Here is a 54,688-nt window from a genome sequence, read left to right on the forward strand (position 1 = left end):
CCTATGTCACGCCGGCGATGGAGAATGTCGTGCTGTGGCATGAGCGCGACATCTCGCACTCCTCGGCCGAGCGCATGATAGCGCCCGACGCCACGGTGACGCTGGATTTTGCGCTTAACCGCCTCGCCGGCCTGATCGACAAGCTCCTGATCTACCCTGCGAACATGATGAAGAACCTCGACCGGCTCGGCGGGCTCATTCATTCGCAACGGGTTCTGATCGCGCTGACTCAGAAGGGCGCCAGCCGCGAGGACGCCTACAAGCTCGTGCAGCGCAACGCGATGCCGGTATGGCGCGGCGAAGGCGACTTCCAGTCACTCCTGAAAAAGGACGCCGACGTGAGGAAGTATCTCACCGACGCCGAGATATCCGAGCAATTCGACCTCGGCTATCACTTCAAGCACGTCGATACGATCTTCCGGCGCGTGTTCGGGCAAGCGTAGAGCGAAACGGTCAGCGCGCCGGGAGCTTTGGCAGTTTTTCCAATTTGACCTCGGCCGTGCCGTGGTTATTCCGGTAGAACCAATCGTAGATCCACGGCAGGCTGATGACGGCATCGTTGACATAGAGGAATACCTCGCCGCTGCTTCGAGGTTTGAAGGTCGTGGTCCATGCCCCTTCTTTCTCCTCAAACTGCAGCAGATGCTCTTCCAGCCCCGGGCCGCCGACGCGAAGAATGGTGGCAAGCCAGTTCGACCATATCAACCGCCGGTAAGGCACGCCCGGCAACTGCAGCCAGGCGGCCTGGCGGTGATCGAAGCCGTTGGGGCTGGTCGCGATGTCAGCATCCATCCAGGGCTCTCCGATCACCAGCCTGATGCGATAGGTCTCGCCCTGCGTCACCTTCAGGCCGGTCGCGTTGCAGGCCATCGCGGTATTCATGACCGAAGCGGCGGCGGCCGAATTTTCCACTTCGACGCCGTCGGTCGCCTTGCAGATCAGGCCGAGTGTGTTGGCCGCTCCGAACGCGAGCCACCAGAACAGCCACCACATGATGACCGTGGGAAGGATCCAGTGTGTCAGGACATAAAACGTCGCCGGATAGACGCCAAACCTGCGCAGCCGATACACCGCGGCCCGCCACCCCGCCAGCTTGATGTGACTGCCCGGCGCGTGCCAGGCGACGCGCGCGACGTCGCGAACGGTCTGTTGAAGATTCTTGCCAACCAGCAGCAACACGCCGATTGCGACCACGCCGATCAGCACAAAGCCCGGTGCGTTGCGAAACGCGACAAACCAGGGCTCCAGCGCTCCGGGAAGGAATGATGCGGCCGCGTTGACGATCGGATTGACGAATCCACCGACGCTGCCAAGACCAAAGCCGAGAGCGTAGATCACAAAGAACGGAATCGAGACGACGAACAGCGTGAAGAACACGGTGAGGAAATAGACGATGCGGCGCAGCCAGATCCAGTTCCAGACATCGTCCTGGACACTGGACCGCCCCGGCGGATCCACGCGGTGCGGCCCGTCAAACAGCGTTCCGGCGCTGTCGGTGAACCTGTAACGGTCGGGGGCGGGAATTACGACGGGCGCATAGCGGTCGCACCCCTGCTCAATACGTTTGAAGACGGCATCGTGAATGGTGGGCTTCGGCACCGGCAACACGCTCTGCGGCATGCTGGGATGCAGATCCTGAAGGATTTGCGCCTGCGGGTCGGGCTGCCTCCACAGCAAGCGCCGGATCGTGCGGGCGTCGGCGCGGATCGAAAGCTTGTACGGCGGCTCCTTGTAAATATCCGCAAGGTTGCGCGGCTTGTAACGATAATAGCTCGCCAGTCCCTTGCGGGAATCATTGAGCTTGTCGTTGGGGTCGGTCTGGGGACTGAGCAGCAAATCCCGCTGCTCGTCGAGATAATGCAGGCCGTAGACCTTTGCCCGATCCATCATCCAGTCCAGCGTCACGAAGGAGAGCCCGTTCCGTGGATAGCCGCCGCCGATATCCGAATGCACGCCGGTGAACCACACCTGGCTGATGCGCTCGCGATCAATCGGCAGCACGTCCCTGCGGGCGTGCGGCGCGGGGTCCGTGGCCTTCGCGGCATCGCTGCGCGGATCGTAGTCGATGCCGAACAGCCATTGCGTCTTTTCCTGACCGTCCACCCGGGCCGTGCCGCGGACGTAACGTTCGTCCCAGATCACCGGGGTGAAGGCGTCGCGCTCGTCCTCCAGCGCCAGCGCGTGGCAGGCGCGGTGCACCTTCGCGTTCATAAAATGATCCGGCATCGACAGCGGCCAGATCCAGTAATCGATCGCGCGGGTCATCTCCTGGATCGGTCCGCCATACGCGTCGACGGTGTCCCATATCCCGACGAAATGAATGCTCTCGATCTGCGTTATCGCCGGCGCGCTCACCTTCTGGCCGCGAACCCGCAGCCACCACGAAATCACCTGGTCGCGCATGCCGCGCAAGTCGATATGGGCATAGCCGAGATATTTGAGGATGCCGCCGTTGAACCGGCGCCGGTAAAGACGATAGGCATCGGCGGCGAAACGCGCGAGATCGGCTTCATTGTTGTCGTAGTCGACAAGACCCTGCGACGCGATCATCCCGGTCACGATACGGATGGTGAAGGCGCCGCGGCTAAAGCCGAAACAATAGATGCGGTCGCCGGGCCGGTAATTGCGGCAACAAAAACTGTAGATGTCGATCACATTGCGCTTCAGGCCGAAGCCGAAGACGCCGCCGAGAATGGCAAACAGCTTGAACGACGAGGTGCCGACGCCGTCATCGTAATAGGCGACCTGGCTGGCGGGATCGGCGAGGTCGAGCGTCTGAAACAGACGCCAGACGTTGGTCTTGAACAATTTTGCCGAGCTATTGCCGGTACCGTCCGACAGCAGGACAATATTTTTTGGCGCAGCCTTCGGTTTGGTATTTTCCGGCATGGATCCCCCCACCCCAAAAAAAGCGCCTGTCGGGCAAGTTTGCCCGTAATTGTGGATGATGCAAGGCACAAGCAAAGGGCGAACGGACATATTCCCGCCTGCTCCGCGCCGCACACAGCCGAGCAAAAGCTACGGAACGGTAACCCCGGATCGGCTAGGATTGCCTTCGTGTCAGTACCCCCGACGATTCTTGTTTTCGATTCCGGCCTCGGCGGCCTCACGGTCTTGCGCGAGATCGTCAGGGCGCGGCCCGACGCGCATTATGTTTACGTCGCCGATGACGCGTTCTTTCCCTATGGCCACCACGGCGAGGACCAGATCATCGCCCGCGTGGTGCCGCTGATCGGCGAATTGATCGCAGCGCATCGCCCCGATCTGGTCGTGATCGCCTGCAACACCGCTTCCACGCTGGTGATGTCGCATCTTCGCGAGCGCTACGAGGTGCCGTTCGTCGGCACCGTGCCCGCGATCAAGCCGGCCTGCGCGGGTTCAACAACAAGGCGCGTGTCGGTGCTCGGCACCAGGGGCACCGTCAAGCGCGAATACACCAGGGCGCTGATCCGCGATTTCGCGCAAGGCTGCGAAGTCACGCTGGTCGGCTCAGCTGATCTGGCCGCGCTAGCGGAAGCGGCGCTGAGCGGCGAAGACGTCAGCGACGACCTGATCGCGGCGGAACTGGCGCCATGTTTTGTCGGCGCCGGCGCAAGCACCGCCATGCGCACCGACACGATCGTGCTGGCCTGCACCCATTATCCGTTGCTGATGGACCGGCTGGTGAAGCTTGCGCCGTGGCCAGTCGCCTGGATCGACCCGGCGCCCGCGATCGCCAGGCGGGTTGCGGATTTGCTCAAAGGTCCCGGCCGCAGAGCCGATCATGCCGGGGCCGAAATAGTTTTCACTTCCCGAAAGCCCCATACCCTCAGCGAGGCCTTGATGCCGTTTTTCGGCGGCCGCATTCCGGCCTGAAGCTACTGGAATCACTTGCGATTTATCTGACCGCCGTTCCCTTTCTACAACCGCTAGGTAGAACCATCTGGAGTCACACCCGCCGGTCCGTGCTAGATCAGGGCGGCGGCTGGGTGAAACCACCCGCGGATGGCAGTAGCGGGAACTTGAGCGGAACGATGCGCGGAACAGTTCGAAAAATCTCACTGCCGCGCCGTTTCATCGCCGACCTCATGCATGCGTCGATGCGCGTGCCGTTCGTGTCGCTCTCGCGAACGCTCGACATTCACCAATTGGTCGAGGCCCGCGCGCAGGCTACCCAACGGCCCGGCTGGGCGGCGATCTTCGTCAAGGCTTTCGCGCTGGTGGCCAGGGACGAACCTGTCCTGCGCACGCTCTACGTCAAATTGCCGTGGCCGCATTTCTTTGAACTGCCGCACAGCGTCGCCATGGTTGCGATCGCGCGGGTCGAGGAAGGCCGGGATTGCATCCTGCCCGAAAAGATCCCTGCACCGGATCAGCGGTCGCTGACCGATATCGACGCCCAGATCAGGCGCGCCAAGAATGCGCCGCTGATGGAAATCCCGTCTTTTCGGAAAATCCTGATGGCGACCAGGCTGCCGCTGCCGCTGCGCCGCCTGAGCTGGTTCATCGGCCTCAACGTCGGACGGATGTCCGCCAACAATTTTGGCAGCTTCGGGGTGACGTCGGTCGCCGCTTACGGTCCAGGCGAGCTTCACGCGCTAAGTCCCGGCCCCTTCATCGTAACCTACGGCGTGGTGAGGCCCGACCAAGGCATCGACGTCGTCATCCGCTGGGACCACCGGGTTACCGACGCCGCCTTGATCGCCCGGGTTCTGACCCGGCTGGAACAGGTGCTGAACGCCGGAATATCGGCCGAATTGCGCGGAAATCCGCAGCCGGCTGAGGTGAAGGCAGCCCGGGCAGCCGTGACCTGACGACCAGTAGGCCATCATTCCGGGGCGTCGCGGCAGCGACAAATCCGGAATCTCGAGATTCCGGGCCCAATGCTGCGCATCGCCCCGGAATGACGGTGTAACGCGGCGTTCTAATTGACAGGACAGCGGTTTCTGCCTAGAAACCGCTTGCTCGCGGGCCGTTTTCGGCCCGCGAAGCGTTTCGCGACCCGTGGTCCGTCCCTTACCTCAAGCTTTAGGGCTGGACCTGTCGGCACCGGGAAATTCCCGGTGCACAGGAGGGCGCGTTTCCTCAACACTCAAACTTACGAAGAGGACGCGATGACAAAGCGCAGTGAGGCGAAATACAAGATCGATCGCCGTATGGGCCAGAACATCTGGGGCCGCCCGAAGAGCCCGGTGAACCGCAGGGAATACGGCCCCGGCCAGCACGGCCAGCGCCGCAAGGGCAAGCTCTCCGACTTCGGCGTGCAGTTGCGCGCCAAGCAGAAGCTCAAGGGCTATTACGCCAACATTAGCGAACGCCAGTTCCACGGCATCTATGTCGAGGCCGGCCGGATGAAGGGCGATACCGGTGAAAACCTGATCGGCCTGCTGGAGCGCCGTCTCGACACCGTGGTCTACCGCTCCAAGTTCGTCGCCACCATGTTCGCCGCGCGCCAGTTCATCAATCACGGCCACGTCAAGGTCAACGGCCGCCGCGTCAACATCTCAAGCTACAAGCTGAAGGTCGGCGATCTGGTCGAGGTCAAGGAATCCTCAAAGCAGCTCACCGTCGTCCTCGAGGCGAGCCAGCTCGGCGAGCGCGACGTGCCGGACTTCCTTGAAGTCGATCACTCCAAGATGACGGCGAAGTTCGCCCGTATCCCCGCGCTGTCCGACGTGCCGTTCGCCGTGCAGATGGAGCCGCATCTGATCGTCGAATTCTATTCGCGCTGATTGATATCGGTCGCATTTGCGAAAGATCGAAGGCCCCGGTTTTGCCGGGGCCTTTTGTTTGGGTAAGATCAGTCGCCTAATGCACCGTCATTCCGGGATGGTCCGAAGGACCAGACCCGGAATGACGTGATCGAGACCAATCCAGCCAAGGCTTTGAGAACCCGCCATGACCTACACCCCTGCCCGTCCCGATCCCAGGGCGCCAGCCGTCCGCATCAACCTGTTGTCGGACACCCAGACCCGTCCGACGCCCGCGATGCGCGAGGCGATGGCGCGCGCCGAAGTGGGCGACGAGCAGGTCGGCGACGATCCGTCAGTAAATGTGCTGTGCGACCGGGTGGCCGATCTGCTCGGCAAGCAAGCCGCCGTGTTCCTGCCGTCAGGCACGATGTGCAACGTCGCGGCGACGCTGGTCCATTGCCGGCCCGGCGATGAAATCCTCGCGCATGCCTCGGCGCATATCATCGCCCGCGAAGGTGGCGCCCACGCTGCCCTCGGCGGATTCCAGATCACGGCGCTGCCCGGCGCCGACGGCCAGTTCACGCCTGATGCCTTTCGCACCGCACTTCATCCGCGCACCCGCTACCAGCCGCCGCAGACCCTGGTCAGCGCCGAACAGACCGCCAATATCGGCGGCGGCACCATCTGGAAGAGAGCCGATCTCGACGAGGTCGTGAAGATCGCGAAGGGCCACGGACTTGCCACCCACATGGACGGTGCGCGGCTGATGAACGCCTGCGTCGCCACCGGCTCCCCCGCGCGCGACATGGCGGAAGGATGGGATTCCGCCTGGATCGATTTCTCGAAGGGACTGGGTGCACCGATCGGCGCCGTGATCGCCGGCACGCGCGACTTCATCGATGAGGTCTGGCGCTGGAAGCAGCGGCTGGGCGGCTCGATGCGCCAGGCCGGTATTTGCGCCGCGGCCTGCACTTACACGCTCGATCACCATGTCGAGCGGCTAGCGGAGGACCACGCCAACGCCCGCGCGCTGGCACGCGGCTTGGCGCAGATTGCCGGCATTGAGGTGCAGCAGCCCGAGACCAATCTGGTTTTCTTCAGGCCTGACGGCGCCGGTGTCAGCGGCGATGCCATGGTCGGCGCGCTGCGCCAGCGCGGCGTGCTGCTCGCCATGATGGACGGCCGGATCCGCGCCTGCACCCATCTCGATGTCACGGCCGGGATGGTCGAAGAAACGGTCGGACTGGTGCGGGAGATCGTGCGGGGGGCCTGAGACAGGCTGTCCTCAGCGATCGGCGGCGTCGGTCGCAAGCCGCAGCGCCGCAAGCACCGATGTGAACACCATCGTGAACAGCAGGATCACGACGGTGGTTTCGCGCAGATCGGCGACGCGCCAGACATGGTTGGCGGCGTCGACGACTTCGCCGCTTTGGCCGATGAGAAACGGCGTCACATGGGTGAGGCCGGAGCAAAGATACAGCAAGATCGCCACCAGCCTGAGCGCGCGCGCCTGTTCGGCTGACTGCGCTAACACATAGCGCCGGCGGCTCAGATAAAGGGCGAACGCCTGATAGAACAGCCACGAAGTCAGCAGCCAGCCGAGATAGTTCGAAAGCGGAACACCGAAATGCGCCCCGCCGTCATGCCATATCCAGGCTTTTGAAATGGTCGCCTCGGGTGGGTCGATCACCACGTCCCATTGCGTCATCACGAATGCGGCGACCACGGGCAAAGCGATCAATTCGAGTGTCCGATGCGGCCGCGCCTGTGCCCCAAGCAAAGTCCCGGCCACGACCCACGAGAAATATCCCATGCCGAACCAGAGCGACCGACGATCACCGGAATGGCCCCGACATGCGGCAGGTTCGTTCCGACTTCGAAATGATAATGGCCGAAAGGAAATCCCGTAGCCGCGCCGAGGTTCTCTATCGCGAAGGTGATGACGAGGCAGATCGCGAACAGGGCGAGCGCATCCTTCCAACCATAGGATAAAGCCGCGTGGGCGCAGGCCGCCACGATTCCGACGGTCGCCAGACCTTGCGCGAACGGCGTCGGATTCCAGGAAAAACCAACGACCAGGGCCAGATAGACGGCGAGGACAATCCAGAAAGCTGTCTCAAGTGGCGGAGAGAAGCGGCCGCCGATGGCCTTTACGGTGTCTTGCACGGACATGGCTTGCTCCGGATGGCGGCGATGCCGATCACTTCTTCAGCGCCTGATAGATCAGCGCCTTGAGCTCGTTCAGAATGCGTTCGCGCTGCGACGGCGACTGCATCATGAGAATAGCGAACATATCGTCCTTTGGATCGATGAAAAAGAAGGTGCCGCCGACGCCGCCCCAGCGGTATTCGCCCAACGGCCACGACGTATTCGGAGGCACCGCGGTGCGCACGGCAAAGCCGAGACCGAAGCCGCTGGTTTCGCCCGGAAAGTAGTCATGATCGCGGGCGATTTTCGTCTCCGGCCCGATATGATCCGACGCCATCAGCGCGACGGTCTCGGGCTTGAGGTAGCGCCTGCCATCCAGCGTGCCGCCATTGAGCAGCATTTGCGCAAAGCGCCCGTAGTCCCCTGTTGTCCCGACCATGCCCGCCCCGCCGGACTCCCAGCGCCGCGGCACGATCGGATCCTTGATGCCGGCGATCGGACCGGTGAAGCGATCGGCGGGCAGCGGCTCGGCGACCCGCGGCCGCTTGGCGTCATCGGCGACGTAGAATGCGGTCTCGGTCATGCCGAGCGGATCGAGCAGCCGCTGTTTCTCGAATTGAAAGAGCGACTGTCCCGATACGATCTCGATGACGCGGCCGAGAACATCGGTGGAGTGACCGTAATCCCACAGCGTTCCCGGCTGTTCGGCGAGCGGAAGCTTTGCGATGCGCCCGGCGAACTGGGCGTTGTCGAAATCGCCGTCGAACAAATCCGAGTTCGCATAGAGTTTTCGCACCGGGCTGTCGCCGTAGAATCCGTAAGTCAGACCCGAGGTGTGGCGCAGCAGGTCCTCGATCCGGATTGGGCGATCGACCGGCTCGCTCACGAGCGGAGGCTTGCCATTTTCGTCGCGCTTCTCGACGGCGACCTTCACGTCGGCAAAGGCCGGAATATATTTCGAGACGGGATCGTCGAGCCGCAGCTCGCCGTCATCGACCAGCATCATGGCGGCGACGGATGTGATCGCCTTTGACATCGAATAGAGCCGAAAGATCGTGTCGGCGGTCATCGGACGCTTGCTGTCGACGTCGCGCAGGCCAAAACTTTCGAACAGGACGGGTTGACCGTGCTGCTGGATCAATAGAACCGCGCCGGGAATCTTGCCGCTCGTGATCTCGTTGCGGACGTAGTCTTCGACGCGCGCCAGCCCTTCCCGCGTAAAACCGGGGGAAACGGCGGGCGGCGATTCCGCGCGGCCGGTCTCGATCGCGATCGCGGCGAGGAGAAGCGCAAGGGCCGCTGCGACGTTGCGTCGCGTCGGACCGTCGGTCCTCGATCGCCTTGTCATCTGCATCACCGCCCGCTGGATCGGTCGAGTTTAGCGGCCGGCTCGGTCCGCACAAGGGTCGCCAAAGGCGGCCATCGCCTGCGCATGCAACCGGGCGCTCTCGTCCGAAAAGCAGCAGAAGATCACCCGGCGGATCGCGGGCACCGATTGCAGCGCGTCCACCGTGGCCGTTACCGCGATCCGCGCCGCGCGCTCGGCGGGAAAGCGGTAGATGCCGGTGGAGATGGCGGGAAAGGCAACCGAAGCAAGGCCGTGGCTCTGGCACAGCTCGATCGCGCGGGCGTAGCACGAGGCCAGCGCCTCGTCTTCGCCGCGGCGCCCCTGGTTCCAGACCGGACCGACGGCATGAATCACATGCCGGGCGGGCAGCCGATAGCCGGAGGTGATTTTGGCGCCGCCGGTCTCGCAGCCACGGAGCGTGCGGCATTCGTCGAGCAGCCCGGGCCCTGCGGCACGATGGATCGCACCATCGACACCGCCCCCGCCGAGCAGCGACGAATTGGCCGCGTTGACGATGGCATCAACGCGCAACGTCGTGATGTCGGCGACGATGACTTCCAGCCGCGCCGGACCCAGCTGGCGCGAAGCCAGGCTCAGAGGAAAAGCTCAGGCAGAGGCAGGCGCGCTGACCGTCACGCCCTTGTCGGCAAACAGCTGCTGCAGTTCGCCGGCCTGGAACATCTCGCGGATGATGTCGCAGCCGCCGACGAATTCGCCCTTGACGTAGAGCTGCGGAATGGTCGGCCAATTGGAGTAGGTCTTGATGCCGTTCCGCAAGTCGGCGGACTCAAGGACATTGAGCCCCTTGTAGCCGACGCCGACGTGGTCGAGAATTTGCACCACCTGTCCGGAGAAGCCGCACTGCGGAAACTGCGGCGTTCCCTTCATGAACAGCACGACGTCGTTCGACTTCACTTCGTTGTCAATGAATTGCTCGATGCTCATATTCAATTCCTCTTGGGGCGCGCGCGCGTCCGCATGGCGCCCTTGCGGCTAGACCTTCGGGCCATCGGACCCGCGACTACCATATATGTACCCCAAACGATTGTGCATCCAAAGCAAAATGCCGGGGAGCTGGCATGCACGTCCCTGCGCGGCACCACACCCCCGGGGCAAATCGCCCCGGCAGGTAACAAGGTCCTGACCCTGAGCGTACCCCCGAACATACCCTTGGGGAGGCTTTTTTCCCGGGCGGGAACCCCTATCTAGGACAGGCTGTTCTCGGGGAACCCCTCCGCCAGACCAACGTTCTCTTCCGAACCGGAGACGACAGTGACGAAACCAGCATCCGCCGCGCTCGCCGCCCCTTGCCCGTCACTATTCTCCGATTCCGGAAGCCCCGCCCACAACCTGGCGGAAGCGTTCCTTGCAGTGCGAAACGAAACCGAGCGCCGCGCCGGCCCTCTGACCCCGGAGGATCAGCTGATTCAGTCGATGCCGGACGCAAGCCCGGCGAAATGGCACCGTGCCCATACCACCTGGTTTTTCGAACAATTCCTGCTCGGCGAGCACTGCCGGGGATACCAGCGCTTTCATCCCGATTATGCGTTCCTGTTCAATTCCTACTATGTCAGCGCTGGCCCCCGGCATGCCCGTCACCAGCGCGGCCACCTGACCCGGCCCGGCGCCGATGACATCACGGCCTACCGGGCGCATGTCGACGCGGCGACCGTGAAGTTCTTTCATGAGGCCTCGGAGGACACGCTGGCTGCGATCGCGCCGCTGGTGGAAGTCGGCCTCCACCACGAGCAGCAGCATCAGGAATTGATGCTGACCGACATACTGCACGCCTTCGCGCAGAACCCGATTCCGCCGGCCTATGATCCGTCATGGCGCTTCCCCGCTTCAACGCGGAGCGGCGACGCGTCGCGCGCCGGCGGCGAATGGGTTGACCTCAACGAGGGCATCCACAGCATCGGGCATGCCGGCGAAACCTTCCATTTCGACAATGAGAAGCCGGTCCACCGCGCGCTGGTGGGGCCGGTCAGGCTGGCGCGCAACCTCGTCACCAACGCCGAATGGCTCGCCTTCATGGCAGATGGCGGCTATTCGACGCCGACGCTCTGGCTGATGGACGGTTTTGCCACCGTCGGCAACGAAGGATGGCAGGCGCCCGGTCACTGGCGCCAGATCGATGGCGAGTGGCAGGTCATGACGCTGGCGGGCGTAAGGCCGATCGATCCTTTGGCCCCGGTCTGCCACCTCAGCTATTACGAGGCCGACGCGTTCGCGCGCTGGAGCGGCAAGCATTTGCCCACCGAAATGGAATGGGAGGTCGCAGCGCGCGCCGGCCATCTCAACGATGCCTTTGGCATCGTGTGGCAGTGGACCCGCAGCGCCTATGCTCCCTATCCCGGCTACCGGGCGATCGAGGGCGCGCTCGGCGAATACAACGGCAAGTTCATGGTCAACCAACTGGTGCTGCGCGGTTCATCGCTTGCGACTCCCATCGGACATAGCCGTATCAGCTATCGCAATTTCTTCTATCCCCATCACCGCTGGCAATTCACGGGGTTGCGGCTCGCCGATTACGCCGGCTGAATTTTTCGAATTCAAACCGCGCCGGAAGGCGCGCTTTCGGAGACTGTCATGAATTTGCACGCCCCCGCTTTGACCAAAGCGCAGCATTTCGACGAGCATGCTTCGGTATTTGCCCGCGACGTGATCGACGATCTGTCGCAGCAGCCGAAACGGCTGTCGCCGAAATATTTCTACGACGCCGCGGGCTCGGAGCTGTTCGAGCAGATTACGCTGTTGCCGGAATATTATCCGACCCGCACCGAACTGACGATCCTGCGGGACCGCGGCCGGGCGATATCGGCGATCGTGCCCGACGGCGCGGCGCTGGTGGAATTCGGCGCGGGCGCCACCACCAAAGTGCGGCTGCTGCTGAATGAATGCTCATTCAGCGCCTACGTTCCCGTCGACATTTCCGGCGACTTCCTGACAGCCCAGGCCAACGCCTTGCGCGCGGATTTCCCCGGGCTCGATGTTCATCCGGTCACGGCGGATTTCACCACGCCGTTCGTATTGCCCGAGGCCGTCAGCAAGATGCCGAAGGTCGGATTTTTCCCGGGGTCCACGCTTGGCAATTTCGAGCCGCATGAAGCTAGCGCCTTCCTGCGCAGCGCCCGCGGCATTCTGGGGAACGGCGCGCGGATGGTCATCGGCGTCGATCTCGAGAAGGACGAGCGCGTACTGTACAAGGCCTATAACGATGCCGCGGGCGTCACCGCGCGCTTCAACCTGAATGTGCTCCATCGCATCAACCGCGAATTGGGCGGTAATTTCGACATCAGCGCGTTCATGCATCGTGCCATCTATAACCGCGATCGCCATCGCATCGAAATGCATCTGATCAGCAAGAAAGCGTTGACCGCGCGGGTACTGGGGCGGAATTTTTCATTTCGCCCCGGCGAAAGCATCCACACCGAGAGCAGCTACAAATACAGCCTCGAGCGTTTCACCGCGCTTGCCAGAGGTTCGGGCTGGACGCCGCTGGAATCATGGACGGACCCGGCCGGCATGTTTTCGGTTCACGCGCTGGTGGCCTCGGAGTGAGGTTTTTCAGCGCCTGATTCTGCCGATCGGGATTCGGCGGCGGTGGACCGCAGCGAGATCGATTCCCAGGCGGCGACGATGATCATCAGCGCCGACGTCACGATCGACAGCATCAGCGGCGACAGATCGCCGGCAAACCAGCCCAGCGCGCATAGCGCGATGATGCCGGCGCCGTGGGAGAGCTGCAGCCAGCCGCGAATGGTGTGCTTGAAGAGGATGGTTCCGATCAGAAACAGCAGCGGGCCGCCGACCGCGCTCAGCACGGTTCGGAGGTCGGCGTGGCCTTCGGGATGCTGCAGCACGAGTTCATCGGCCACCGCGGAGAGAATGATGCCGGCGACAATGGGCATATGCAGATAGGTGTAGGCCAGCCGCGCCAGCCGTCCCGGCTCGCTCGAATTTGAAATCAGTTCCGACCCCGCTTCGGCGCCCTTGTGGAAATAGATCCACCACATCGCGAGACTGCCTGCAAAGGCCGAGACGAACGCCACGACCGTCTCGGTGGTCCAGGTCAGTTCGGCGAACGTCGCACCGGTCACGACAATGGATTCCCCGAGTGCGATGATGATGAACCCGGCGCAGCGCTCGGCCATATGGCCGCCCTCGACCGCCCAGTCCTCGATCGAGGACGCACCATATTTCGGGATCCAGAACCGCGCCGCCGGCGAGAGGTATTCGATCGCCAGCGCCACGGCCCAAAGCGCCAGCCGCGTCTCTCCCTCACGCAGGCCGCCGATGATCCAGAACACCGCCGACGCGGTCAGCCAAACCAAGATGCGGATCGCATTCATCCGGATCGACGGTCGCCTGCGCGGGACCGACGCCAGCAGGAAGAGGGTGCGGCCAACCTGCATCGCGGCATAAGCGAGCGCGAACCACAATCCCCTGTTCTCAAAGGCTGTTGGAATGGAAGTGGAGAGCACGAGCCCGCCGAGCATCAGCAGGAACAGCAGCATCCGAACCGGGGTGAGTTCAGGATTGAGCCAGTTGGTGATCCAGGAGGTGTAGACCCACACCCACCAGACGGCCAGGAAAAGCAGCGTCGTCTGCAACGCCCCGAGCGGGGTGAAGCGGCCCAGCAACGTGTGCGATATCTGCGTCACCGCGAAAACGAACACCAGATCGAACAGCAGTTCGGCATAGGTCACGCGGCTATGCTGTTTCGGCAGGATGGGACGAAACAACGCGCCGCGTTCAGTGTCCGACGCCATGGCGCCCCCCGCCCCGGTTGTCAGGTCTCGGGCACCCCGGTCCGTCAGGTGCCCCCGGGACCGTCAGGTACCCCCGTCTGCAGCGCCAGCGCGTGAAGCACGCCGCCCATCTGTCCTTGCAGCGATTGATAGACGATCTGATGCTGCTGGACACGGGATTTGCCACGGAATGACGCCGAGATCACGGTCGCCGCATAGTGGTCACCATCGCCCGCCAGATCGCGGATCGTCACCTCGGCGTCGGGTATAGCTGCCTTGATCATCGATTCGATGTCGTGGGCGTCCATCGGCATCCCAAATCTCTCCAATCCGGCGTTTCGAGTCGCCCCCGGCTTCGTTGCCGCGGCACCTCAACTTAGCGTCCAGACCCTTCTAGGTCACGCGTTGTCGCACTATATTCCCCATCTGATGATTGCAAAGCCGAAAGGATCGTACCGTACGATCACAACGGGCTGACCAAGAGGCTGACAACCATGAAGCTCCCCGGTCCCGACCACCCCATCACCATTACCACAAACCCGAAGCGCGTCCGCGTCTCCGCCGGCGGCGTCGTGATCGCCGATACCACCGCTGCCCTGACGCTGAAGGAAGCGAGCTACCCGGCGGTGAATTATGTGCCGCGCAAGGATGCCAACATGGCGCTATTGGCGCGCACCGAGCGGGTGACGCACTGCCCCTACAAGGGGGATGCGAGCTATTTCAGCATCGTCGCCGACGGCAAGACCATCGAGAATGCGATCTGGATCTACGAGACGCCATTCCCGGCGATGGCGGAAATCTCCGGCCATCTGGCGTTCTATCCCGACAGGGTCACCATCGAGGAAGTGGTCTGAGGGGACCATATTGTAGCCCGGATGAGCGAAGCGACATCCGGGGCGGCGTCACATTCGTTCCCGGATGTCGCTTCGCTCATCCGGGCTACACTCGTTTCAGGCCGCGCTACCGTTCATGTAAGCCGGCAACCAGCTCTCGAAGCCGGCTTTCAGGGACGCTACCGAAACCGGCTGCTCGCCGGCAACCGCGACCGCATCGCCGCCGGTGGTGCCGATCCGCGTGCACGGCACGCCGGCGCCCTTCATCTTCGCCAGCACCAGGCCGGCCTGCTCGGCGGACACCGTGACGACGTAGCGCGCCTGATCTTCGCCGAACCAGTACGCATGCGGCACGATCGATCCTGGTGCAGCCAATAGCTGTGCGCCGATCCCACTTGCGATCGCCATCTCGGCCAACGCAATCAGGAGCCCGCCGTCGGAAACGTCATGCGCCGCGGTCGCGGTGCCGGCATGGATCATGCCGCGCACCACATCGCCGTTGCGTTTTTCAGCCGCAAGATCGACCGGCGGCGGCGCGCCCTCTTCGCGGCCGCAGATGTCGCGCAGATAGACGGACTGGCCGAGCCAGCCGTGAGTCTCGCCGATCAAAAGGATCGCCTCGCCTTCGGCCTTGAACGACAGCGTCGCGGATTTGGTGAAATCATCGAGCAATCCGACGCCGCCGATCGAGGGCGTCGGCAGGATGCCGCGACCGTTGGTCTCGTTGTAGAGCGAGACATTGCCGGAGACGACGGGAAAGTCGAGCGCGCGGCAGGCTTCCGAAATGCCCTTCAGGCAGCCGACGAACTGGCCCATGATTTCGGGGCGCTCCGGATTGCCGAAATTGAGATTGTCGGTAATCGCCAGCGGCCGGCCGCCGACGGCGGTGATGTTGCGCCAGGCTTCCGCCACCGCCTGCTTGCCGCCTTCGACCGGGTCAGCTTCGCAATAACGCGGCGTGACGTCGACGGTGAGCGCGAGCCCCTTCGGGCCATCCTGCACCCGCACCACCGCGGCATCGCCGCCGGGCCGTTGCACGGTATTGCCCAGAATGACGTGATCGTATTGCTCCCACACCCAGCGCTTCGAGCACAGCTCGGGCTTGGCGATCAATTTTTCCAGCGCCGGCATGATGCCGACCGGCGGCTTCACGTCGCGCGCGTGGATCACCGGCAACGGCGGCGGAGCCAGGTGCGGCCGGTCGTACAGCGGCGCCTCGTCGCCGAGTTCCTTGATCGGCAGGTCGGCCATCACATCGCCGCCGTGCTTCACCACAAACCGCTTGCTCGGCGTGGTATAGCCGATGACGGCAAAATCCAGTCCCCATTTCCGGAAGATCGCCTCGGCCTGTTTTTCCTTCTCGGGCTTGAGCACCATGAGCATGCGCTCCTGGCTCTCCGAGAGCATCATCTCGTAGGCGCTCATGCCGGTTTCGCGCGTCGGCACCGCGTCGAGATTGAGATCGACGCCGAGATCGCCCTTGGCCCCCATCTCGACCGCCGAGCAGGTCAGGCCCGCCGCACCCATGTCCTGGATCGCGATCACGCAATCGGCCGCCATGATTTCAAGACATGCTTCCAGCAGAAGCTTCTCGGCAAAGGGATCGCCGACCTGCACGGTCGGGCGCTTCTCGGCCGAATCGTCGTCGAATTCGGCCGATGCCATCGAGGCGCCGTGGATGCCGTCGCGGCCGGTCTTGGAGCCGAGATAGACGATCGGCATGTTCACGCCGGAGGCCGCCGCATAGAAGATCTTGTCGGTGTCGGCGAGGCCCACCGCCATCGCATTGACGAGGATGTTGCCGTCATAGCGGGTGTGGAAACGGACCTGGCCGCCGACGGTCGGCACGCCGAACGAGTTGCCGTAGCCGCCGACGCCGGCGACGACGCCCGAGACGAGATGGCGGGTCTTGGGATGTTCCGGCGCGCCGAAGGAGAGCGCATTGAGGCAGGCGATCGGCCGCGCCCCCATCGTGAACACATCGCGCAGGATGCCGCCGACGCCGGTGGTCGCGCCCTGATAGGGCTCGATATAGCTCGGGTGGTTGTGGCTCTCCATCTTGAACACCACCGCCTGGCCATCGCCGATGTCGATGACGCCCGCGTTCTCGCCCGGCCCCTGGATCACCCAGGGCGCCTTGGTCGGTAGGCCGCGCAGATGGATGCGCGAGGACTTGTAGGAGCAGTGCTCGTTCCACATCGCCGAGAAAATCCCGAGCTCTGTGAAACTCGGCACCCGGCCGATCAGTTTCAGGATGCGCTCATACTCGTCCGGCTTCAGCCCGTGGCTGGCGACAATTTCGGGGGTGATTTGCGGCTGGTTAGATTGCATATGCTGAAGCTCTCGCCCGGATCGCGTCTCCGTTCCCTCCCCCCTTGCGGGGGAGGGCTAGGGAGGGGGGTGAGCCCCAAGCGCCGGCATTCGTGGTACCCCCCTCTCCAACTCTCCCCCGCAAGGGGGGAGAGAGCACAGGGTACTGCGCGGATAGATTGTTGCCGAATATCAGGAAACTCACTTCAGCAGCGCTCACGCCGCGTGCTCCAGATGCGCGACCAGGCCTGCGAACAGACCGCGGCCGTCTGTGCAGCCCATGATGTCTTCGACGTGGTTTTCCGGATGCGGCATCATGCCGAGTACGTTGCCACGCTCGTTGACGATGCCGGCGATCGAATGCGCCGCGCCGTTGATATTGGCGGGCTCGTCGACCACGCCTTGGGGCGAGCAATAACGGTAGAGCACCCGCCCCTCACCCTCCAGCCGCTTCAGCGTCTCTTCATCCGCCTCGTAATTGCCCTCGCCATGGGCGACCGGCACACGAATGATCTGCCCGGCATTGTAGCCGCGCGTGAAAGCCGTGTCGGATCGCTCCACCCGCATATGCACGTCACGGCAGATGAATTTCAGCCGCGCATTGCGCATCAGGACGCCGGGCAAGAGGCCTGCCTCACAGAGAATCTGAAAGCCGTTGCAGACGCCGAGCACGAGACCGCCATCGGCCGCAAAGGCCCGCACCGCGTCCATCACCGGCGCCCGCGCGGCGATGGCGCCACAGCGCAAATAATCGCCGTAGGAAAATCCGCCGGGCACCACCACGAGATCGGTCCCCTTCGGCAGCGACGTCTCGGCATGCCAGACCATCGCGGCTTGGTGGCCGGATGCGAGCTTGAGCGCGCGCGCCATGTCGCGCTCGCGATTGATTCCGGGAAAGACGAGGACGGCGGATTTCATCGGCGGCTAGCTCAACACCTCGACCCGGTAATTCTCGATCACCGTGTTGGCCAACAGCTTATCGGCGGCGTCCTTCAACGCCGCCTCGGCCTTGGCCTTGTCGGAGCCCGACAGCTCGATGTCGAACACCTTGCCCTGGCGCACGCTGGCAACGCCATCGACACCGAGCGATTTCAGCGCGCCTTCGATGGCCTTGCCCTGCGGGTCAAGGATGCCTGATTTCAGGGTGACGGTGACACGTGCTTTCACGAGAACAACCTTTAGCTCTTCACCAGCACCGGACCGGAGCCCGCGGGCCGTTCGTTTTCGATCAGAATTCCCAATCGCTTGGCAACCTCGGTGTAGGCCTCCAGAAGGCCGCCGAGATCGCGGCGAAAGCGATCCTTGTCGAGCTTCTCGTTCGACTTGATATCCCATAGCCGGCACGAATCGGGCGAGATCTCGTCGGCGACGATGATCCGCATCATCTCGTTCTCGAACAGCCGGCCGCATTCCATCTTGAAATCGACCAGGCGGATGCCGATGCCGAGAAACAGCCCGGTGAGGAAGTCGTTGACGCGGATCGCCAACGCCATGATGTCGTCGATCTCCTGCGGCGTGGCCCAGCCGAACGCCGTGATATGCTCCTCGGAGACCATGGGGTCGTTGAGCTGGTCGTTCTTGTAGTAGAACTCGATAATCGAGCGCGGCAGCTGGGTACCTTCCTCGATTCCGAGGCGCTGCGACAGCGATCCCGCCGCCACATTGCGCACCACCACCTCGAGCGGCACGATCTCGACCTCGCGAATCAGCTGCTCGCGCATGTTGAGGCGGCGGATGAAATGGGTCGGCACCCCGATGTCGTTGAGGTGCTGAAACAGGTATTCTGAAATCCGGTTGTTGAGGACGCCCTTGCCCTCGATCACCTGGTGTTTTTGCTTGTTGAACGCGGTCGCATCGTCCTTGAAGTGCTGGATCAGGGTTCCCGGCTCCGGCCCTTCGTAAAGCACCTTGGCCTTGCCTTCATAAATGCGGCGTCGACGGCTCATTGGGATGTACCGTGTGTTGTTGAAATCCATGAATTTGGTGTGCTCCGGATGACAAGAATTGAGACCCACGACGGAGCTGCCGCGAAGGCCAGGGACCAAGAAACAGAACGAGAACCGAGCCTGGAATCCAACCTATCTGATTGGCCTATCCAGCACAATCGATCCGGTCTCCCCCGGACAGGGTTTTACCCCTTTAGCTGCGGCTTTAAGGCTCGTTGCCTTAACCATTCGCTCTACTATCTAGGCATACAGACGCCCTGCCGCAATGAGGCCGCCAGCGGCCCAAATCAGCGCCAGAAGGAACTTTGATCATGACCACGTTCGACAAGCGCGAGGAAGGTTTTGAGAAGAAGTTCGCGCTCGACGAGGAGCAGAAGTTCAAGGCAGCCGCCCGTCGCAACAAGCTGCTCGGATTGTGGGCGGCCGATAAACTCGGCCTGTCGCCCGATGCCGCCAACACCTATGCCAGGGAAGTGGTCGCGGCCGAATTCGAAGGCACCGGCGACGCCGGCGTGGTCGGCAAGGTGACGGGCGATCTCGCCGCCAGAAACGTCGCGATCACGGAAGCGCAGGTCCGGGTGAAAATGGACGAGCTGATGGCGCAGGCCATCCTCGAGGTGAAGGCGGGGACGTGAGGCACAGCCGCTCTCTCCACCGTCATTGCGAGGAGCGCGAGCGACGAAGCAATCCACCTTTCGTGTCGCTATGGATTGCTTCGCGGAGCCTGTCATCGGGCGCGCATTCGCGCGACCCGTTGGCTCGCAATGACGAGAAATTCCCGCGTAGTCGCGCTGCTCACCCCTCCTTGAAGCCATATTCCGGCACATTGCCGCTGGCGCCGTAATATTTGTACGGCAGGAATTTGCCCGACATCGTGATCTTGACCCGATCGCCCTTCGGATTGGGCAGCCGCTCCATCACCATGTCGAAATCGATCGCCGACATGATGCCGTCGCCATATTCCTCCTCGATCAGCGCCTTCCAGGCCGGGCCGTTGACCATCACCAGTTCATAGAACCGGTAGATCAAGGGATCGGACGGCGGCATCGGAATGCCGCGCATCGGCGTTTCGTTGAGCATCGCGGTTTCGGATTTGGAGAGCCCGAACAGCTCGGCGGCGTTCGCGGCCTGCGGCTTGGTCAGCTTCATCTGGCCGAGGCAGGCGCCGACGATCAGGACTTCGGAATAGCCGCCGATCTTTTCGCAGATGTATTTCCAGCTCCAGCCCTTCTCGCGCTTGATATCGAGCAGCTTTTCGGTGAGGTCGGATCGCTTCATGTCTCTCTCCCTTGTTTAGGTCTCGTCATGCCTGGGTTTGATTTGTGCAATCTGTCCCGGCCATCCACGTTTGGCTCTCTCAGTTTAGGAAGACGTGGACGGCCGGGACAAGCCCGGCCATGACGCCTGCTTTGTTTCCTGCAGCGGCCCATCCGCCACCGATGCGATGACCAGTTCGGGCTTTCCGATCCGCACCACCGGCACGTTGCGCGGATCGTGGCCGGGCGTATCGGTCGCAAAGCTCTTGCTGCGGCTGACCAGGAAATCAACGATGTGATTTCGTACCGCGTAGTAATAGGGATGGCGGTGCAGATCGGTGCGGCCGCGGTCCTTCGGCAGCGGGTTCTCGACGATCTCGGCCAGCACGGCGGCGGGCCCGTTGGTCATCAGGAAAATCCTGTCGGCGAGATAGATCGCCTCGTCGACATCATGGGTGATCATGAATGCGGTCTGCCCGGTCTCCAGGCAGATGCGGCGGACCTCGTCCTGCAGCGTGCCGCGCGTCAGCGCATCCAGCGCCGAGAACGGCTCGTCCATCAGCATGATCTTCGGCGTGATCGACAGCGCGCGCGCAATGCCGACGCGCTGCTTCATGCCGCCGGAGAGTTCCGACGGACGCTTATGCTCGGCGCCGGTGAGGCCTACGAGATCGATAAACGTCTGCGCGTGCGCCCTGACCCTGGCGCGATCCCAGTCGCGCCATTTCGACGTCACGGCATAGGCAACGTTGCCGAGCACGGTGCGCCACGGCAGCAGCGCGTGGCTCTGGAAAATCACCGCGCGGTCGAGGCTGGTGCCCTCGATCGCCTGCCCGTCCACGATCACGGCGCCTGCGCTTGGCGCATCCAACCCCGCAAGGATGTTGAGCACCGTGGTCTTGCCGCAGCCGGAGTGACCGATCACGCAGCCGAATTCGCCGCGCTGCATCGATAGCCAGAGATTCTCGAATACCGCGATTTCGCCGCCGCCGGCGCCCGGGTAGCGCTTTGCGATGGCTTCGATGGAGATGAATTTTTCGGTCATGGGTTAGTCTCGTGTCCCGCGGGCGGTGCGACACGCAGTGATGCACCGCAGACGCGGGACCCACGTTGCTGTGGGTCCCGGTTCTGCACGGCGGCACGGAGCCTGTGCTCGGGCCGCGCCAGGCGCGGACCCGAGTGCGCCGCAGTGCGCCCGGAACACGACAAAGGTCGGGTTTACGGTCATCGCATCATTCCGGGAACGTGACCATGCGGGTGAAGCGCGCCAGAATCTGGTCGAGCAGCATGCCGACCATGCCGATCAGGAGAATGGCGATGATGACATTGGTGATCGAGAGGTTGTTCCACTCGTTCCAGACGAAGTAGCCGATGCCGGTGCCGCCGACCAGCATTTCGGCGGCGACGATCACCAGCCACGCGATGCCGATCGAGATCCGCATCCCCGTCAGAATGGTCGGCGCGGCCGCCGGCAGGATGACGGTGAAGGCGCGCCGGAGCGTGCCGACTTCGAGCGTGCGCGCGACGTTGATCCATTCCTTGCGCACGGCGGCGACGCCGAACGCGGTATTGAGCAGCATCGGCCATACCGAACAGATGAAGATCACGAAGATCGCGGACAGTCCGGAATCCTTGATGGTGTAGAGCGCCAGCGGCATCCAGGCGAGCGGCGAGATCGGCTTCAGAATCTGGATGAATGGATCGAGCGCCCGGTTGATCAGGGGCGACATCCCGATCAGGAAGCCGAGCGGGATGGCGACGATGACGGCAAGAAGATACCCGAGCCCGACGCGCGCGATCGAGTAGCCGAGCTGGATGCCCAGTCCCTTGTCGTTCGGCCCATTGTCGTAGAAGGGCCGCTGCAGGTGCTCCCACAATTTGGCGCCGACATCGAGCGGACCCGGCATCGCCGATTTGCCGGCCGTCGCTGTCAGGCCCATCAGCCTGGCGTATTCCGGACTCATGCTGGCGACCGCGCCGGTGCCGCGCGTGGCGATGTGCCAGACCCCGATGAAGGCTGCGAACAGCGCGATCGAAACGATTGCCGCGCGAAGGCGGAGGGATGAGGTCATCGCACTCTCCCCGCTTGCGGGGAGAGGGTTGGGGTGAGGGGGAATCGCCAGGAACTCAACTCGTGGAGAGTCCCCCTCACCCGGATCGCGCGCTGACGCGCGCCATCCGACCTCTCCCCGCACGCGGGGAGGGGTGAACAAGCGGAAGTCGTCGCCTTATTCTTCACGACGACTTCCTGATCTTGAAGCTGTTGAGATAATCCTCTGGAGCAGCCGGATCGAAGGTCTTGCCCATCACCGCGAACGACTTGTAGGAAGATGCCGGCGGCGCCAGCCCCATCTCGGCCATGGTTTTGCGCGTGTCGGTCGCGAGATAGACCTGCTCGGCGATCGACTTGTAATCCACATCGCCCTTGACCTGACCCCAGCGCTTCATCTGCGTGAGCATCCAGACCGCGAAGGATTGCCAGGGGAACGGGTCGAAGTCGACGCGCTTGGCGTCGGTTTTGACGCCGCCCAGCCCGTCGGCATAGGTCCCGGTCAGCACCTGCTCCAGCACGGTGACCGGCGCGTTGATGTAATTCGCCGGCGCGATCGCCTCGGCGATCTGTTTGCGATGCTCCGCCTTCGAGGCGTAGGCCGTCGCATCGAGAATCGCCCGGGTCAGAGCCGCAAAACTGTTGGGCGAGCCCGTGATGAACTCCCGGCTCGCCGCGAAGCTGCAGCAGGGATGCCCGTCCCAGATCTCCTTGGACAAAAGGTGCATGAAGCCGACGCCGTCATAGATCGCGCGCTGGCAGATATTGTCCGGCGCGAGGAAGCCGTCGATGTTCTCGGCGCGAAGATTGGCGACCATCTCCGGCGGCGGCACCGAGCGCAGTTGCACATCGGTATCGGGATCGAGACCGTGTTCGGCGAGGTAGTAGCGCAACAAATAGTTGTGCATGGAATAGTCGAACGGAATGGCGAACTTCATGCCTTTCCAGTCTTTGGGATCGCGCTTGTCCTTGTGCTTCATCGCCAGCGTGATGCCCTGCCCGTTGATGTTCTCGATCGCCGGCACCGCAAACGGGATCGCCTGCGCGCCGAGGCCGAGCGAAATCGCGATCGGCATCGGCGCCAGCATGTGGGCGGCGTCGTATTCCTTGTTGATGGTCTTGTCGCGGATCACGGCCCAGCCGGCGGTCTTGACCACCTCGACGTTGAGGCCGTGCCTGGCATAGAAGCCGAGCGGCGCCGCCATGATGATCGGCGTCGCGCAGGTGATCGGGATGAAGCCGACTTTCAGGTCCTTTTTCTCCGGCGCGCCGCTTTCGGCAAACGCCTCGGTCGCCGTCTTCAGCGGAAAGAATTGCGAGATCGCGGCGAGTGCGGTCGAGGCCCCGACCGATTTCAGGAACGCCCGGCGCGCGGCATCCTTGGGAAACATCGCGCGCATCACCGCCGAAGCAACGACGCCCTCGTACCGCGCCTCGGTACTCGCCACCGGTTCGCAGCGCAGCGCCAAAGCGGCCTGATCGTGTTCGGTCGCGGACCGATGCTGGCCGCACGCACAGCCCGCCCGCGAAAGCTTGCGGCCGGCATCGAAGGGGTCGTCGAAGGTGGACATGCTTCATTCCCTCACGTGGTGCCGATCGAACAGGGGGCAAATCCCGCCACGCGCGGGGGGATTCACCGTCCGGCCGCTAACAATTCGGCCGGGCGGTGAAAAAACATGCAGGTTCTATGCCGCTTTTTCGGTCAGCTTGGCCTCGGTGGGCAGGCCTTCCTCGATCGGCAGCGACGGATCGCGCGACCATTCGTTCCATGAGCCGAAATACATCCGGACATCCTTCACTCCGGCATTCTTCAGCGCGAGGAAGGTGTTCGACGCCCGCGCGCCCTTGAAGCAATAGAGGTAGACCGGGGTATTCTGCGAGATGCCGACGGTGGCGCATTCGGCCAGGATTTCATCCTTGGACTTGAAGCGAGGTCCCTCTGCCGTCGGCTTCATCATGCGGTACCATTCAAGCCAGACGGCGCCGGGGATGCGCCCCTTGCGCGGGCAGAAATCCTTGCCATAGGGCGAGGAACTGTCACCGATCCACTCATCGACGTCGCGCACGTCGAGCAGAGCGATGCCGGGCTTGCCGACGGCGGCCAGCATGGTCTTGGCGTCGATCAGGATGTCGGCGGCTTCGGGAACGATCGAGAACGAGGCCGGCGCAGGCTTCGGCACAGCGGTCGTGACCGGCAATCCCTTGGCCACCCAGGCGTCGTAGCCGCCATGCAAGACCTTGATCTTGGGATAGCCAAGCATGGTCAAGAGGAAATAGCCGCGGCAGGACTGGCCGAAACCCGAATTCATCGACTGTTCGTAAATGACCGCGGTTTCCTTGCCCGACAGTCCGGCCTTTCCGAAGGCGTCGGCGAACTTCGTCTTCAACTCGTGAATGCCTTCCGGCGTTGAGGTGGCGAGGTAAGTGAATATCTCGTGCACATTCACGGCATTCGGAATGTGTCCCGCGCCATAAGCATCCGGATTGCGGGTGTCGATGATGACACACGGCTCCCTGGATACGAGTTCGGCGAGTTCGCTGGCAGAAATCAGAATGTCCGTCATGGCAGCCTCTCCTTTCTTGGGTGGTTGGGGTCGATCCGAAGTCCTCTTAAGAAATTCACATGTCGGCCAGCATCTTGCGCAGTTGCTTGGTGGCGGGCGTGACGATGGCGACGAAATAGGCTTCGCGAAGCCGTCTCTGGGCGCGATGGCTCATGAGATAACCGCGCGCGCCGCAATGGAGCATCGCCGAATGGGCGGCCGCGACGCAGGCATCGCCGGCCTGCAAGCGCAGGTCGACGACGTCGCGCCAATAGGCGTCGTCTTCATTGAACGGATCGCGCGCCAATTCCATCGTCCGGGATTCGAGATCTGAAAGCAGATCCCGGAAATCGACCGGCTGTTGCGGCAGATAGCGATTGACGTGGCCGAGTGGCGCATCGACCTCGTTCATGATGTTGATGCAGTCCTTGATAAGCCCGGTGGCCATGCCAGCCTGCAGCAGGATGAAGCCTGCGCGGATTCTCCTGATGAAGGCGCCGGCCGGGTCGGCCAGGATGAGATCGTCGGGCACGAAGACGTCACGGAATTGGACGCCATAGGTGCCGGTGCCATCCATCGCAAGGAACGGCTTGCACGGCTGCAAGGTGACGCCCGGGTCGGAACAATCGGCCAGGAACATCACCATGCCGCCGGGCTCGTCCTCGCGCTCGAAAATGGTGCCGAAGAAATGCCCGGGCCCGAGATTGGACACCCAGGGCAGCGCGCCCCTGACGGTGTAGCCGCCATCGACCTTGCGGCCCCTGAGTTTCAGCTTCTCGATTCCGAAGAAGCTCTTCATCGGGTTGGAAAGGCCGGTGCCGCCGAGGATTTTTCCGGTCGCGAATTGGTCGCCGAATCTGGCAACGAGCTTGGGATTGCTGGAATTCGCGGCGTACCAGACCAGCGTATTCTGGCACCACGCCATGAAGGCGGTCGCGCCACAGACTTCGCCGAGGGCGGCGATCGACTGAATGGCGCAGCGCAGATCGGCTGCGCCATTCTTTGGTTGATGACTGGCCCACGCGCCGACATCGCCGAGGCGCCGGAGCAGTTCGTCCGGATAGACGGAGCCGGCGTCGATCGCGGCCGCCATCGGTGCCAGGTTTTTGCGGGCGATTGTCGCGACCTGATCGGCAATCGATGCCGAAGGCAGATCATCTTCGACCGCGCGCCTCGATACCGCCAATGAACCCATGACACCCTCCGCCATACGCCTGGTTTTGCAACGTGCGGCCTTTTTGGCCGTTAAGCGCTGACCTCGAGATTGACGGGGCGCGTGAAGGTGTTGGCGACCGGCGACCACTTCTTGACGTGGGCCACCAGTGCGTCGATCTCGCTTTGCGGGATGCCCTCGCATTCCATGTCGACCTTGACCCGCACATCGGTGAAGCCGACCGGTTTCTCGCTGACGTCGCCGGTGCCCCAGACCGCGGTGATGTTGAGGTCGCCCTCAAGCTGGAGCTCGAGCTTGTTGACGATCCAGCCGCGATGCACCGCGTTGGCGTGCAGCCCCACGGCAAGGCACGAGCCCAGCGCAGCGAGCGAAGCCTCGGAGGGATTCGGCGCGGTGTCGTCGCCGAGCAGGCCCGGGGGTTCGTCGACGATGTAGGGCGCGAGGTTACGGATGTAGTTGGCGTGGCGGAACTTGCCTTCGGCCACCGTCTTGCACTTCAAGGTCTTGATGACCTTCGGATTGGCCTTGCCGTTGGCGATGAGCTGTTCCAGCCCGTCCTTGTCGATCGGGGCAAGGCAGCCTGTGAGCACTGTTTTCTGAGCGACCGCGGTCATTGATTTTCTCCCTAGGGGCAGGATACCGAACGGTCTGTATCCTGCATGAAGCGTGCCAGATGCCGTCCGGGAGAAAACCCAAAGTCCCAAAGCCGCTTAGCCCGCGCTGCCTTCGAATCGACCAGCGACGGGCTGCTTAATCGTGATGCAATTGCTGACGAGCGCGATCATTTTGCGCGCAGCAAGATGCGACTTGATGATTGCGGCACAGTTGGATTAACTGGACACATGGGCAAAGCATCCTTGAAGGGACGTTCCGCCGTGGCCAATGTCGCCGCTGGCGACGATGAGTCCGCGCGCGGACGCCTGCTGAGCGCCGCGACGCGGCTGTTCTGCAAGAACGGCATCAATGCGACCGGCATCGACGCCATCATCAATGAAGCCGGCACCGCGAAGACAACCCTCTACAAGCTGTTCGGATCGAAAAATAACCTGGTGCATGCTGTGCTCGAGACCGAGGGCAAGCAGTGGCGCGAATGGTTCATCGCGGCCATCGAAACCGGCGGCGGCAGCGCGCAGGCCAAGCTTGCGCGGATTTTCCCTGCGCTGAAGGACTGGTTTCGCCAGGAGCGCTTTTACGGCTGCCCTTTCATCAACGCCGTCGGCGAGCACGACAAGGATCAGAAGCAGCTTCGCGCCATCGCGATGCGGCACAAGAAGGTGGTTCTCGCCTACATCGAGAAGCTCGCCGGCGAAATGGGCGCGGCCGAGCCGGAAGTGCTGGCCCATCAGTTGGCATTGCTGATGGACGGCGCGATCGTCGCGGCCATGGTGTCGCGCGATCCCGGCGTCGCAGACACGGCGGGTTTAGCGGCGTGCTCGCTGTTTGTGCCTTCGAAGCCAAAGAAGGCCAAGCGCGCGGGCAGCGCGCCGGAACAGCTGATGGCGGTCTGATCGGACGGACGGCGACGCCGTCCTTCCCCGCTTATTTGCCGAGATGCTTGTCGAAGAAGCCCGCGATCTCCTCGAACACTTCTTTCGACTCCGGCGCGGTATCGTCACGGATGTAATGGGCGTGCGACATCCCCTCATAGACCTGCAGGGTGGCCTCGACGCCCGCCTGACGAAGCTTGCGGTGAACGCGAACCGTATTGCTCAGCAGCAGGTCGCGGGTGCCGCTGGTCAGGATGGTCGGCGGAAAGCCCTTCATGTCGCCGTAAACCGGCGACAGCATCGGGTCCTTCATGTCGTGTCCGTTGGCATAGACTTTGGTGCCCGCGTCACAAAAGCCGTCTGGGGAAACCAGCACGTTGTCCAGCATCGCGTTGGTTTGGAAGGTGTCGCCGATCTTGGTGACATCCGACATCGGCGTTCCCGGCCCGATGGCCCCGGGCAACGGAAGCCCGAGCTCCCTCGCCTTCAGCACCATTTCGAGCGTCAATGAGCCGCCGGCCGAGGTCCCGAAGATCGCCATGTTCTTTGCGTCCATGGTCTTCAAGGCCGCTTTCCAGACCGTAATGCCGTCGTCCAGCGCGGCCGGGAAATAGGCTTCCGGCGGCATGCGGTAATCCACCGAGATCACCTTGATGTGCCCGAAACCGGCCATGAAGATGGCTTCCGGCAATCCGGCGTCGCCGGGATTGAGCACGTAACAGCCGCCATGCATGTGGATCAGCTGTCGGTTGCGGTTCTCGGGCGCGATCGTTTCGGGAGTGACGATGTAGGCCCGCACGCCGTCGATTGTGGTCTTCTCGACCTTCACCTTGAGGCGCTCGAGCATGCCGGGCACGTTCTTGACCAGCGCCGCCGCGCCCGCATCCGCGACCGGCTTCCATTCCTCGCCGGTCTTGGGCTGGATATTCCAGTTCGACCGCAGTGGCGCGCCGATGACCTTCTGCAACTGCGGGCTGACGTCGGTCGGCACGGGAATCGTCTTGGCCGGCACTTCGAGCGCGGCAGGAGCCGCGGTCTGCGCGGAAACCTGCGTCATCGTGGCGACGGACAACAGGGCCAGGCAGCCTACGGCCACGGCATGGTCAAGCGAACGCGGCGACTTCTTCATCGGTCGTCTCCAATTCCAGGGTTATATTGTTGCAAAGCCACGCTCTATTTGAGCGCGGCCTCAACCTTGGCGAGGCCGGCATTGGCGCAGACTTCGTCCTTTTCGCCGCCAGGCGCGCCCGATACGCCAACGCCGCCGATCACCTCATTGCCCGCCCGGATCGGAACGCCGCCACCGACACCGACCACGCCGGGGATCTGGCGGATGAAGGCGTTGGCGGGATCCTCGAGCAGCTTCATGGTCTGCAGCGAGGTCTGGTTGCGGGTGCGGGCGGTGTAGGCCTTCAGGCGGCTGAATTCCATGGTGTGCGGGCCGGTGCCGTCGCCGCGCAGCTGGGCCGCGACATTGCCGGACTTGTCCAGGATGGTGACGGAAACCTTGTAGCCGTCCTTGGTGCACTGTTCGATCGCGCCCTGGATGATGGCGAGCGACAGGCCCATCGAGACATTCTTTTCGACCTGAGGCGCCTGCGCCAAGGCAGGCGCGGCGGCGAAGATCGAAACCGAGGCGAGGAATGCTACTCTGACGGCACCCATCTGGGGTCTCCCTTTGGTTATTGATTGTTCTTGTTGAACCCTAATCCGTCCGACTTAATCCTGGCAACTGCAGAGAAATTCGCGCCCGGCCCGGTTGTCCCTGCCGTCAGGAAGATCCCGGCAGACAGGATTCGAGCCGATCGAGTTCGGCCGCAAGATCGCCCTCGACATCGGCGACGCCCATAGTGACGACCCGGTAGCCGCGCGTCTCCAGCCAGGCCTGCCGCGCGGCGCGATCCCTGACAATGAGGTCGGTCTCGCCGGGGTTGATCAGTTCGATCGCGATCCGGTGCACGAAGGAGACAAAATCCGGAATATGCCGGCCGACCGGGGTCTGGCGCTTGAACTGGCCGGCGAAGCGGCGGTCGCGGGTCAACGCCTGCCACATGATCCGCTCGGCGTCGGTCGGATTGCGCCGCAACAGCCGCGCCAGCCCGCGCACCGTGCCGCTTTCCGATGGCAGGGCGCCCTGCCCGTGCTCGGCCAGCAGCGCCCGCAACCGGGTGGCCTGCGCGCCATCGAGCACGCCGCCCTTGGCCGGCCCCTTGCGTCCCTCGGCAATCGCCATCACCACGCCGTGCAGGGTGTGCATGTCCTGTTTGGTCGAATCCATCCGGGTGAAGATGTTGCGCAAATTGACCAGCATGGTCTCGCGCTTCTCCGCCGGACGCAGGAATTCGACCTTGTCGAGTTCGCGAACCAGATTGTCGAAGAAGGCCTGCATCTGGTGCTGCGAGGCGGGCTCGGAGCGTTCGGGCATCGAAAACGGCAACGCGCCTTCGGTTGCGAGCTTGAACCATTCGTAGCCGATCAGCAGCACCGCCTGCGCCAGATTGAGTGAAGCAAAGCCGGGATTGACCGGAAAGGTGATGATGCGGTTGGCAAGCCCGACCTCCTCGTTCTGCAACCCGTAGCGCTCGCGGCCAAAAAGGATGCCGACCGTACCGCCGGCGGCGGTCTGGCCGGCCATCTCCCGCGCGGCGGCTTCCGGCCCGACCACCGGCTTGGCCTGATCATGGGCGCGGGCGGTCGTGGCGAACAACAGCGTGCAGTCGGCGACCGCCTGCTCGACCGTGTCGAACAGCTCCACATGATCCAGGATATGGTCGGCGCCCGAGGCGGCGCGCTGCGCGCTGATATTCGGCCAGCCGTCGCGCGGGTTGACGATGCGCAAGCGCGTCAGGGCGAAATTTCCCATCGCGCGGGCGGCCATGCCGATGTTCTCGCCGAGCTGGGGCTCGACCAGAATGACAATGGGGCCGGCGAGGTCAAAGCCCGATTTGGTCTTGTCGGTGCCCGAACCGGACATCTCACTTCACCCTCTGATTCAAGCTGATTGCAGGTGTCTGAAGGCCTTGAATCAACTTCTGAAGAAACTGATTCAAACTCCTCAGCCAACGAGCCCCTCGTTTGCCTGTCCGGGAGAATTTCTCAAGCAATATAATCGGCTTAGTGAAATTTTCTGGCATGGGGCCGAAACCCGAATGCGGCGTCACAACCGTCGCTTGCGCGCGCTCGCCTTTCGGATAGGCTATCAGTCAAAATTAAAACGAACCCGAAAGCTGGCTCAACGGCGCGGGGCACAGGGGAGGTTACCATGCATCGCAAATGGTCTCTGGCCATTGCCGGAGTGATTCTGATTTTGGCCGGCGCCGTGCTGGCTTATTTGACGCAAACCTCGGGCGGCATCCAGATCAGGGATGTCCGCTTTGCCGGCGCCAAGGGCAACACCATGAGCGCCCTGCTCTATATCCCGCCCAATGCGACCGCCAAGACCCCCGCCCCCGGCATTCTGGCCGTGCATGGCTACATCAATTCGCGCGAGACCCAGGATGGCTTCGCCATCGAGTTTGCCCGCAGGGGTTACGTGGTGCTGGCGCTCGACCAGACCGGCCACGGTTACAGCGATCCGCCGGCGTTCGCCAACGGCTTTGGCGGGCCCGATGGGCTCGCCCATCTGCGCAGCCTCGACATCGTCGACAAGAACAATATTGGGCTCGAGGGCCATTCGATGGGCGGCTGGACCGTGCTTGCGGCCGCGACCGCCATGCCGAACGACTACAAGTCGATGGTGCTGGAGGGATCCTCGACCGGCAAACCGTTCGCCGCCGAGGGCAGCGCAAGCTGGCCGCGCAACGTCGCGCTGGTGTTCGCGCAATACGAGGAATTTCCGGACCTGATGTGGGGCGTCGAGCGGGCGCGCGACGTCACCCAAAGCCCAAAACTCTGGGCGTTGTTTGGCACCCAAGGCGCCGTCGAACCCGGCAAGGTCTATGGCGACCTCGCGCAAGGCACGGCCAGAGTGCTGTACACGCCGGCGATCACCCATCCGGACGAGCATATCTCGCGTCAAGCCATCGGCTACAGCCTCGACTGGTTCGCCAAGACCTTGCAGGGCGGCACGCCGCTCCCCTCGGATGACCAAATCTGGTTCCGCAAGGAGATCGGCACCCTGATCGCACTGATCGGCTTTGTCGTGCTGCTGCTCGGGGTGTTCGACAGCCTGCTCGAATCGCCGGTGTTTTCGCACCTGAGACTGCCCGTGATCGCCGACGGTACCGCGCCGGCGCCGGTCGCGCCCAGCGGCGGCCGCTGGACCGCAGCCTTTGTGCTATCCGCCTTCATTCCCGCGCTGATCTACTATCCGGCATTCGCGCTGGGCGGCACCTTCGTGACGCCGTCGGCCTACCTGCCGCAAGGCATCACCAACCAGATCATGGTCTGGGCCGTCATCAATGCGCTGATCGCGCTCGCACTGATGCCGTTCGCGCCCAAACGCGCCAGCCGGACCGGGATCATCGGCCCGTCGATCCTGATCGCATTGGCCACCGTGATCGTCGGCTATGCCGCACTTTGGCTCGCCGACGTCGCCTTCAAGGTCGATTTCCGGTTCTGGATCGTCGCTTTGAAGCTGATGAGCGCAAAGCAATTCCTGATCTTCCTGATCTATCTCATTCCGTTCACGGCGTTTTTCGTAATCTCGCTGCGCGTGCTACACCGGAATTTTTCGACCATAAGCGCAGGCCGCGTCGCGCTTTATTCGACCAATATCCTGGCGTTGACGCTCGGTTTGATCGTGCTGCTGGCCTTGCAGTACGGCACGCTGTGGCTATCGGGAAAGCTGTTCAACCCGGTACCCGATCCCGGCTTCGTGCCGCTCTCCACCATCATCGCCATCCAGTTCGTACCGGTGTTTGCGACATGCGCCGTGATCGCCACCTTCACCTGGCGGCGTACCGGCTCCAGCCTGCCCGGCGCCTTGATCTGCGGCCTCGTCGTTACCTGGTACGTGGTGGCAGGCACCGCCACGCAGGCGGCGTTCTAGAGCGTTTTCGAGCGAAGTGGGCACCGGTTGGCATAGCAATCAAGTTTACGCAGATTGCGTGGACTTATCTGCGGTAGAGAACGCGTCAAGATTGAAGAGATAGAGCCCCGGTTCTGATCAATCAGAACCGGGGCTCTAGGCTAAAAGATCGGCTTAAACTGCATAACGCCTTGGCTTTCGCCAGGGCGTTTGCGGTGCTATAGCGCGCAGATCATCCCATCCACCCCGAAACGCGCTATTCCAAAAAGGCCCGATCTCCATGGCAAAAATCAAGGTGACCAACCCCGTCGTCGAACTCGATGGCGACGAGATGACCCGGATCATCTGGCAATACATCAAGGACAAGCTGATCAACCCGTTCCTCGATATCAACCTGATGTATTTCGACCTCGGGATGGAGTACCGCGACAAGACCAACGACCAGGTTACGATCGATGCCGCCAATGCCATCAAGAAGGTCGGCGTCGGCGTCAAATGCGCCACCATCACCCCGGACGAGGCCCGGGTGAAGGAATTCGGCCTGAAGGAAATGTGGAAATCGCCGAACGGCACCATCCGCAACATCCTTGGCGGCGTGGTGTTCCGCGAACCGATCATCTGCAAGAACGTGCCGCGGCTGGTTCCCGGCTGGACCAAGCCGATCATCATCGGCCGCCACGCCTTTGGCGACCAGTACAAAGCCACCGACTTCACGTTTCCGGGCAAAGGCACGCTGACGATGAAATTCGTCGGCGAGGACGGCAAGGTAATCGAGCGGGAAGTCTACAAGGCCCCCAGCGCCGGCGTGGCGCTGGCGATGTACAATCTTGACGATTCGATCGCCGATTTCGCCCGCGCCTCGTTAAATCAGGGCCTGTCGAAGGGTTACTCGGTCTATCTGTCGACCAAGAACACCATCCTCAAGGTCTATGACGGCCGGTTCAAGGATATCTTCCAGGACATTTTCGACAAGGAATTCAAGGCGAAATTCGACGCCAAGCACATCACCTACGAACACCGCCTGATCGACGACATGGTTGCGGCTGCGATGAAATGGTCGGGCGGCTATGTCTGGGCCTGCAAGAACTACGACGGCGACGTGCAGTCCGACACCATCGCGCAGGGCTACGGCTCGCTCGGCCTGATGACCTCGGTGCTGATGACGCCGGACGGCAAGACGGTGGAGGCCGAGGCCGCCCATGGCACCGTGACGCGGCATTACCGCGAGCATCAGAAGGGCAAGGAGACCTCGACCAATTCGATCGCCTCGATCTTCGCCTGGACCCGCGGGCTGTCGCATCGCGCCAAACTCGACAACAACGAGGCGCTCGACAATTTCGCGCTCACGCTGGAGAAGGTCTGCGTCGATACCGTCGAAGCCGGCTTCATGACCAAGGACCTCGCGCTCCTGGTCGGCGCCGACCAGCGCTGGCTGTCGACCACCGGCTTCCTCGACAAGGTCGCGGAAAACCTCACCAAGGCAATGGCGGCAAAATGAGCACGACACCCCTCAGGAGCGCCCTGCTCGCGTTGCCGTTGATGGCGGCGTCGCTGATCAACGCGTCCGCCGCCGAAACACCCCTCCCCGACGCCGTCGCTGCGCCGGGAGAGATCATCGTGCTCAGCGTGCACGCCGAAGGCGCGCAGGTGTACGAATGCAAGGCCGCCGCCGACGGCAAGCCGGCCTGGGCGTTCCGTGAACCGATCGCGACACTGATCGTCGATGGCAAAACCATCGGCCGGCACTATGCCGGGCCGAACTGGGAACACAGCGACGGCAGCGCCGTGGTCGGCAAATCGATCGGCAATGCCCCGGGCGCGACCGCGAACGATATCCCCTGGCTCAAGCTCGAGGTGACCTCCCGGCGCGGCAGCGGTGTCCTGACCGGGGTCACGACGGTGCAGCGGATCAACACCCAGGGCGGCAAGCTCGAAGGCGCCTGCGACAAAGTCGGCAGCTTCAAGAGCGCGCCTTACGCCGCGGAGTACGTGTTCCTGCGCAAGGGCTGAGCGTGTTCCGGCGGCTCTTGCAGGGATGAGTCCTGAACTGCCCCGGGGCTCGGCATCACCTTCGGATTCCAGATAGCCGGGACTATTTGTCGGCCGGCTGATCGTCATGCGCGACCTGCGAGAGTTCGCCCGTGGCGAGATCGCCGCTATCGGCGAGCCGCGCCTTCGCCGTCTTGCGCACATGCGCGGCGAGCGCGGGCACCCGTTCGATCAGTGCATGGAAATCCTGCGCGTCGAGCGCCAGCAGTCTCGTCTTGCGCATCGCCGTCACCGTGCCGCTTCGCTTGGTCCGGTGCAGCAACGCGATTTCTCCGAAGAACGTGCCGTCCGAAAGCCGAACGCGCCGGTTCGGCAATTCGATCTCGACCTCGCCCGCGGTGATGAAATACATCGAGGACGCGACATCGCCGCGCCGCACCATAATCTCGCCTGTTTCGATGGTCTGCGCCCGCAACAGCCGCATGATGTCGGCGATCTCGGTGGCGCTCAGATGCGAGAACAGCGGCACCCGCGCCAGCATCCCCCAAGTCACAACGAAATCACGCCGCCTTACCTCGTCGGCAAAGGCGGTGGAAATGATCGCCACCGGCAGCGCGATCATCGTCAGGCCGCCAATGATGGCGAATACCGACACCAGTTTGCCCAATGGCGTGACCGGGACGACGTCGCCATAGCCCACGGTGCCCAGCGTCACGATCGCCCACCACATCGCCTGCGGAATGGTACCCAGCTTGTCGGGCTGCACGTCGTGTTCGATCGCATAAAGCAGCGAGGCGAACACCAGCACCGCGCCGGCCAGAATCACGAGACAGCCGAACAGCGTTCGCCGCTCGGCGTGAAGGGCCGCCAGCAGCGAGCGCATCGCCGGCGAATAACGCACCAGCTTGAAAAACGGCAGCACGCCGAGCAACACCAGCGTCGAGCGGCTGCCGGCGACGAGCGCGATCGCTGCCGGCAGGAACGCCAGGAGATCGATGATGCCAAGGCTCGAGAGCGCATATTCGATGCGGTCCTGCGCCGGCGATTTCTTCCGCTGCGAATGGCCAACCACGCTCCAGAGCCGCGCCAGGTATTCCAGCGCAAACACCACCACCGCGGCGATCTTGATGACGGTAAAGGTCCAGCCGAAACGCGCATCGAACTCCGGCACCGACGCCAGGACCATCGCCAGCACGTCGATGATGATGATGGAGACAATCAGGCGGACGAAGCGCGAGCCGGCCGAGTAAGGCAAGTGATCGTGTTCGAGCAGTTCGTAGAACCGATCCCGCAGATCGGGAGCGTTCAACTTCTTGCTGCGCGGAAGGATCGCCAATGCCAGTGTCCCGGTTTTCGAAGTTCGCGCGTTTTCGTCGATGCCCCCCGACCCGAGCTTTGGAATCAAAGGAAACTCATATTAAGCTCCCATGCGGCAGCGGATTTGATGTTCCTCAACGCTCGCGCGGGTTGGCTGAAGGACGTTACGCGCCGGCCATGGCCTTCTCGATGGCCGAGAGCGCGGCGTTCGCCTTGGCGCCGTCGGGTCCCCCCGCCTGCGCCATGTCGGGCCGGCCGCCACCGCCCTTGCCGCCAAGCGCTTCGGACGCCACGCGCACCAGATCGACCGCGTTGTAGCGCGAGGTGAGATCCGAGGTGACGCCGACGACCACGCCGGCCTTGCCATCCCCGGTGACGCCGACGATCGCCACCACGCCGGAGCCGAGCTGCTTCTTGCCGTCATCGGCGAGGCTCTTGAGGTCCTTCATCTCGATGCCTTCGACCGCGCGCGCCATCAGCTTGACGTCGCCGACCTCGCGCACACCCGCAGGCCCCGCCGCCGATCCATTCGACGCCGCCGCACCACCGCCCATCGCAAGTTTCTTGCGCGCCTCCGACAGATCGCGCTCGAGCTTCTTGCGTTCCTCCATCAGCGACGCGATCCGTGCCGGCATCTCCTCGAGCGGGGTGCGCAGCTCCGAGGCCGCATGCTTGGCCAGTTGCATGGTGTCGTTGGCGTGCTTTCGCGCATGGCGTCCGGTCAGCGCCTCGATGCGGCGAACACCCGATGACACCGCGCTTTCGCCGGTCACCGAGATCAGGCCGATATCGCCGGTGCGGCGCACATGCGTGCCGCCGCACAATTCCACCGACCAACCGAGCGCATTGGCCCCGTGCTCGCGCGCGGTCTTGCCCATCGAAACCACGCGCACCTCGTCGCCATATTTTTCGCCGAACAGCGCGCGGGCGCCGGCCTCGCGCGCATCATCCACCGCCATCAACCGCGTGGTGACCTCGTCATTCTCCAGTACCACCTCGTTGGCGATATCCTCGATCCGGCTCAGCTCTTCCGGTGTGATCGGCTTCTGATGCACGAAGTCGAAGCGCAAGCGGTCCGGCGCCACCAGCGAGCCGCGCTGGGCGATGTGGTCGCCGAGCACCTGGCGCAGCGCCTCGTGCAGCAGGTGGGTCGCGGAGTGGTTTCGGCGGATAGCACTTCGCCGATCATGATCGACTTCGAGACGAAGTGCGTCGCCAACCTTAAGGCCGCCCTTCTCAACCCTGACGTTGTGCACAACAAGATCGCCAGCCTGCTTATGACAGGTGAGGACAGTCGCAACTATTTCCCTGTCGGAGGCTCGCATCAACCAACCGGTGTCACTGACCTGTCCGCCGGACTCGGCGTAAAAAGGGGTTTGATTAAGTATTATTTCGCCGCTTTCGCCGGGTCTTAGTTCGGTTACCGCTTCGCCTCCGCGAAAGATGGTTTGGACGACCCCTTCACTCACTTCGGTTTCGTAACCAAGAAATTCTGTGGCGCCGTATTTCTCGCGTAACGGAAACCAATAGGATTCGCTCTTGGTATCGCCGGACCCCGCCCAGGCCGCGCGCGCCTTGGCGCGCTGCCGGTCCATCGCGTCGGTGAAGGAGGCGATGTCGACGCCGATGCCGCGATTGCGCAGCGCATCCTGGGTCAGATCGAGCGGAAAGCCATAGGTGTCGTACAACGTGAACGCGGTATCGCCGTCGAACATGTCGCCCTTTTTCAAGGACGCACTCTTTTCGTCAAGGATCGAAAGCCCGCGTTCCAGCGTCTTGCGGAACCGGGTCTCCTCCAGCCGCAAGGTTTCCTCGATCAGGTTCTCGGCGCGGACCAATTCCGGATAGGCCTGGCCCATTTCGCGCACCAGCGCCCACACCAGCCGGTACATCAACGGATCCCTGGCGCCGAGCAATTGCGCATGGCGCATCGCGCGGCGCATGATCCGGCGCAGCACATAGCCGCGGCCCTCGTTCGAGGGCAGCACGCCGTCGGCGATCAGGAACGACGAGGCGCGCAAGTGGTCGGCGATGACGCGCAACGAGGCCTTCTGTTCGCCATGCGGATTGGCCCCGGTCAATTCGGAGATGGCGCGGATCAGCGCGACAAACAGGTCGATATCGTAATTGTCGTGCTTGCCCTGCAGCACCGCCGCGACCCGCTCCAGCCCCGCGCCGGTGTCGATCGACGGCCTCGGCAAGGGGTTGCGCACCCCCGGAGAGACCTGCTCGTACTGCATGAATACGAGATTCCAGATCTCGATGAAGCGGTCACCATCGGCCTCCGGCGACCCCGGCGGGCCGCCCCAGATCTTGTCGCCATGGTCGTAGAAGATTTCCGAGCACGGCCCGCACGGACCGGTGTCGCCCATCTGCCAGAAATTGTCGGAGCCCGCGATGCGGATGATCCGCGATTCCGGCAATCCGGCGATCTTCTTCCAGAGATCGAACGCCTCGTCGTCATCGATATAGACGGTGGCCGTGAGCTTGTCCTTCGGCAGGCCGAATTCCTTGGTCACCAGGTTCCACGCCAGTTCGATGGCGCGGTCCTTGAAATAGTCGCCAAACGAGAAATTGCCGAGCATCTCGAAAAACGTGTGATGCCGCGCGGTGTAGCCGACATTGTCGAGATCGTTATGCTTGCCGCCGGCGCGCACGCATTTCTGCGAGGTGGTGGCGCGCACATAGGGACGCTTCTCGACGCCGGTAAAGACGTTCTTGAACTGCACCATGCCGGCATTGGTGAACATCAGGGTCGGGTCGTTGCGCGGCACCAGCGGCGACGACGGCACGATCTCGTGGCCGTTGTCGGCAAAGAATTTGAGGAATGTCGACCTGATCTCGTTAACGCCGCTCATTTTGGTCCAATCGCAAAAATTCCCGGGATTCGCCGCAAAAGACGCATGTGTCCCGCGCACCGCTTTTAGACAAGGGGGCCAGCGCTGTCCAGAAAGTGTGCAGCGGATCAGGGGCTTGCCGCACAGCCGTTGATAGATGCTGCGAGCGCGTTGACAGCCCTGGCGTGGCCGTGTTTTCCTCCTATCTGTTCAAGACAGTCACGTCGGGAGAGATCGGCTTTGTTGCCGGCGCCGAAGGAGCAACCGCCCCGGAAACTCTCAGGCAAACGGACCGCGTGACCTGACAACATCTGGAAAGAGGCACCGAAGGGTTTTGACCCGGATGTGCCCGCCGACGGGATAATACTCTCAGGCACAGCGACAGATGGGGCTTTGCCGGTTTTTTGGGGAATCACCCCCGAAAAACCGCGAGGGCCCTGTGATGCTTGCGCGCGAACATCAACCTTCCCCGCCATCCGGCCTCAATCGCACCCCCTTGCATGCGCTGCATCTCGCAAGCGGCGGCAAGATGGTGCCGTTTGCCGGCTATGACATGCCGGTGCAATACGGAACAGGCGTGCTCAGGGAACACCTGCATACCCGAGCCTGCGCCGGCCTGTTCGACGTCTCGCATATGGGCCAGATCGCGCTGCGGCCGAAATCCGGCAAGCTCGAAGATGCGGCGCTGGCGCTGGAGCGGCTGGTGCCGCAGGACATCTTAGCGGTTGCGCCGGGACGGCAGCGCTACGCCCAGTTCACAAGTGAGTCGGGTGGCATTCTCGACGACCTGATGGTGGCGAATTTCGGCGACCACCTGTTTCTGGTCGTCAACGCCGCCTGCAAGGCTGCGGACGAAGCCCATCTGCGCGCCCATCTCTCGGATGTCTGCGTCATCGAGCCCCTCCCCGACCGCGCCCTGATCGCGCTGCAGGGACCAAAGGCGGAATCGGTGCTGACTAAATTTTGCGCCGATGCTCCCGCGATGCGATTCATGGACGCCGGTCCGCGCCGGGTTGGCGGCATCGAATGCTTCGTCTCGCGCTCGGGCTATACCGGGGAAGACGGCTTTGAGATCTCGGTCCCGGCCGAGGCGGCCGAGCGACTTGCCAAGCAGTTGCTTGACGGCACCGACGTGCTGCCGGTCGGGCTTGGCGCGCGGGATAGTCTCAGGCTCGAGGCCGGGCTTTGCCTCTATGGCCACGACATCGACGCCTCGACGACGCCGGTCGAGGGCGCGTTGGAATGGTCGATCCAGAAGAGCCGCCGCAGGGGCGGCGCGCGCGCTGGTGGATTCGGTGGCGCGGATTTGATCCTGGCCCAACTTGAACAGGGTGCACCACGCCGCCGCGTCGGCTTGCGTCCCGAGGGCCGCGCGCCCGTGCGCGAAGGCGCGCCGCTGTTCGCGGATGCGGATTCTTCGGAACAGATTGGCGCGGTGACCTCGGGCGGCTTTGGCCCCAGCCTCAACGCGCCGGTTGCGATGGGCTACCTGCCCGCGCCACGGGCTGCGCCCGGCGGGCTGGTGTTCGCCGAGCTGCGCGGCCAGCGCCTGCCGCTGCGGATCTCGCCGATGCCCTTCATTCCCAACACCTACAAACGCTGAGGATTTGTCATGACGACGCTTTACACCGCCGATCACGAATGGCTCCGCATCGAGGGCGACGTCGCCACCATCGGCGTAACCGACTACGCGCAGTCGCAGCTCGGCGACGTCGTGTTCGTCGAATTGCCGAAGGTCGGCCGCAGCCTGAAGAAGGCGGAAGCCGCCGCGGTGGTCGAATCCGTCAAGGCCGCCTCGGACGTCTACGCGCCGATTTCGGGCGAAGTGACGGAAGCCAACGACGCGCTGTCGGCCGAGCCGGCGCTGATTAATTCCGACGCCGCCGGCAAGGCCTGGTTCTTCAAACTGAGGATCGCCGACAAGAGCGAACTCGGCGGCCTGATGGATGAAGCCGCGTACCAGAAACATATCGCCTGAGATGATGACCATGAAGAAGCCCGTCATGCCCCGCGAAGGCGGGGCATCCAGTAATCCCCGGCCTGTAACTGAACCGAGACGTCACGGCGTACTGGATCGTCCGCCTTCGCGGACGATGACACCGAATTTGAACTTTCCAGCGAGGCACCCATGAACGCGCCGCTCCGACACACCGACGAAGCCGCCACCAGCTTCGTGCGCCGCCATATCGGCCCCTCCCCCCGCGACATCACGGCGATGCTCGATACCGTGGGCGCCGCAAGCCTCAGGGCGCTGATGGCCGAGACCTTGCCCTCCTCGATCCGGCAGAAGGCGCCGCTCGATCTCGGCGTTGCCCTGAGCGAGACCGAAGCGCTGACGCATATGCGCGAACTGGCGTCGCAAAATCAGGTCTTCACCTCGCTGATCGGCCAAGGCTATTCCGGCACGATTCTGCCGGCGGTGATCCAGCGCAACATCCTGGAGAATCCGGCCTGGTATACGGCCTATACGCCGTACCAGCCGGAGATCAGCCAGGGCCGGCTGGAAGCCCTGTTCAACTTCCAGACCATGATCTGCGATCTCACCGGGCTCGATGTCGCCAACGCCTCGCTGCTCGACGAGGCCACCGCTGCGGCCGAAGCGATGGCGCTGGCGGAACGCGCTTCCCAGGCGAAGACAAATTCGTTCTTCGTCGACGCCGAGGTGCATCCGCAGACGCTGGCCGTGCTGCGCACCCGGGCCGAGCCATTGGGATGGAATCTGGTCGTTGGCGATCCCTTGAGCGATCTCGACCAGGCGGACGTGTTCGGCGGCCTGCTGCAATATCCGGCTTGCTCGGGCGCGGTTCGCGACCTGCGCCCGGCGATCGCGGCGCTGCGCGCCAAGGGCGCGCTCGCCATCGTCGCGGCGGATCTGTTGGGCCTGACGCTGCTGGCCTCGCCGGGTGAACTCGGCGCCGACATCGCGATCGGATCGGCGCAGCGTTTTGGGGTGCCCATGGGATATGGCGGGCCGCACGCGGCCTATATGGCGGTGCGCGATGCGCTGAAGCGCTCGCTGCCAGGGCGTATCGTCGGCCTGTCGATCGATTCGCGCGGGCAGCCGGCGTATCGGCTGGCGCTGCAGACCCGCGAGCAGCATATCCGGCGCGAGAAGGCGACTTCCAACATCTGCACCGCGCAGGTGCTGCTGGCGATCATCGCCTCGATGTACGCCGTCTATCACGGCCCGGAGGGGCTGACCCAGATCGCCCGTACCGTGCATCGCCGCACCGCCGTGCTGGCGGCCGGATTGCGCCGGCTTGGATTTGCGCCGCGGTCGGAAACGTTTTTCGATACGGTGACGGTGAATACCGGCGAGCAGCAGGACGAAATCCTCGCCCGGGCACGCGCCGGGAAGATCAACCTGCGCATCTGTCAAGGCACGCTCGGCATCGCGCTCGACGAGACCACGACGCCGGCCATTGTCGAGGCGGTGTGGCGCGCCTTCGGCGGCAAGCTGGCTTATGCCGAGGTCGAAGCCGAAAGCAGCGAGGCGCTGCCCGCGGAACTAAGGCGGGCAACCGCCTTCCTCACCCATCCGGTGTTTCACGCCCACCGCTCGGAGACTGAACTGCTGCGCTACATGCGCAAGCTCAGCGACCGCGATCTCGCGCTCGACCGCGCGATGATTCCGCTCGGCTCCTGCACCATGAAGCTCAACGCGACATCGGAAATGATCCCGCTGACCTGGCCCGAATTCGGCGATCTGCATCCGTTCGCGCCGCGCCAGCAGGCGGCCGGCTATCACGCGCTGTTTGCGCGGCTGGAACGATGGCTGTGCGACATCACCGGCTATGACGTGATCTCGCTGCAGCCGAATTCCGGCGCACAGGGCGAATATGCCGGGCTGCTGGCGATCCGCGGCTATCATGCCGCGCGCCATGAGCCGCATCGCAAGGTGTGCCTGATCCCGTCCTCGGCGCACGGCACCAATCCGGCGTCCGCTCACATGGCCGGCATGGAGGTCGTGGTGGTGGCGTGTGACGCGCGCGGCGACGTCGATGTCGGTGATTTGCGCGCCAAAGCCGAACAGCACGCCAACGACCTCGCGGCCGTGATGATCACCTATCCCTCCACCCACGGCGTGTTCGAGGAGCATATCCGGGAAATCTGCGACATCGTGCACGGCCATGGCGGACAGGTCTATCTCGACGGCGCCAACCTGAATGCGCAGGTCGGGCTGTCGCGGCCCGGCGATTATGGCGCCGATGTCAGCCATCTCAACCTGCACAAGACCTTCTGCATCCCGCATGGCGGCGGCGGCCCCGGCATGGGACCGATCGGCGTAAGGGCGCATCTGGCGCCGTTCCTGCCAGGGCATCCCTCGACCGGCGGCCAAACCACAGTCGGTTCGGTATCGGCCGCGCCGTTCGGTTCGGCCTCGATCCTGACGATCTCCTATATCTATATTCTGATGATGGGAGGCGAAGGTCTGACCCGCGCCACCGAAATCGCGATCCTCAACGCCAATTACATCGCGGCCAGATTAAACCCGCATTTTCCGGTACTCTACCGGAATGCAAAAGGCCGCGTCGCGCATGAGTGCATCGTCGATCCCCGTCCGCTGAAGGCATCAAGCGGCGTCACCGTGGACGATATCGCCAAACGGCTGATCGATTACGGTTTCCATGCGCCGACCATGAGCTTTCCGGTGCCGGGCACGCTGATGATCGAGCCGACCGAATCCGAATCCAAGGCCGAGCTTGACCGTTTTTGTGATGCGATGATCGCGATCCGGCGCGAAATCGCCGAGATCGAGGACGGACGCTGGAAGGTCGAAGCCTCGCCGCTGCGTCACGCGCCGCACACGGTGCACGATATCGCGGACGAGGCGTGGGCGCGGCCCTACCCCCGCGCCGAGGGCTGTTTCCCCGCCGGCACCTCGCGCATCGACAAATACTGGTGCCCGGTGGGACGGGTCGACAATGTCTATGGCGACCGCCATCTGGTGTGTTCGTGCCCGCCGGTCACCGAATACGCAGAGGCGGCGGAGTGACATAATTCGAAGGTAAGCAAGTCCCGCATTTTAGTGCGGCTCTGTTCTTGCAGCCATCGTCGCGCGCGCGTGCATCTGCGCCGGCGAGCATTCCTGTCAGTGGTGACCACGCAAAACAAAGCGGGCGCTGCGAACGTCGGCAACTCAACGTCCGCAGCGCCCGCTGATGTCAAAATTCAGGTCACGCGACCTGAATCGACCAAACCTCAATCCTCCGCAGCCTCCGGCTCGTCGCCCTCCGCGTCGCGCTCGGGGCTGCCTGCCAGAATCTGCTCGGCGATCAGGCCGGAATTCTGGCGGATCGCCGCTTCGATCTTCGCCGTCATGTCGGGATTGGCTTTCAGGAAGGCCTTTGAATTCTCGCGGCCCTGGCCGAGCCGCTGGCTGTCATAGGAGAACCAGGCGCCGGATTTCTCGACGATGCCGGCCTTGACGCCGAGATCGAGGATTTCACCCATCTTGGAGACGCCCTCGCCATACATGATGTCGAACTCGACCTGCTTGAACGGCGGCGCCAGCTTGTTCTTCACCACCTTGACGCGAGTCTGGTTGCCGACCACTTCGTCGCGCTCCTTGATCGCGCCGATGCGGCGGATGTCGAGGCGGACGGAGGCATAGAATTTCAGCGCATTGCCGCCGGTGGTGGTTTCCGGCGAGCCGTACATCACGCCGATCTTCATCCGGATCTGGTTGATGAAGATCACCATGGTGTTGGATTTGTTGATCGAGGCGGTGAGCTTGCGCAGCGCCTGGCTCATCAGCCGCGCCTGCAGGCCGGGCAGCGCGTCGCCCATCTCGCCTTCGAGTTCGGCCTTCGGCACCAGCGCCGCCACCGAATCGATCACCAGCACGTCGACCGCGCCGGAGCGCACCAGCGTGTCGCAGATTTCCAGCGCCTGTTCGCCGGTGTCGGGCTGCGAAATCAGGAGATCGTCGATGTTGACGCCGAGCTTTCTGGCATAGACCGGATCAAGCGCATGTTCGGCGTCGATGAAGGCGCAGATGCCGCCCTTCTTCTGACCCTCGGCCACCGTGTGCAGCGCCAGCGTGGTTTTGCCCGAGGATTCCGGCCCGTAGATTTCCACCACCCGGCCCCGCGGCAGGCCGCCGACGCCAAGCGCGATGTCGAGCCCCAGCGAGCCCGAGGAAATGGTCTCGATATCCATCGAGCGGTCGTTCTTGCCCAGCCGCATCACCGAGCCCTTGCCGAACTGACGCTCGATCTGGGAGAGCGCGGCGGACAGGGCCTTGGTCTTGTCCATGGAGGATCCTTCGACGATACGCAGCGCAGTGGCGGACATGGGTGGTGCTCCTTATGGCGGGGATTCGCTAGCGGGACAAACGGGCGGCAACGGGTTGAATCAGCGATTGATGGAACACTGTACCCTATTTGTTCCAGGTTCGCAATATGTTCTTTTCTGGGGCCTGGTACTGGCCTAGTTCGACCCTCAGTGGCCTAGTTTGAAATCAGCAGTGGCCTGTTTTTGAAGTGTGATTTCTGTGTGATGTGCAGCACAGCGTCCAACCTGATCCCCGCGTACACCCGCATCACGGCTGGCGGGAATGGTCTCGCCCCAAAGGACAAACGGGAGACGACTATGACCAACTTGAACAATCTCAGCGATGGTGACCTGGACCAGGTTTCCGGCGGAATGAGCTGCGGAGACGCAATTACACTTGCCGGTTTCTATAATGGCCTCGCTAAGGTCTTGGGCGCGCTGGGCGACGCCGCAGGTAGCTCAAACGCCTCCGGCAAAAGTCAGGGTGTTCTGACAGGCGCTTGCCCTAGCCATTAAGTTAACAAGGCTTATTGTGCACCAATTAGAAGAGGCCGCCTCAGTTGGCGGCCTCTTTCAATCTGGAATGTCGTCGCGATCAGTATGGCGGCGCGCGGCTTCGGCATCAGTGCGGCGCTTAAGACCGCGCAGGAAAATTTGGTGCTGGCCTCGGCCAGTACCTGGGGCCTGGTACTGTCCGTATTTGACCCCCGGTGTCCTAGTTTGTGGTTAGCAGTGTCCTAATTTGCCGGAGCGTGTACCCTCTTCCTGTTTCAACAGGGGGAATACCGATGGTTAGATTTCCAGTCGCACTTCTTATTCTTACAGCGATGTTGATGCTGTCGTTAGCAGGAAGCATGACCGATGCGAGGGCTGCGCCGAAACAGTGCTACAAAGGAGACGAAGCATGCATGAAGGAATGTTTCACGACCGGCGGAATCAACTGTGTACGATTGTGTGACAAGCATCGGAATAACCGGCCGCCTTGCTAAGCCGTTCAAGAGGCCGCCTCAGTTGGCGGCCTCTTCGTCATCATCCTTGAACATATTGGCGAGGCGGTTGTGAGCCTCTGCCCGCCGCTTTACGCCGCGAAGAAAGATCGACAACCGATCTTCCAAATCCTTATAGCTTTCCGGTGAAAGCCTGCTTGGGATCGTCAGAGAAACCTCGCCTTCATCAAGGGAGAATTTCTCCTGCACCGGACGCGTCAAGTGCTCCGGCATCGGACAGCACCTGGGGCCTGGTAATGGCCTGTTTTGATGGTTAGTGGCCGGTTATGAAATCGGCAGTGGCCTAATTTGAAGTGTGACATCCATCACATCATCAATGAACGATGCCACGTACTCCTGCGACCACCGATTGAGAGGGAATGATCCCTCCGACCAACAGGAGAGTGAAATGAGCGCGGAAATTCGTAAATTGAGCTTGGACGAACTTGATCAAGTTTCGGGTGGATCTCCGATTCCTGGGGGCGAGGTCATCCAAAACAACATGGGAACCTTGGCGACCTTCAACAACGGTGCGTCGATCTGGATCAAGAATGATGGGACTATTCAGACTCAGACATCCCCCAATGGCCCGATAACGACGACGCGCCCCCCGGCGTAACCGACGGTTACATCCAGCCTGATCATCAAGCGACGTAATACTCCCCGGCTTCACCGCCGGGGCTTCTGCTTGCGGGCCGCCTCAGTTGGCGGCCTCTTCGTTTGGTGGCGCAAGCCTTAGGCGCTCAATCTCATCGGCCATAAATAGGTCAGGCTGAGCGGGGGGAAACGCCTGTTTGAAAAGCGTTTCAAAAAACTTCCATTGCCCGTTCGGCGTTGCCCTAAGTAGCGTTGTAACCGCAGTTATTTGCTTATCGACATGCGGATTGCCAACATCCTCAGTCAGAAATTGAAAGTGTTTTCGTTTGCGTCGTTTTGTTGCTGGGTCGGTAGGGTTTTTCCGGCGCAGGTCATCCAGCACCCCCGGGGGCAATTGCTCATAGATCAAGCTATTCGTTAGTTTGCCAACATACGCGGTGCGAGCAGTTGAGGCTGCATCGAATGGCCATCCCATCACGCGATAGATTTGCTCATAGAATGAAATCGGAAATTTGGGAGTAGTCCTAATTTGATCCAGGTCCACTCTTCGCCGTTGCCGCACTGACACCCGAAATCTGCTATGCTTTGAGTATGTTAGGAGTGCTGTTGGTAATTTTAGGTAGTTTTATTATCGGATTTACTGTCGGCTTCGGCGTTAGAGACGTGATCTCACGCCGCCGGCGACGGCGACATAGTAGTATTGCCTTGTGGTAGGCCGCCTCAGTTGGCGGCCTCTTTCATTCGTCGCCGGTTTTTCCAACCATCTCATCGAACTGCCGGATAGCATCCGCGTGGCGCTTTGCCTTACGCAAGAACAAGCTCGGATAGTCCGACAAGTCTTGATAACTATCAGTCGACAAAGATGCTGGGAATGTCAGCGCCACCGGCGCCCTCTTCCAAATTGAAGAGAATGGCCAAAGAAACGGCCCCAGCTCGGGGGAGGGCTGAGACCGTTCTGGCTCGGCAGCGCTCAGCGGCGGCGAGCGCACCCGACTATTCCAAGGTTCCACCACCATATTTGTTCCGAAAATAGTGGCCTATTTTGATCTGGCGAGTGGCCTATTTCGGCCAGCACCCGCATCCTGCATAAACCCATGGCCAATGGGCCGCGTCAGTTGGCGGCCTCGTCACCTTCCCCAACAACCCGCCGCACCTCCCGCAAGGAAAGGTCAAGCTGATGGACGGCGAACGCGTCGTTTTGCCAGTAGCTGGGCACGGTACTGGCCTGTTTCGACCCTCAATGGCCTAATTTGACCCCCAGTCAGATTGCCCGCAAAATCGGGAACGTCCCGCAGCTTCGAGTGTTGGTTCGATATCACCGCGATTTTTGGGCAGTTATCGGTGACTGAGGGCGTTGTGCTCCCGCCGTAACGTGGAGCATCACGATGACCAATATCCCCGAAAAATACCGGCACAAGGCGCTTGCCTGCGAAGGATTTGCGCGGAACGCGACCGACCATGCCACCCGCGATGCGTGGGTCGAGATCGCCATTGAATGGCACGCACTCGCCCATCGGGCCTCGAATGAATCCCAGTCGGTGTCGAAGCCGAACAGTTGAAGCGTTCCAAATCATCACTGAAACCAAATAGCGCCCCGCCGTCGTCGTTGCGGGTGTCCGACTTGGGGCGCAGCACCCTGCGCCGGCGTCAACGTCATCAGGCGAAAAATCGCCTGCGCGAGCGGGCCTCTTGATCTCACTCAATACGACCCGTGGTGATCGGCTCCATGATGGTTTTGTCATTGCCGAACTGCCCCACAAGGAAGCTGCGACGTTGACATGGAGCCTTCGGATTCCCGGATCCGGAGGCTCTTTCGCGAGGTCGCCCAGGATGCGGCTCGGCGCTGGCTCGCGCGGGCGCGCGGCCTGTGTTGATTTTTCCGGATTTTTTTGAAAGCGGCGGTCAAAATTGAACAGAGGCCATTTTGCGTCTGTGCTCATCATGAAAGGGTGAATCGCAATGGGAGTTTTCCCATGAATTACAGGGGTATCGAATATTCGATTGCCGTGACCCCGACGCCGGGTGTCTGGAAATGGCAGTTCCGAATCGGCGAAGAGGTCAAGACCGGCAAGACCGAAACGCGGATCGGCCTCCTGGCCGTCCGCCGGGTCCAGATGCGGATCGACCGCGCCCTCAAGCTGGCGGAGAGCGCGCCAACTACTTGAGTTCCGTGATTCCTGAGTTCCATGGCGAGCCGGCCGCCGGTCCGCGATCGCATCAACGAACCCCCGGTCGTTCGGCGACAGCAACCGTGGAGCGCGTTTTCGCCACCGCCTTTTGCGCATCCGCACCGGCCGAACGCCGCTGCGTATCGGCAACGCCCGCGGGCCATTTTTTTCCGAGCCTGCCGCCGGCCAAACTTATTGTTTCAGCCTGTCAAATCTACCGAAATAGATGATATGGTTTTTGCAGCACCGTAGTTCGTCGATGCGGCATTCCGAGATGACGGGCCCGGCCCGATTTGATCGCGAGTTGAAGATGACTGTCCATGCACCAAAGCTTTTGACGCCCGAAGAGTTCGCCTCGCTGATCGAGATCGCGATCACCTCTCCCCACCCGACGATACCGGCGCTTCACCTGGCAAAGCTGATCAGCCTTGGCTACGTCGTCGTGACCGCCAAAGGTCCCGTCGTCACCGGCGACGGCCTGATCCGCATTACCGAGAGCGAATAGCCGCGAACGCGGCTCGCCCGGGGGCGAGACAGATGGCCGCGCCCAACCCGTAGATTCCCGGAATTGATCCATCCCGGATTCGGGAATCCACTGACTGACAATCTTGCGGGGTCTCACGCGCCCTGAGCGGTCCCAACGTATCGGGAGAGTATCATGCCGCTCTATTTTTTTCGTATCCGGAATGGCCGCTATTCCGGCGCCTCCAGCCGAGGCGCCGAGTTTGCCGATCGCGATGCCGCCTGGCACGAACTGACCAGCGTTTGCGCCAATATCGTTGGCGGAATCTCCCGCAAACTCAAACTGGATTCCGAATGGGAAATGGAACTTCTGGACGAGTCCAAGCACCCGGTCTTTCGAATCCGCCTCGTGGCGGAGTCGATGGATAGAGCGGATTCGAACCAAGGCTTCCCCCGGCCGCGACCCGGGTCGGATATCTTTTAGCGTCGCGAAAATCCTTCAAAATAATACATCAGGGGTCTTTGGCTCAGAACCCGGGCGGCGGAGCGGCTGGCTCGGGCCGCTGCGTCGGCCTGAGCTCGACCGCATTGATTTGGATCAAGGGCGAAAAGGCCGCCGAGCCGTAAGAGTTCCCCGGTCATATGAGCCACATCATCTTCAAATGTCCCCGGACCGGAATGAACGTGCAGCACCGGCTGGCGGATCAAGTCGCACCGGACGATCCCCAGGGCGGCTACGAAACCGTGGTCTGCCAAGCCTGTAGCCGGCTTCATTTCATCAATCGATCGAACGGCAAACTGCTCGGCGAACAACCACAGCAGCGATAATCCGCGCCGCAGTTTCACAGGCCGTCTCAGCCGGCGGGAGCCTTCCGGCCCTCGATATCGGCGTCGGCAAATGCCAAGCCCTGCCGGAGCTCCTTGGCTGACACGAAGCGGGCGCCGATCAGTTCGCCCCTGCGCCAGACCAGCCAGCACACCCGAAACACTCCGCCGTCCGCCGTGAATGCGAGGCCGAAAATCTTCGGCACCGCCAGCGCACCCACCTCCAGACACGTGCCCTGGTCGGAAACATCCAGGATCTGGCACTCGATCCAGGGCGCTTCCGGCGCCGGGATCAGGAATCCCGGCTTGTGCAGTTCAACCCGGACATGCTTTCGCGCGCCGAGGTCTTTGCGATGTCTCGCCATCGTTTTCCTCACACCGGACCGGGTGGAGCCAGGCAGACAGCTATGATCGAAAAATGTTAACAATTATATGGGGTTGGGAGCGACGCAAGGTTCCATGATCCGTCAAGAGAGCCCTAGTCGGCGCTGCGCAGCCTGCGCATCGTGAATTCGATGTCGCCATCCGGCAGCTCACGCCAGCTTTCGACGCCGCTCATATAGGCCTGCTTGGGATAGCGGACGAGGAAATCGCGTGCCCTGGTCCGCGCCTTGTCGCGTGGCAGGGTGAACGTCTCGCGCAAAAACCCATCCTCCTGCCTGCTCCGGCCAGCCATCCGGTCTGCGAGATCGCGCGGGCGAGAGACCATGTCGCAACTCCGACAAATAACGACCGCTTCAATATAGCGCTCCGGTCCGCCAAACCGAGTCCCCCCGCCGCCCAAGCCAGGGGCGGAATTGAGTCGCCTACCGAACATAAAGCGAATAGGATTTGAAAATTGCCAGCTCCCTCGGCGCCGGCGACCGGGAGCCCCCGAAGGGACTGCCGCCTGTCGCGAGTGAGCCCGGTGGTGCAGTCAGTTTACCTTCGCCAACAGGCCGGGCGATCCGCCGTCTCGCCCGCGATTCCACCGATCCTGCCTTGCGTGATAGTCTTCTCAAACTGGCCGATGAATACGCGGCACGCGCCAGCGCCCAGGAAACCGACACCGCAGCCGGGCAAGCCGGTCCGCTCGATCAGGACGGTGCCTGACCGGGGCAGCCCTTGGCGCTCGATGCGTCTTCAACCACTGGAATAGCAGGGCATGTCCTTTCGACGAACCAACCGGCTCCTCTCGCTCCTGTCGGATGACAACTACGAGCGGTTGCGCCCGCATTTGTCGCATGTGGTTTTCGACTACAAGAAAAGCCTCTACGAGGCCTCGCGTCCGATCGAACATGTGTACTTCCCGGTCGACGGCGTCGCTTCGCTGGTCATCACGACGTCAGATGGCAGCAGCGCGGAGGTCGGCACGATCGGCAACGAGGGAATGGTGGGGTTGCCGATCTGTCTCGGCGACCACGATGCGCCCTCGGCGGCTTACGTCCAGGTTCCGGGCACCGCCCTGCAGATGGACGCCCGCGTTTTCCGTGACGAACTCGAACGAAACCGGCCGCTGAACCTGGTCATGCTGCGCTATGCCCATGCCTTCTTCAACCAGGTCGCCCAATCGGCCGCCTGCGCCCATCTGCACAGGGTCGAGCAGCGCTGTTGCCGCTGGCTCCTGATGACGCGCGACCGGATGCCTTCAGGCGATTTCCTGCTGACCCATGAATTCCTCGGAATGATGCTCGGCGTGCGGCGAACAACGGTTACCGATGTCATGGGAAGCTTGCAAAAAGCAGGGCTTATCCGATATCGGCGCGGCCACGTCTCGATCCTCGATCAGGAGGCTTTGCGGTCCCGCGCCTGCGAATGTTACGACATATCGCGACTGGAATTTGACCGGCTGCTCGGCGATTCCCCGCTCGCTCCGAGGACCGACAAGAAGCATCGGTTGGTCGGCGAAGTCGGATAGACCATAGCGCCTGCTCCGCTGCGTCCGATTTCCGACACGGAATTCGCTCGCCGGAAACCCTCCATCCCCGGATTATTGCGCTAGCTGCCCGGCGTGGAATGCACACTATGACGGCTACCGGACCGACAGCGCCTCGATGTTTTCTCTATACATGAGCTTTCCGCGGACCGCCCTCTCGGAGCGATCTACAATCCCCCTGCGGTAAATCGGCCCGACCGACCGGGCAGGATATCGTAGTGGCATTGCCCATTTCCAACGCCGGTCTTCCCTTGGACAACAAACTGCTCGCCTCGCTTCCACGCGATCATTTCGATCGGCTGCTTCCGCATCTTTCGACGGTTTCCCTGCCGCAGGGAGACGTGCTGGTTGAAGCCGGTGACGAGGTCGACCAGATCTACTTTCCGCATTACGGCATGCTGTCGCTGCTCGCGGTGCTGCGCGACGGCAAGGCGATCGAAACCGCCACCGTCGGGCGCGAAGGCGTGGTCGGCGCGATGGCTGGCCTTGGCCTCTACAAATCGCTGGTTCGCGTCGTGGTGCAGATGCCGTTGGCCTGCAGCAAGATCGCTGCACCACATTTCCGCACCGTGGCCGCCGCCAGCGATCCCGTTCGCAATCTCTGCATCCGCTACAACGAGGTATTGTTGTCGCAGGCGCGGGTCACTGCCGCCTGCAACGCGCTGCATTCGATCGAGGCGCGATTCTGCCGCTGGCTGCTGCAAAGCGCGGACCGGGCGGGCGGCGATACCGTGGCGCTGACGCAGGAATTTCTCGCCGAGATGCTCGGGGTGAGACGCACCTCGGTGACGGAGGTCGCGACCAAGGTGCAAAACGCCGGCGCGATCACCTATTCGCGCGGCGTGATCAGGATCCTGGATCGTCCCGCGCTGCTGCGGATGTCCTGCGAGTGCTACGAAACGCTGGTCGATCAATCGGTCATGCTGGCCTGACCGCGCGCCGCGCCCGGTTCAGCGCTCATCCCGGAAGTTGGCGGAAACAACAATATCCGCAAGCCCACCACATCCTCGGCGGCCCGGGCCGCCGCCCCTAATTTGCGGTGCTGCCGGTCTTTGTCTTCGGTTTGGCGGATGCAGCCGCCTTGGCGGGGGCCTTGGGCGTATCGGTGCTGCGCACGTTGCCCCAGGGATCGGCCGGGGGCTTGGCGTCCGGTATTTTCTTCAGCGAATCCTGGTAGGCCTTGTCTCGCGCCGCCTCGGCGTCCTTTTCATCCTGCGTCTTGCCAGGCTTGTCCTGCAGCAAATTCATTGGGGGCATCTGGGCAAATGCGGGCGAGGCCAGCAGCATGATCAGGGCCGCGACGCGGAAAACTCTCATGGGATATCCCCCTGTATTTTGCCAATATATCACCGCGCCGACGGCGTCGCCAAGCGCGCCTGGTGACGCCAAACGCTTCGACTGGCGCGCTAAAAATGGTCCGACTTGCAGGATTTCGGCAGCCAATCGTCCCAGATCGGACCGCATTTGGTGCAGCCGTTGAGGAGCAGGCCGACAGCGACAACGCTGAAAATCAGTGCCAATCGCCTGAACATGGTCCACACACTCCCGAACATCGCCTATCATAGGGTCCAAAGTCTGGCATTTTCAAGCCGCCCGGGCGAACGCCTGTTTGCACCGGGAACGCCGCGGATTAAGCATCCACGATCCCACGACCAGGAACCAGCCTGCATGCAGAATCAGCCAACGCCAGCGGAATTCGACATCGAGGAAGCCAGGCGCGTGCTTGGCGATGTATTCGCCCCCTGGGTACAGGATCTCGGGCTGTCGATCGGCAACATCGAATCCGCGCCACCGCCGGGCGCCGCGGCCGACTGGCAGCCGGGCGCGGTGCTGCGCATGGCTTTCTCGGAACGTCTATGCCGGCACGGCGGCATCGTCTGCGGCCAGGCGCTGATGGCGCTCGCCGACACCTCCATGGTGATCGCGATCCTTGCCGCCAACCGCGGCTATCGGCCGATGACGACCGTCGATCAGACCACCCACTTCATGCGCGCCGTCACCCAGTCGGACGTGCTGGCCGATGCCCGGGTGGTCCGGCTCGGGCGAACCATGAGCTTCGGCCGCGTGACGCTGTCGAGCGCCGCCGACAACAAGCCGGTGGCGATGGTATCGAGCGCTTTTGCGATGCTGTGAGCATGCAAGCGACGGCGCGCCTGCAGTCAATCATCGCTAACGAAAGCTGAATCAGGAATCAAATACAGCGGACATTCGATTCAATTGCCGGTAATTCCGGATTGCTATCCTGAACCCGGAACGATCGGCAATATTCGGGATTCACGGCAATGATCGAGAAACGAACAGCGGCCAGACACAGAGTGCTCAAACACGGCACCCTCGCCTTTAACGGTGGCGGCGGCGTCGACTGCATGGTCCGGAACATTTCCTCAGGTGGCGCGCGGCTCGACGTCGCCAATCCCGTCGGCCTGCCGCAATCCTTCACGCTGGTGATCCAGACCGATCAGTTCATGCGGCACTGCCATCCGGTCTGGAGCAACGACACCCGGATCGGCGTCGCATTCGATTAGAGCGTTTTCGAACGACGCACGCCCTCGGACTCGATCCGGGGTGGATACCGGTTCGCGTGAAGAAAACGCGTCAAGACAAAAGAGCGTGGTCCATCAATCCGGATCGGTGGCAGGTCGCCGTTTCGAAGACCGATTTCAGCGATTGTTGATGGTTCAAACCGAAAAAATCGGCGATAACCCGCGCATTCCCAACCGGCCCCGGGATAAGATCGGCGGATGCTGCGGATCGTTGTTCTTTTGGCCTTCATGGCAGGCGGCGCGCTGGCGCTGGCCGGCTGCGGCATTGCCGACAGCCGCTCGTCGG

The 54,688-nt window shown here is 62.6% G+C and carries 59 protein-coding genes, 1 pseudogene and 1 riboswitch (1 of these 61 cut by a window edge); of the genes and pseudogenes, 27 read left to right on the plus strand and 33 right to left on the minus strand.

What is annotated here, in order from left to right; all coding sequences use genetic code 11:
- Positions 1-443 (plus strand): annotated as a pseudogene (locus E8A46_RS19370) (adenylosuccinate lyase); the annotation flags it as partial.
- A gap of 10 nt (positions 444-453) precedes the next feature.
- Here the strand turns inward: E8A46_RS19370 and E8A46_RS19375 are convergent.
- On the minus strand, positions 454-2,889 hold the full coding sequence (locus tag E8A46_RS19375; protein WP_291564528.1) for a DUF2235 domain-containing protein: 2,436 nt from the start codon (positions 2,887-2,889) through the stop codon (positions 454-456).
- A gap of 168 nt (positions 2,890-3,057) precedes the next feature.
- Here E8A46_RS19375 and murI point away from each other — a divergent pair, with 168 nt between their 5' ends.
- The 4 genes from murI to E8A46_RS19395 all read left to right on the plus strand — a co-directional run bounded on the left by murI (position 3,058) and on the right by E8A46_RS19395 (position 6,945).
- A complete protein-coding gene (murI, locus tag E8A46_RS19380) occupies positions 3,058-3,855 on the plus strand; it encodes a glutamate racemase (protein WP_291564531.1) in 798 nt (265 codons plus the stop codon).
- Positions 3,856-4,013: 158 nt separating this feature from the next.
- On the plus strand, positions 4,014-4,793 hold the full coding sequence (locus E8A46_RS19385; RefSeq protein WP_291564535.1) for an acyltransferase: 780 nt from the start codon (positions 4,014-4,016) through the stop codon (positions 4,791-4,793).
- A 300-nt stretch (positions 4,794-5,093) separates the two neighbouring features.
- Positions 5,094-5,711, plus strand: a complete 618-nt coding sequence (gene rpsD / locus E8A46_RS19390; RefSeq protein WP_291564538.1) for a 30S ribosomal protein S4 — start codon at positions 5,094-5,096, stop codon at positions 5,709-5,711.
- Between the two features lie 166 nt (positions 5,712-5,877).
- Positions 5,878-6,945 carry a threonine aldolase family protein gene (locus E8A46_RS19395; RefSeq protein ID WP_291564541.1) on the plus strand — a complete coding sequence of 356 codons (1,068 nt, stop codon included), beginning with the start codon at positions 5,878-5,880 and terminating at the stop codon, positions 6,943-6,945.
- 12 nt (positions 6,946-6,957) lie between these two features.
- On the opposite strand, the gene E8A46_RS19400 is transcribed toward E8A46_RS19395, so the two are convergent.
- The 5 genes from E8A46_RS19400 to grxD are packed head-to-tail and all read right to left on the minus strand — an operon-like array spanning position 6,958 to position 10,113.
- Entirely contained in the window at positions 6,958-7,485 is a 528-nt protein-coding gene (locus tag E8A46_RS19400) for a carotenoid biosynthesis protein (RefSeq protein WP_291564544.1), read from the minus strand.
- On the minus strand, positions 7,410-7,844 hold the full coding sequence (locus tag E8A46_RS19405; RefSeq protein WP_291564547.1) for a carotenoid biosynthesis protein: 435 nt from the start codon (positions 7,842-7,844) through the stop codon (positions 7,410-7,412). Before E8A46_RS19405 ends, E8A46_RS19400 begins: the two co-directional genes overlap by 76 nt.
- Positions 7,845-7,872: 28 nt before the next feature.
- Positions 7,873-9,168, minus strand: coding sequence for a serine hydrolase domain-containing protein (locus E8A46_RS19410; RefSeq protein WP_291564550.1), 1,296 nt, complete (start codon positions 9,166-9,168; stop codon positions 7,873-7,875).
- Positions 9,169-9,198: 30 nt separating this feature from the next.
- A complete protein-coding gene (locus E8A46_RS19415; protein ID WP_291564752.1) occupies positions 9,199-9,765 on the minus strand; it encodes an O-acetyl-ADP-ribose deacetylase in 567 nt (188 codons plus the stop codon).
- 9 nt (positions 9,766-9,774) lie between these two features.
- Positions 9,775-10,113, minus strand: coding sequence for a Grx4 family monothiol glutaredoxin (grxD, locus tag E8A46_RS19420; protein WP_291564555.1), 339 nt, complete (start codon positions 10,111-10,113; stop codon positions 9,775-9,777).
- A gap of 327 nt (positions 10,114-10,440) precedes the next feature.
- On the opposite strand from grxD, the gene egtB reads away from it, so the two are divergent.
- Both egtB and egtD read left to right on the plus strand, forming a co-directional pair.
- Positions 10,441-11,709, plus strand: coding sequence for an ergothioneine biosynthesis protein EgtB (gene egtB / locus E8A46_RS19425; RefSeq protein WP_291564558.1), 1,269 nt, complete (start codon positions 10,441-10,443; stop codon positions 11,707-11,709).
- A gap of 48 nt (positions 11,710-11,757) precedes the next feature.
- On the plus strand, positions 11,758-12,729 hold the full coding sequence (egtD, locus tag E8A46_RS19430; RefSeq protein WP_291564561.1) for an L-histidine N(alpha)-methyltransferase: 972 nt from the start codon (positions 11,758-11,760) through the stop codon (positions 12,727-12,729).
- Here the strand turns inward: egtD and E8A46_RS19435 are convergent.
- Both E8A46_RS19435 and E8A46_RS19440 read right to left on the minus strand, forming a co-directional pair.
- Positions 12,705-13,940 (minus strand): low temperature requirement protein A, encoded by a 1,236-nt coding sequence (locus E8A46_RS19435; protein ID WP_291564565.1) that lies wholly within the window; start codon positions 13,938-13,940, stop codon positions 12,705-12,707. The two genes, egtD and E8A46_RS19435, sit on opposite strands and share 25 nt — an antisense overlap.
- 44 nt (positions 13,941-13,984) lie before the next feature.
- Positions 13,985-14,233, minus strand: coding sequence for a BolA family transcriptional regulator (locus E8A46_RS19440; protein ID WP_291564568.1), 249 nt, complete (start codon positions 14,231-14,233; stop codon positions 13,985-13,987).
- A gap of 180 nt (positions 14,234-14,413) precedes the next feature.
- Here E8A46_RS19440 and E8A46_RS19445 point away from each other — a divergent pair, with 180 nt between their 5' ends.
- Positions 14,414-14,773, plus strand: coding sequence for a DUF427 domain-containing protein (locus tag E8A46_RS19445; protein ID WP_291564571.1), 360 nt, complete (start codon positions 14,414-14,416; stop codon positions 14,771-14,773).
- Positions 14,774-14,869: 96 nt separating this feature from the next.
- On the opposite strand, the gene purL is transcribed toward E8A46_RS19445, so the two are convergent.
- From purL to purC, 4 genes are all read right to left on the minus strand, one after another.
- Positions 14,870-17,083 (minus strand): phosphoribosylformylglycinamidine synthase subunit PurL, encoded by a 2,214-nt coding sequence (purL, locus tag E8A46_RS19450; RefSeq protein ID WP_291564574.1) that lies wholly within the window; start codon positions 17,081-17,083, stop codon positions 14,870-14,872.
- 195 nt (positions 17,084-17,278) lie between these two features.
- Positions 17,279-17,980: a phosphoribosylformylglycinamidine synthase subunit PurQ gene (purQ, locus tag E8A46_RS19455; protein WP_291564576.1), complete on the minus strand. Its 702-nt coding sequence runs from the start codon at positions 17,978-17,980 to the stop codon at positions 17,279-17,281.
- A gap of 6 nt (positions 17,981-17,986) precedes the next feature.
- Positions 17,987-18,229, minus strand: coding sequence for a phosphoribosylformylglycinamidine synthase subunit PurS (gene purS / locus E8A46_RS19460; protein ID WP_213245996.1), 243 nt, complete (start codon positions 18,227-18,229; stop codon positions 17,987-17,989).
- Positions 18,230-18,240: 11 nt separating this feature from the next.
- Positions 18,241-19,008 carry a phosphoribosylaminoimidazolesuccinocarboxamide synthase gene (gene purC, locus E8A46_RS19465; RefSeq protein WP_291564585.1) on the minus strand — a complete coding sequence of 256 codons (768 nt, stop codon included), beginning with the start codon at positions 19,006-19,008 and terminating at the stop codon, positions 18,241-18,243.
- A 311-nt stretch (positions 19,009-19,319) separates the two neighbouring features.
- Between purC and E8A46_RS19470 the strand changes: the two genes are divergently transcribed.
- On the plus strand, positions 19,320-19,643 hold the full coding sequence (locus E8A46_RS19470) for a DUF1476 domain-containing protein (protein ID WP_291564587.1): 324 nt from the start codon (positions 19,320-19,322) through the stop codon (positions 19,641-19,643).
- A 160-nt stretch (positions 19,644-19,803) separates the two neighbouring features.
- Here E8A46_RS19470 and cynS read toward each other — a convergent pair whose 3' ends face one another.
- From cynS to E8A46_RS19505, 7 genes are all read right to left on the minus strand, one after another.
- Entirely contained in the window at positions 19,804-20,286 is a 483-nt protein-coding gene (cynS, locus tag E8A46_RS19475) for a cyanase (RefSeq protein WP_291564590.1), read from the minus strand.
- Positions 20,287-20,370: 84 nt separating this feature from the next.
- Positions 20,371-21,309, minus strand: a complete 939-nt coding sequence (locus E8A46_RS19480; protein WP_291564593.1) for an ABC transporter ATP-binding protein — start codon at positions 21,307-21,309, stop codon at positions 20,371-20,373.
- A 187-nt stretch (positions 21,310-21,496) separates the two neighbouring features.
- On the minus strand, positions 21,497-22,336 hold the full coding sequence (gene ntrB, locus E8A46_RS19485) for a nitrate ABC transporter permease (protein ID WP_291564595.1): 840 nt from the start codon (positions 22,334-22,336) through the stop codon (positions 21,497-21,499).
- 163 nt (positions 22,337-22,499) lie between these two features.
- Complete coding sequence (locus tag E8A46_RS19490) at positions 22,500-23,885, minus strand: CmpA/NrtA family ABC transporter substrate-binding protein (protein WP_291564598.1); 1,386 nt, start codon at positions 23,883-23,885, stop codon at positions 22,500-22,502.
- Positions 23,886-23,999: 114 nt separating this feature from the next.
- Positions 24,000-24,878 (minus strand): sulfurtransferase, encoded by an 879-nt coding sequence (locus E8A46_RS19495; RefSeq protein WP_291564601.1) that lies wholly within the window; start codon positions 24,876-24,878, stop codon positions 24,000-24,002.
- Positions 24,879-24,933: 55 nt separating this feature from the next.
- A complete protein-coding gene (locus E8A46_RS19500; protein WP_291564604.1) occupies positions 24,934-26,052 on the minus strand; it encodes an acyl-CoA dehydrogenase family protein in 1,119 nt (372 codons plus the stop codon).
- A 50-nt stretch (positions 26,053-26,102) separates the two neighbouring features.
- Complete coding sequence (locus E8A46_RS19505) at positions 26,103-26,645, minus strand: OsmC family protein (protein ID WP_291564607.1); 543 nt, start codon at positions 26,643-26,645, stop codon at positions 26,103-26,105.
- 228 nt (positions 26,646-26,873) lie between these two features.
- Here E8A46_RS19505 and E8A46_RS19510 point away from each other — a divergent pair, with 228 nt between their 5' ends.
- Positions 26,874-27,539 (plus strand): TetR/AcrR family transcriptional regulator, encoded by a 666-nt coding sequence (locus E8A46_RS19510; RefSeq protein WP_291564610.1) that lies wholly within the window; start codon positions 26,874-26,876, stop codon positions 27,537-27,539.
- A gap of 31 nt (positions 27,540-27,570) precedes the next feature.
- Here E8A46_RS19510 and E8A46_RS19515 read toward each other — a convergent pair whose 3' ends face one another.
- The 3 genes from E8A46_RS19515 to E8A46_RS19525 form a co-directional block, all read right to left on the minus strand.
- The gene (locus E8A46_RS19515) at positions 27,571-28,647 is read right to left on the minus strand and encodes an alpha/beta hydrolase (RefSeq protein WP_291564613.1); all 1,077 of its coding nucleotides are present in this window, start codon (positions 28,645-28,647) and stop codon (positions 27,571-27,573) included.
- A gap of 44 nt (positions 28,648-28,691) precedes the next feature.
- Positions 28,692-29,183, minus strand: coding sequence for a heme-binding protein (locus E8A46_RS19520; protein WP_291564616.1), 492 nt, complete (start codon positions 29,181-29,183; stop codon positions 28,692-28,694).
- Between the two features lie 106 nt (positions 29,184-29,289).
- The gene (locus E8A46_RS19525) at positions 29,290-30,492 is read right to left on the minus strand and encodes a TrmJ/YjtD family RNA methyltransferase (RefSeq protein ID WP_291564619.1); all 1,203 of its coding nucleotides are present in this window, start codon (positions 30,490-30,492) and stop codon (positions 29,290-29,292) included.
- Positions 30,493-30,780: 288 nt separating this feature from the next.
- On the opposite strand from E8A46_RS19525, the gene E8A46_RS19530 reads away from it, so the two are divergent.
- The 3 genes from E8A46_RS19530 to E8A46_RS19540 all read left to right on the plus strand — a co-directional run bounded on the left by E8A46_RS19530 (position 30,781) and on the right by E8A46_RS19540 (position 34,497).
- Positions 30,781-32,508, plus strand: a complete 1,728-nt coding sequence (locus E8A46_RS19530; protein ID WP_291564621.1) for an alpha/beta fold hydrolase — start codon at positions 30,781-30,783, stop codon at positions 32,506-32,508.
- 259 nt (positions 32,509-32,767) lie between these two features.
- Positions 32,768-33,985 (plus strand): NADP-dependent isocitrate dehydrogenase, encoded by a 1,218-nt coding sequence (locus E8A46_RS19535; protein WP_291564625.1) that lies wholly within the window; start codon positions 32,768-32,770, stop codon positions 33,983-33,985.
- Positions 33,986-34,026: 41 nt separating this feature from the next.
- On the plus strand, positions 34,027-34,497 hold the full coding sequence (locus tag E8A46_RS19540) for a DUF3455 domain-containing protein (protein ID WP_291564755.1): 471 nt from the start codon (positions 34,027-34,029) through the stop codon (positions 34,495-34,497).
- An 82-nt stretch (positions 34,498-34,579) separates the two neighbouring features.
- On the opposite strand, the gene E8A46_RS19545 is transcribed toward E8A46_RS19540, so the two are convergent.
- Positions 34,580-35,812, minus strand: coding sequence for a cyclic nucleotide-gated ion channel (locus E8A46_RS19545; protein ID WP_291564628.1), 1,233 nt, complete (start codon positions 35,810-35,812; stop codon positions 34,580-34,582).
- A 145-nt stretch (positions 35,813-35,957) separates the two neighbouring features.
- Positions 35,958-38,651, minus strand: coding sequence for an alanine--tRNA ligase (gene alaS / locus E8A46_RS19550; RefSeq protein WP_291564631.1), 2,694 nt, complete (start codon positions 38,649-38,651; stop codon positions 35,958-35,960).
- A 194-nt stretch (positions 38,652-38,845) separates the two neighbouring features.
- A riboswitch (glycine riboswitch) is annotated at positions 38,846-38,934 on the plus strand.
- 138 nt (positions 38,935-39,072) lie between these two features.
- Between alaS and gcvT the strand changes: the two genes are divergently transcribed.
- From gcvT to gcvP, 3 genes are all read left to right on the plus strand, one after another.
- Positions 39,073-40,233 carry a glycine cleavage system aminomethyltransferase GcvT gene (gene gcvT / locus E8A46_RS19555; RefSeq protein ID WP_291564633.1) on the plus strand — a complete coding sequence of 387 codons (1,161 nt, stop codon included), beginning with the start codon at positions 39,073-39,075 and terminating at the stop codon, positions 40,231-40,233.
- Between the two features lie 9 nt (positions 40,234-40,242).
- Positions 40,243-40,608, plus strand: coding sequence for a glycine cleavage system protein GcvH (gcvH, locus tag E8A46_RS19560; protein ID WP_291564637.1), 366 nt, complete (start codon positions 40,243-40,245; stop codon positions 40,606-40,608).
- Between the two features lie 150 nt (positions 40,609-40,758).
- Positions 40,759-43,626 carry an aminomethyl-transferring glycine dehydrogenase gene (gcvP, locus tag E8A46_RS19565; RefSeq protein WP_291564640.1) on the plus strand — a complete coding sequence of 956 codons (2,868 nt, stop codon included), beginning with the start codon at positions 40,759-40,761 and terminating at the stop codon, positions 43,624-43,626.
- Between the two features lie 206 nt (positions 43,627-43,832).
- Here gcvP and recA read toward each other — a convergent pair whose 3' ends face one another.
- A complete protein-coding gene (gene recA, locus E8A46_RS19570) occupies positions 43,833-44,927 on the minus strand; it encodes a recombinase RecA (protein WP_291564643.1) in 1,095 nt (364 codons plus the stop codon).
- A 297-nt stretch (positions 44,928-45,224) separates the two neighbouring features.
- On the opposite strand from recA, the gene E8A46_RS19575 reads away from it, so the two are divergent.
- Positions 45,225-45,422, plus strand: a complete 198-nt coding sequence (locus tag E8A46_RS19575; protein ID WP_291564646.1) for a hypothetical protein — start codon at positions 45,225-45,227, stop codon at positions 45,420-45,422.
- A 491-nt stretch (positions 45,423-45,913) separates the two neighbouring features.
- Here E8A46_RS19575 and E8A46_RS19580 read toward each other — a convergent pair whose 3' ends face one another.
- Positions 45,914-46,126 carry a hypothetical protein gene (locus E8A46_RS19580; protein ID WP_291564649.1) on the minus strand — a complete coding sequence of 71 codons (213 nt, stop codon included), beginning with the start codon at positions 46,124-46,126 and terminating at the stop codon, positions 45,914-45,916.
- 175 nt (positions 46,127-46,301) lie between these two features.
- Here E8A46_RS19580 and E8A46_RS19585 point away from each other — a divergent pair, with 175 nt between their 5' ends.
- The gene (locus E8A46_RS19585; protein WP_291564653.1) at positions 46,302-46,511 is read left to right on the plus strand and encodes a hypothetical protein; all 210 of its coding nucleotides are present in this window, start codon (positions 46,302-46,304) and stop codon (positions 46,509-46,511) included.
- 81 nt (positions 46,512-46,592) lie between these two features.
- Here the strand turns inward: E8A46_RS19585 and E8A46_RS19590 are convergent, their stop codons facing one another.
- Both E8A46_RS19590 and E8A46_RS19595 read right to left on the minus strand, forming a co-directional pair.
- Positions 46,593-47,033 (minus strand): P63C domain-containing protein, encoded by a 441-nt coding sequence (locus E8A46_RS19590; RefSeq protein WP_291564655.1) that lies wholly within the window; start codon positions 47,031-47,033, stop codon positions 46,593-46,595.
- A 193-nt stretch (positions 47,034-47,226) separates the two neighbouring features.
- The gene (locus tag E8A46_RS19595) at positions 47,227-47,373 is read right to left on the minus strand and encodes a hypothetical protein (protein WP_291564659.1); all 147 of its coding nucleotides are present in this window, start codon (positions 47,371-47,373) and stop codon (positions 47,227-47,229) included.
- A 501-nt stretch (positions 47,374-47,874) separates the two neighbouring features.
- On the opposite strand from E8A46_RS19595, the gene E8A46_RS19600 reads away from it, so the two are divergent.
- The 4 genes from E8A46_RS19600 to E8A46_RS19615 all read left to right on the plus strand — a co-directional run bounded on the left by E8A46_RS19600 (position 47,875) and on the right by E8A46_RS19615 (position 49,603).
- The gene (locus tag E8A46_RS19600; protein ID WP_291564662.1) at positions 47,875-48,048 is read left to right on the plus strand and encodes a hypothetical protein; all 174 of its coding nucleotides are present in this window, start codon (positions 47,875-47,877) and stop codon (positions 48,046-48,048) included.
- A 414-nt stretch (positions 48,049-48,462) separates the two neighbouring features.
- Positions 48,463-48,654: a hypothetical protein gene (locus tag E8A46_RS19605; protein ID WP_291564665.1), complete on the plus strand. Its 192-nt coding sequence runs from the start codon at positions 48,463-48,465 to the stop codon at positions 48,652-48,654.
- A gap of 313 nt (positions 48,655-48,967) precedes the next feature.
- Positions 48,968-49,162, plus strand: a complete 195-nt coding sequence (locus E8A46_RS19610; RefSeq protein WP_291564668.1) for a hypothetical protein — start codon at positions 48,968-48,970, stop codon at positions 49,160-49,162.
- 153 nt (positions 49,163-49,315) lie between these two features.
- A complete protein-coding gene (locus E8A46_RS19615) occupies positions 49,316-49,603 on the plus strand; it encodes a hypothetical protein (RefSeq protein ID WP_291564670.1) in 288 nt (95 codons plus the stop codon).
- Here E8A46_RS19615 and E8A46_RS30480 read toward each other — a convergent pair.
- The 3 genes from E8A46_RS30480 to E8A46_RS19630 all read right to left on the minus strand — a co-directional run bounded on the left by E8A46_RS30480 (position 49,600) and on the right by E8A46_RS19630 (position 50,653).
- On the minus strand, positions 49,600-49,965 hold the full coding sequence (locus E8A46_RS30480; protein ID WP_363252137.1) for a hypothetical protein: 366 nt from the start codon (positions 49,963-49,965) through the stop codon (positions 49,600-49,602). The genes E8A46_RS19615 and E8A46_RS30480 overlap by 4 nt on opposite strands.
- Positions 49,966-49,973: 8 nt before the next feature.
- A complete protein-coding gene (locus E8A46_RS19625) occupies positions 49,974-50,309 on the minus strand; it encodes a hypothetical protein (protein ID WP_291564675.1) in 336 nt (111 codons plus the stop codon).
- A gap of 113 nt (positions 50,310-50,422) precedes the next feature.
- On the minus strand, positions 50,423-50,653 hold the full coding sequence (locus tag E8A46_RS19630; RefSeq protein ID WP_291564678.1) for a hypothetical protein: 231 nt from the start codon (positions 50,651-50,653) through the stop codon (positions 50,423-50,425).
- Positions 50,654-51,088: 435 nt separating this feature from the next.
- On the opposite strand from E8A46_RS19630, the gene E8A46_RS19635 reads away from it, so the two are divergent.
- Together E8A46_RS19635 and E8A46_RS19640 are read left to right on the plus strand one after the other, a co-directional pair.
- Positions 51,089-51,841: a Crp/Fnr family transcriptional regulator gene (locus tag E8A46_RS19635; protein WP_291564681.1), complete on the plus strand. Its 753-nt coding sequence runs from the start codon at positions 51,089-51,091 to the stop codon at positions 51,839-51,841.
- Between the two features lie 236 nt (positions 51,842-52,077).
- Positions 52,078-52,791 (plus strand): Crp/Fnr family transcriptional regulator, encoded by a 714-nt coding sequence (locus E8A46_RS19640; protein ID WP_291564684.1) that lies wholly within the window; start codon positions 52,078-52,080, stop codon positions 52,789-52,791.
- A 97-nt stretch (positions 52,792-52,888) separates the two neighbouring features.
- Here E8A46_RS19640 and E8A46_RS19645 read toward each other — a convergent pair whose 3' ends face one another.
- On the minus strand, positions 52,889-53,176 hold the full coding sequence (locus E8A46_RS19645) for a hypothetical protein (RefSeq protein ID WP_291564687.1): 288 nt from the start codon (positions 53,174-53,176) through the stop codon (positions 52,889-52,891).
- Positions 53,177-53,265: 89 nt separating this feature from the next.
- The gene (locus tag E8A46_RS19650; RefSeq protein ID WP_291564690.1) at positions 53,266-53,391 is read right to left on the minus strand and encodes a peptidylprolyl isomerase; all 126 of its coding nucleotides are present in this window, start codon (positions 53,389-53,391) and stop codon (positions 53,266-53,268) included.
- A 136-nt stretch (positions 53,392-53,527) separates the two neighbouring features.
- Between E8A46_RS19650 and E8A46_RS19655 the strand changes: the two genes are divergently transcribed.
- From E8A46_RS19655 to E8A46_RS19665, 3 genes are all read left to right on the plus strand, one after another.
- The gene (locus E8A46_RS19655; protein WP_291564693.1) at positions 53,528-53,992 is read left to right on the plus strand and encodes a PaaI family thioesterase; all 465 of its coding nucleotides are present in this window, start codon (positions 53,528-53,530) and stop codon (positions 53,990-53,992) included.
- Positions 53,993-54,141: 149 nt separating this feature from the next.
- Positions 54,142-54,384: a PilZ domain-containing protein gene (locus tag E8A46_RS19660; RefSeq protein WP_291564695.1), complete on the plus strand. Its 243-nt coding sequence runs from the start codon at positions 54,142-54,144 to the stop codon at positions 54,382-54,384.
- 216 nt (positions 54,385-54,600) lie between these two features.
- A protein-coding gene (locus E8A46_RS19665; protein WP_291564699.1) for a hypothetical protein crosses the window boundary here: on the plus strand, positions 54,601-54,688 show its 5' end (the start). Its footprint extends 320 nt past the window's final position; only the first 88 of its 408 coding nucleotides appear in the window; it begins with the start codon at positions 54,601-54,603; its stop codon lies off the right edge, out of view.

Source organism: Bradyrhizobium sp. (genome assembly GCF_004799445.1).
Lineage (GTDB): Bacteria > Pseudomonadota > Alphaproteobacteria > Rhizobiales > Xanthobacteraceae > Bradyrhizobium.

What these genes read in the sequence shown, in the direction of transcription:
- E8A46_RS19445 (WP_291564571.1), top strand. Translation starts at nt 14,414, where the DNA reads ATGAAGCTCCCCGGTCCCGACCACCCCATCACCATTACCACAAACCCG.
- E8A46_RS19645 (WP_291564687.1), bottom strand. Translation starts at nt 53,176, where the DNA reads ATGAGAGTTTTCCGCGTCGCGGCCCTGATCATGCTGCTGGCCTCGCCC.
- E8A46_RS19495 (WP_291564601.1), bottom strand. Translation starts at nt 24,878, where the DNA reads ATGACGGACATTCTGATTTCTGCCAGCGAACTCGCCGAACTCGTATCC.
- E8A46_RS19395 (WP_291564541.1), top strand. Translation starts at nt 5,878, where the DNA reads ATGACCTACACCCCTGCCCGTCCCGATCCCAGGGCGCCAGCCGTCCGC.
- cynS (WP_291564590.1), bottom strand. Translation starts at nt 20,286, where the DNA reads ATGAAGCGATCCGACCTCACCGAAAAGCTGCTCGATATCAAGCGCGAG.
- E8A46_RS19490 (WP_291564598.1), bottom strand. Translation starts at nt 23,885, where the DNA reads ATGTCCACCTTCGACGACCCCTTCGATGCCGGCCGCAAGCTTTCGCGG.
- E8A46_RS19535 (WP_291564625.1), top strand. Translation starts at nt 32,768, where the DNA reads ATGGCAAAAATCAAGGTGACCAACCCCGTCGTCGAACTCGATGGCGAC.
- rpsD (WP_291564538.1), top strand. Translation starts at nt 5,094, where the DNA reads ATGACAAAGCGCAGTGAGGCGAAATACAAGATCGATCGCCGTATGGGC.
- E8A46_RS19650 (WP_291564690.1), bottom strand. Translation starts at nt 53,391, where the DNA reads ATGTTCAGGCGATTGGCACTGATTTTCAGCGTTGTCGCTGTCGGCCTG.
- E8A46_RS19540 (WP_291564755.1), top strand. Translation starts at nt 34,027, where the DNA reads ATGGCGGCGTCGCTGATCAACGCGTCCGCCGCCGAAACACCCCTCCCC.
- purL (WP_291564574.1), bottom strand. Translation starts at nt 17,083, where the DNA reads ATGCAATCTAACCAGCCGCAAATCACCCCCGAAATTGTCGCCAGCCAC.
- E8A46_RS19520 (WP_291564616.1), bottom strand. Translation starts at nt 29,183, where the DNA reads ATGGGTGCCGTCAGAGTAGCATTCCTCGCCTCGGTTTCGATCTTCGCC.
- E8A46_RS19510 (WP_291564610.1), top strand. Translation starts at nt 26,874, where the DNA reads ATGGGCAAAGCATCCTTGAAGGGACGTTCCGCCGTGGCCAATGTCGCC.
- gcvH (WP_291564637.1), top strand. Translation starts at nt 40,243, where the DNA reads ATGACGACGCTTTACACCGCCGATCACGAATGGCTCCGCATCGAGGGC.
- E8A46_RS19605 (WP_291564665.1), top strand. Translation starts at nt 48,463, where the DNA reads ATGAATTACAGGGGTATCGAATATTCGATTGCCGTGACCCCGACGCCG.
- E8A46_RS19410 (WP_291564550.1), bottom strand. Translation starts at nt 9,168, where the DNA reads ATGACAAGGCGATCGAGGACCGACGGTCCGACGCGACGCAACGTCGCA.
- ntrB (WP_291564595.1), bottom strand. Translation starts at nt 22,336, where the DNA reads ATGACCTCATCCCTCCGCCTTCGCGCGGCAATCGTTTCGATCGCGCTG.
- E8A46_RS19610 (WP_291564668.1), top strand. Translation starts at nt 48,968, where the DNA reads ATGACTGTCCATGCACCAAAGCTTTTGACGCCCGAAGAGTTCGCCTCG.
- E8A46_RS19625 (WP_291564675.1), bottom strand. Translation starts at nt 50,309, where the DNA reads ATGGCGAGACATCGCAAAGACCTCGGCGCGCGAAAGCATGTCCGGGTT.
- E8A46_RS19635 (WP_291564681.1), top strand. Translation starts at nt 51,089, where the DNA reads ATGTCCTTTCGACGAACCAACCGGCTCCTCTCGCTCCTGTCGGATGAC.
- E8A46_RS19515 (WP_291564613.1), bottom strand. Translation starts at nt 28,647, where the DNA reads ATGAAGAAGTCGCCGCGTTCGCTTGACCATGCCGTGGCCGTAGGCTGC.
- E8A46_RS19405 (WP_291564547.1), bottom strand. Translation starts at nt 7,844, where the DNA reads ATGTCCGTGCAAGACACCGTAAAGGCCATCGGCGGCCGCTTCTCTCCG.
- E8A46_RS19660 (WP_291564695.1), top strand. Translation starts at nt 54,142, where the DNA reads ATGATCGAGAAACGAACAGCGGCCAGACACAGAGTGCTCAAACACGGC.
- E8A46_RS19480 (WP_291564593.1), bottom strand. Translation starts at nt 21,309, where the DNA reads ATGACCGAAAAATTCATCTCCATCGAAGCCATCGCAAAGCGCTACCCG.
- E8A46_RS19440 (WP_291564568.1), bottom strand. Translation starts at nt 14,233, where the DNA reads ATGCCGATGGACGCCCACGACATCGAATCGATGATCAAGGCAGCTATA.
- E8A46_RS19630 (WP_291564678.1), bottom strand. Translation starts at nt 50,653, where the DNA reads ATGGTCTCTCGCCCGCGCGATCTCGCAGACCGGATGGCTGGCCGGAGC.
- gcvT (WP_291564633.1), top strand. Translation starts at nt 39,073, where the DNA reads ATGCTTGCGCGCGAACATCAACCTTCCCCGCCATCCGGCCTCAATCGC.
- E8A46_RS19375 (WP_291564528.1), bottom strand. Translation starts at nt 2,889, where the DNA reads ATGCCGGAAAATACCAAACCGAAGGCTGCGCCAAAAAATATTGTCCTG.
- E8A46_RS19530 (WP_291564621.1), top strand. Translation starts at nt 30,781, where the DNA reads ATGCATCGCAAATGGTCTCTGGCCATTGCCGGAGTGATTCTGATTTTG.
- E8A46_RS19385 (WP_291564535.1), top strand. Translation starts at nt 4,014, where the DNA reads ATGCGCGGAACAGTTCGAAAAATCTCACTGCCGCGCCGTTTCATCGCC.
- E8A46_RS19470 (WP_291564587.1), top strand. Translation starts at nt 19,320, where the DNA reads ATGACCACGTTCGACAAGCGCGAGGAAGGTTTTGAGAAGAAGTTCGCG.
- E8A46_RS19615 (WP_291564670.1), top strand. Translation starts at nt 49,316, where the DNA reads ATGCCGCTCTATTTTTTTCGTATCCGGAATGGCCGCTATTCCGGCGCC.
- grxD (WP_291564555.1), bottom strand. Translation starts at nt 10,113, where the DNA reads ATGAGCATCGAGCAATTCATTGACAACGAAGTGAAGTCGAACGACGTC.
- purQ (WP_291564576.1), bottom strand. Translation starts at nt 17,980, where the DNA reads ATGAAATCCGCCGTCCTCGTCTTTCCCGGAATCAATCGCGAGCGCGAC.
- E8A46_RS19500 (WP_291564604.1), bottom strand. Translation starts at nt 26,052, where the DNA reads ATGGGTTCATTGGCGGTATCGAGGCGCGCGGTCGAAGATGATCTGCCT.
- E8A46_RS19575 (WP_291564646.1), top strand. Translation starts at nt 45,225, where the DNA reads ATGACCAACTTGAACAATCTCAGCGATGGTGACCTGGACCAGGTTTCC.
- E8A46_RS19580 (WP_291564649.1), bottom strand. Translation starts at nt 46,126, where the DNA reads ATGCCGGAGCACTTGACGCGTCCGGTGCAGGAGAAATTCTCCCTTGAT.
- egtD (WP_291564561.1), top strand. Translation starts at nt 11,758, where the DNA reads ATGAATTTGCACGCCCCCGCTTTGACCAAAGCGCAGCATTTCGACGAG.
- alaS (WP_291564631.1), bottom strand. Translation starts at nt 38,651, where the DNA reads ATGAGCGGCGTTAACGAGATCAGGTCGACATTCCTCAAATTCTTTGCC.
- purC (WP_291564585.1), bottom strand. Translation starts at nt 19,008, where the DNA reads ATGAGCCGTCGACGCCGCATTTATGAAGGCAAGGCCAAGGTGCTTTAC.
- E8A46_RS19585 (WP_291564653.1), top strand. Translation starts at nt 46,302, where the DNA reads ATGAGCGCGGAAATTCGTAAATTGAGCTTGGACGAACTTGATCAAGTT.
- E8A46_RS19435 (WP_291564565.1), bottom strand. Translation starts at nt 13,940, where the DNA reads ATGGCGTCGGACACTGAACGCGGCGCGTTGTTTCGTCCCATCCTGCCG.
- gcvP (WP_291564640.1), top strand. Translation starts at nt 40,759, where the DNA reads ATGAACGCGCCGCTCCGACACACCGACGAAGCCGCCACCAGCTTCGTG.
- E8A46_RS19505 (WP_291564607.1), bottom strand. Translation starts at nt 26,645, where the DNA reads ATGACCGCGGTCGCTCAGAAAACAGTGCTCACAGGCTGCCTTGCCCCG.
- E8A46_RS19400 (WP_291564544.1), bottom strand. Translation starts at nt 7,485, where the DNA reads ATGGGATATTTCTCGTGGGTCGTGGCCGGGACTTTGCTTGGGGCACAG.
- E8A46_RS19600 (WP_291564662.1), top strand. Translation starts at nt 47,875, where the DNA reads ATGACCAATATCCCCGAAAAATACCGGCACAAGGCGCTTGCCTGCGAA.
- E8A46_RS19655 (WP_291564693.1), top strand. Translation starts at nt 53,528, where the DNA reads ATGCAGAATCAGCCAACGCCAGCGGAATTCGACATCGAGGAAGCCAGG.
- recA (WP_291564643.1), bottom strand. Translation starts at nt 44,927, where the DNA reads ATGTCCGCCACTGCGCTGCGTATCGTCGAAGGATCCTCCATGGACAAG.
- E8A46_RS19525 (WP_291564619.1), bottom strand. Translation starts at nt 30,492, where the DNA reads ATGTCCGGTTCGGGCACCGACAAGACCAAATCGGGCTTTGACCTCGCC.